General features: G+C 44.3%; 50 protein-coding genes and 2 tRNA genes. 19 read left to right on the top strand and 33 right to left on the bottom strand.

Features of this window, described 5'->3' with window-relative positions; all coding sequences use genetic code 11:
- Positions 1-1,398: aldehyde ferredoxin oxidoreductase family protein (locus ACP5L5_RS07590; protein ID WP_428762786.1), on the top strand; the 1,398-nt coding region annotated here is incomplete at its 5' end.
- A 4-nt stretch (positions 1,399-1,402) separates the two neighbouring features.
- Here the strand turns inward: ACP5L5_RS07590 and ACP5L5_RS07585 are convergent.
- The 3 genes from ACP5L5_RS07585 to ACP5L5_RS07575 all read right to left on the bottom strand — a co-directional run bounded on the left by ACP5L5_RS07585 (position 1,403) and on the right by ACP5L5_RS07575 (position 5,375).
- Positions 1,403-2,473, bottom strand: coding sequence for a saccharopine dehydrogenase family protein (locus ACP5L5_RS07585; RefSeq protein WP_428762784.1), 1,071 nt, complete (start codon positions 2,471-2,473; stop codon positions 1,403-1,405).
- Between the two features lie 38 nt (positions 2,474-2,511).
- Complete coding sequence (locus tag ACP5L5_RS07580; RefSeq protein WP_258167486.1) at positions 2,512-3,660, bottom strand: NAD(P)/FAD-dependent oxidoreductase; 1,149 nt, start codon at positions 3,658-3,660, stop codon at positions 2,512-2,514.
- A 101-nt stretch (positions 3,661-3,761) separates the two neighbouring features.
- Entirely contained in the window at positions 3,762-5,375 is a 1,614-nt protein-coding gene (locus ACP5L5_RS07575; protein WP_428762782.1) for an APC family permease, read from the bottom strand.
- A 111-nt stretch (positions 5,376-5,486) separates the two neighbouring features.
- On the opposite strand from ACP5L5_RS07575, the gene speB reads away from it, so the two are divergent.
- Positions 5,487-6,458, top strand: a complete 972-nt coding sequence (speB, locus tag ACP5L5_RS07570; protein WP_428762780.1) for an agmatinase — start codon at positions 5,487-5,489, stop codon at positions 6,456-6,458.
- Here speB and ACP5L5_RS07565 read toward each other — a convergent pair.
- On the bottom strand, positions 6,455-7,843 hold the full coding sequence (locus tag ACP5L5_RS07565; protein ID WP_428762778.1) for an aspartate aminotransferase family protein: 1,389 nt from the start codon (positions 7,841-7,843) through the stop codon (positions 6,455-6,457). The genes speB and ACP5L5_RS07565 overlap by 4 nt on opposite strands.
- Before the next feature lie 153 nt (positions 7,844-7,996).
- Positions 7,997-8,929, bottom strand: a complete 933-nt coding sequence (speE, locus tag ACP5L5_RS07560) for a polyamine aminopropyltransferase (protein WP_428762776.1) — start codon at positions 8,927-8,929, stop codon at positions 7,997-7,999.
- 168 nt (positions 8,930-9,097) lie between these two features.
- Between speE and ACP5L5_RS07555 the strand changes: the two genes are divergently transcribed.
- Positions 9,098-10,489, top strand: coding sequence for an aspartate aminotransferase family protein (locus tag ACP5L5_RS07555; protein WP_428762775.1), 1,392 nt, complete (start codon positions 9,098-9,100; stop codon positions 10,487-10,489).
- A 254-nt stretch (positions 10,490-10,743) separates the two neighbouring features.
- On the opposite strand, the gene ACP5L5_RS07550 is transcribed toward ACP5L5_RS07555, so the two are convergent.
- On the bottom strand, positions 10,744-12,213 hold the full coding sequence (locus tag ACP5L5_RS07550; protein ID WP_428762773.1) for an aldehyde dehydrogenase family protein: 1,470 nt from the start codon (positions 12,211-12,213) through the stop codon (positions 10,744-10,746).
- A gap of 269 nt (positions 12,214-12,482) precedes the next feature.
- Between ACP5L5_RS07550 and ACP5L5_RS07545 the strand changes: the two genes are divergently transcribed.
- Complete coding sequence (locus tag ACP5L5_RS07545) at positions 12,483-14,201, top strand: alpha/beta hydrolase (RefSeq protein WP_428762771.1); 1,719 nt, start codon at positions 12,483-12,485, stop codon at positions 14,199-14,201.
- Between the two features lie 288 nt (positions 14,202-14,489).
- Here the strand turns inward: ACP5L5_RS07545 and ACP5L5_RS07540 are convergent.
- A tRNA-Leu gene (locus ACP5L5_RS07540) sits at positions 14,490-14,591 on the bottom strand.
- Between the two features lie 185 nt (positions 14,592-14,776).
- Here ACP5L5_RS07540 and ACP5L5_RS07535 point away from each other — a divergent pair.
- The gene (locus ACP5L5_RS07535; RefSeq protein WP_428762769.1) at positions 14,777-16,396 is read left to right on the top strand and encodes an acyl CoA:acetate/3-ketoacid CoA transferase; all 1,620 of its coding nucleotides are present in this window, start codon (positions 14,777-14,779) and stop codon (positions 16,394-16,396) included.
- On the opposite strand, the gene ACP5L5_RS07530 is transcribed toward ACP5L5_RS07535, so the two are convergent.
- The 6 genes from ACP5L5_RS07530 to ACP5L5_RS07505 form a co-directional block, all read right to left on the bottom strand.
- Positions 16,386-17,252 (bottom strand): translation elongation factor, encoded by an 867-nt coding sequence (locus ACP5L5_RS07530; RefSeq protein WP_428762767.1) that lies wholly within the window; start codon positions 17,250-17,252, stop codon positions 16,386-16,388. The two genes, ACP5L5_RS07535 and ACP5L5_RS07530, sit on opposite strands and share 11 nt — an antisense overlap.
- Before the next feature lie 58 nt (positions 17,253-17,310).
- Entirely contained in the window at positions 17,311-19,221 is a 1,911-nt protein-coding gene (locus ACP5L5_RS07525) for an aldehyde ferredoxin oxidoreductase family protein (protein WP_428762766.1), read from the bottom strand.
- A gap of 91 nt (positions 19,222-19,312) precedes the next feature.
- The gene (locus ACP5L5_RS07520; RefSeq protein WP_428762764.1) at positions 19,313-20,518 is read right to left on the bottom strand and encodes an MFS transporter; all 1,206 of its coding nucleotides are present in this window, start codon (positions 20,516-20,518) and stop codon (positions 19,313-19,315) included.
- A 153-nt stretch (positions 20,519-20,671) separates the two neighbouring features.
- A complete protein-coding gene (locus ACP5L5_RS07515; protein WP_428762762.1) occupies positions 20,672-22,351 on the bottom strand; it encodes an MFS transporter in 1,680 nt (559 codons plus the stop codon).
- Between the two features lie 171 nt (positions 22,352-22,522).
- A complete protein-coding gene (locus ACP5L5_RS07510; RefSeq protein WP_273302198.1) occupies positions 22,523-23,338 on the bottom strand; it encodes an N-acyl homoserine lactonase family protein in 816 nt (271 codons plus the stop codon).
- 61 nt (positions 23,339-23,399) lie between these two features.
- Positions 23,400-24,707, bottom strand: coding sequence for a hydroxyacid-oxoacid transhydrogenase (locus ACP5L5_RS07505; protein WP_428762760.1), 1,308 nt, complete (start codon positions 24,705-24,707; stop codon positions 23,400-23,402).
- A gap of 299 nt (positions 24,708-25,006) precedes the next feature.
- Between ACP5L5_RS07505 and ACP5L5_RS07500 the strand changes: the two genes are divergently transcribed.
- Positions 25,007-27,043, top strand: a complete 2,037-nt coding sequence (locus tag ACP5L5_RS07500; protein WP_428762759.1) for an alpha-ketoacid dehydrogenase subunit alpha/beta — start codon at positions 25,007-25,009, stop codon at positions 27,041-27,043.
- A gap of 54 nt (positions 27,044-27,097) precedes the next feature.
- Positions 27,098-28,075: an NAD(+)/NADH kinase gene (locus ACP5L5_RS07495; protein WP_428762757.1), complete on the top strand. Its 978-nt coding sequence runs from the start codon at positions 27,098-27,100 to the stop codon at positions 28,073-28,075.
- 2 nt (positions 28,076-28,077) lie between these two features.
- On the opposite strand, the gene ACP5L5_RS07490 is transcribed toward ACP5L5_RS07495, so the two are convergent.
- Positions 28,078-29,076, bottom strand: coding sequence for an alpha-ketoacid dehydrogenase subunit beta (locus ACP5L5_RS07490; RefSeq protein ID WP_273302209.1), 999 nt, complete (start codon positions 29,074-29,076; stop codon positions 28,078-28,080).
- Positions 29,077-29,086: 10 nt separating this feature from the next.
- The gene (locus tag ACP5L5_RS07485; RefSeq protein WP_428762755.1) at positions 29,087-30,097 is read right to left on the bottom strand and encodes a thiamine pyrophosphate-dependent dehydrogenase E1 component subunit alpha; all 1,011 of its coding nucleotides are present in this window, start codon (positions 30,095-30,097) and stop codon (positions 29,087-29,089) included.
- A 113-nt stretch (positions 30,098-30,210) separates the two neighbouring features.
- Between ACP5L5_RS07485 and ACP5L5_RS07480 the strand changes: the two genes are divergently transcribed.
- On the top strand, positions 30,211-31,221 hold the full coding sequence (locus tag ACP5L5_RS07480; RefSeq protein ID WP_428762753.1) for an NAD(+)/NADH kinase: 1,011 nt from the start codon (positions 30,211-30,213) through the stop codon (positions 31,219-31,221).
- On the opposite strand, the gene ACP5L5_RS07475 is transcribed toward ACP5L5_RS07480, so the two are convergent.
- Positions 31,210-32,001 (bottom strand): biotin/lipoate A/B protein ligase family protein, encoded by a 792-nt coding sequence (locus tag ACP5L5_RS07475; protein WP_273302219.1) that lies wholly within the window; start codon positions 31,999-32,001, stop codon positions 31,210-31,212. The two genes, ACP5L5_RS07480 and ACP5L5_RS07475, sit on opposite strands and share 12 nt — an antisense overlap.
- Complete coding sequence (locus ACP5L5_RS07470) at positions 31,991-32,272, bottom strand: lipoate protein ligase C-terminal domain-containing protein (RefSeq protein WP_428762751.1); 282 nt, start codon at positions 32,270-32,272, stop codon at positions 31,991-31,993. Before ACP5L5_RS07470 ends, ACP5L5_RS07475 begins: the two co-directional genes overlap by 11 nt.
- 53 nt (positions 32,273-32,325) lie before the next feature.
- Between ACP5L5_RS07470 and ACP5L5_RS07465 the strand changes: the two genes are divergently transcribed.
- On the top strand, positions 32,326-33,723 hold the full coding sequence (locus ACP5L5_RS07465) for a 2-oxo acid dehydrogenase subunit E2 (RefSeq protein ID WP_428762749.1): 1,398 nt from the start codon (positions 32,326-32,328) through the stop codon (positions 33,721-33,723).
- A gap of 25 nt (positions 33,724-33,748) precedes the next feature.
- Here ACP5L5_RS07465 and ACP5L5_RS07460 read toward each other — a convergent pair whose 3' ends face one another.
- The 4 genes from ACP5L5_RS07460 to ACP5L5_RS07445 all read right to left on the bottom strand — a co-directional run bounded on the left by ACP5L5_RS07460 (position 33,749) and on the right by ACP5L5_RS07445 (position 38,307).
- Positions 33,749-34,684, bottom strand: a complete 936-nt coding sequence (locus ACP5L5_RS07460) for an acetamidase/formamidase family protein (RefSeq protein WP_428762747.1) — start codon at positions 34,682-34,684, stop codon at positions 33,749-33,751.
- Positions 34,681-36,072, bottom strand: coding sequence for an APC family permease (locus ACP5L5_RS07455; RefSeq protein ID WP_428762745.1), 1,392 nt, complete (start codon positions 36,070-36,072; stop codon positions 34,681-34,683). The genes ACP5L5_RS07460 and ACP5L5_RS07455 overlap by 4 nt, the downstream gene beginning before the upstream one ends.
- Positions 36,073-36,405: 333 nt before the next feature.
- Positions 36,406-36,705: a hypothetical protein gene (locus ACP5L5_RS07450; RefSeq protein WP_428762743.1), complete on the bottom strand. Its 300-nt coding sequence runs from the start codon at positions 36,703-36,705 to the stop codon at positions 36,406-36,408.
- A gap of 261 nt (positions 36,706-36,966) precedes the next feature.
- A complete protein-coding gene (locus ACP5L5_RS07445; protein ID WP_428762742.1) occupies positions 36,967-38,307 on the bottom strand; it encodes an MFS transporter in 1,341 nt (446 codons plus the stop codon).
- A gap of 104 nt (positions 38,308-38,411) precedes the next feature.
- On the opposite strand from ACP5L5_RS07445, the gene ACP5L5_RS07440 reads away from it, so the two are divergent.
- The 3 genes from ACP5L5_RS07440 (at position 38,412) to ACP5L5_RS07430 (ending at position 42,221) form a co-directional block, all read left to right on the top strand.
- Positions 38,412-39,650 carry a Zn-dependent hydrolase gene (locus ACP5L5_RS07440; protein ID WP_428762741.1) on the top strand — a complete coding sequence of 413 codons (1,239 nt, stop codon included), beginning with the start codon at positions 38,412-38,414 and terminating at the stop codon, positions 39,648-39,650.
- Positions 39,625-41,301, top strand: a complete 1,677-nt coding sequence (locus ACP5L5_RS07435) for an amidohydrolase (protein WP_428762739.1) — start codon at positions 39,625-39,627, stop codon at positions 41,299-41,301. Before ACP5L5_RS07440 ends, ACP5L5_RS07435 begins: the two co-directional genes overlap by 26 nt.
- Before the next feature lie 764 nt (positions 41,302-42,065).
- Positions 42,066-42,221: a hypothetical protein gene (locus ACP5L5_RS07430; RefSeq protein WP_428762737.1), complete on the top strand. Its 156-nt coding sequence runs from the start codon at positions 42,066-42,068 to the stop codon at positions 42,219-42,221.
- Positions 42,222-42,940: 719 nt separating this feature from the next.
- Here ACP5L5_RS07430 and ACP5L5_RS07425 read toward each other — a convergent pair.
- Both ACP5L5_RS07425 and ACP5L5_RS07420 read right to left on the bottom strand, forming a co-directional pair.
- The gene (locus ACP5L5_RS07425; RefSeq protein WP_428762736.1) at positions 42,941-44,512 is read right to left on the bottom strand and encodes a hydantoinase/oxoprolinase N-terminal domain-containing protein; all 1,572 of its coding nucleotides are present in this window, start codon (positions 44,510-44,512) and stop codon (positions 42,941-42,943) included.
- Entirely contained in the window at positions 44,509-45,609 is a 1,101-nt protein-coding gene (locus ACP5L5_RS07420; protein ID WP_428762734.1) for a DUF917 domain-containing protein, read from the bottom strand. Before ACP5L5_RS07420 ends, ACP5L5_RS07425 begins: the two co-directional genes overlap by 4 nt.
- A gap of 104 nt (positions 45,610-45,713) precedes the next feature.
- Here ACP5L5_RS07420 and ACP5L5_RS07415 point away from each other — a divergent pair, with 104 nt between their 5' ends.
- Positions 45,714-47,084: a purine-cytosine permease family protein gene (locus tag ACP5L5_RS07415; protein WP_428762732.1), complete on the top strand. Its 1,371-nt coding sequence runs from the start codon at positions 45,714-45,716 to the stop codon at positions 47,082-47,084.
- A complete protein-coding gene (locus ACP5L5_RS07410; protein ID WP_428762730.1) occupies positions 47,081-47,449 on the top strand; it encodes a hypothetical protein in 369 nt (122 codons plus the stop codon). The genes ACP5L5_RS07415 and ACP5L5_RS07410 overlap by 4 nt, the downstream gene beginning before the upstream one ends.
- A 4-nt stretch (positions 47,450-47,453) precedes the next feature.
- Here the strand turns inward: ACP5L5_RS07410 and ACP5L5_RS07405 are convergent, their stop codons facing one another.
- From ACP5L5_RS07405 to ACP5L5_RS07395, 3 genes are all read right to left on the bottom strand, one after another.
- A complete protein-coding gene (locus tag ACP5L5_RS07405) occupies positions 47,454-48,404 on the bottom strand; it encodes a DUF1177 domain-containing protein (RefSeq protein WP_428762728.1) in 951 nt (316 codons plus the stop codon).
- Positions 48,405-48,447: 43 nt separating this feature from the next.
- On the bottom strand, positions 48,448-49,122 hold the full coding sequence (locus ACP5L5_RS07400; protein WP_428762726.1) for an AroM family protein: 675 nt from the start codon (positions 49,120-49,122) through the stop codon (positions 48,448-48,450).
- A gap of 229 nt (positions 49,123-49,351) precedes the next feature.
- Entirely contained in the window at positions 49,352-49,552 is a 201-nt protein-coding gene (locus ACP5L5_RS07395; protein WP_428762724.1) for a hypothetical protein, read from the bottom strand.
- A gap of 26 nt (positions 49,553-49,578) precedes the next feature.
- On the opposite strand from ACP5L5_RS07395, the gene ACP5L5_RS07390 reads away from it, so the two are divergent.
- The 3 genes from ACP5L5_RS07390 (at position 49,579) to ACP5L5_RS07380 (ending at position 51,432) form a co-directional block, all read left to right on the top strand.
- Positions 49,579-50,166 carry an enolase C-terminal domain-like protein gene (locus ACP5L5_RS07390; protein WP_428762788.1) on the top strand — a complete coding sequence of 196 codons (588 nt, stop codon included), beginning with the start codon at positions 49,579-49,581 and terminating at the stop codon, positions 50,164-50,166.
- Positions 50,167-50,207: 41 nt separating this feature from the next.
- Complete coding sequence (locus ACP5L5_RS07385) at positions 50,208-50,426, top strand: hypothetical protein (protein ID WP_428762722.1); 219 nt, start codon at positions 50,208-50,210, stop codon at positions 50,424-50,426.
- Positions 50,427-50,619: 193 nt separating this feature from the next.
- Complete coding sequence (locus ACP5L5_RS07380; protein WP_428762721.1) at positions 50,620-51,432, top strand: hypothetical protein; 813 nt, start codon at positions 50,620-50,622, stop codon at positions 51,430-51,432.
- A gap of 8 nt (positions 51,433-51,440) precedes the next feature.
- On the opposite strand, the gene ACP5L5_RS07375 is transcribed toward ACP5L5_RS07380, so the two are convergent.
- Entirely contained in the window at positions 51,441-52,352 is a 912-nt protein-coding gene (locus ACP5L5_RS07375; RefSeq protein WP_428762719.1) for a hypothetical protein, read from the bottom strand.
- A 97-nt stretch (positions 52,353-52,449) separates the two neighbouring features.
- Between ACP5L5_RS07375 and ACP5L5_RS07370 the strand changes: the two genes are divergently transcribed.
- Both ACP5L5_RS07370 and ACP5L5_RS07365 read left to right on the top strand, forming a co-directional pair.
- Positions 52,450-52,644, top strand: a complete 195-nt coding sequence (locus ACP5L5_RS07370) for a hypothetical protein (RefSeq protein WP_428762718.1) — start codon at positions 52,450-52,452, stop codon at positions 52,642-52,644.
- A 26-nt stretch (positions 52,645-52,670) separates the two neighbouring features.
- Positions 52,671-52,877, top strand: a complete 207-nt coding sequence (locus ACP5L5_RS07365) for a GNAT family N-acetyltransferase (RefSeq protein WP_428762716.1) — start codon at positions 52,671-52,673, stop codon at positions 52,875-52,877.
- A gap of 53 nt (positions 52,878-52,930) precedes the next feature.
- Here the strand turns inward: ACP5L5_RS07365 and ACP5L5_RS07360 are convergent, their stop codons facing one another.
- The 6 genes from ACP5L5_RS07360 to ACP5L5_RS07335 form a co-directional block, all read right to left on the bottom strand.
- Positions 52,931-54,685, bottom strand: a complete 1,755-nt coding sequence (locus tag ACP5L5_RS07360) for a DUF5711 family protein (RefSeq protein WP_428762714.1) — start codon at positions 54,683-54,685, stop codon at positions 52,931-52,933.
- Between the two features lie 233 nt (positions 54,686-54,918).
- Positions 54,919-54,992, bottom strand: a tRNA-Met gene (locus ACP5L5_RS07355).
- 149 nt (positions 54,993-55,141) lie between these two features.
- Positions 55,142-55,303, bottom strand: coding sequence for a hypothetical protein (locus tag ACP5L5_RS07350; RefSeq protein ID WP_428762713.1), 162 nt, complete (start codon positions 55,301-55,303; stop codon positions 55,142-55,144).
- A 243-nt stretch (positions 55,304-55,546) separates the two neighbouring features.
- Positions 55,547-55,846 carry a transcriptional regulator gene (locus ACP5L5_RS07345; RefSeq protein WP_428762711.1) on the bottom strand — a complete coding sequence of 100 codons (300 nt, stop codon included), beginning with the start codon at positions 55,844-55,846 and terminating at the stop codon, positions 55,547-55,549.
- Positions 55,847-55,981: 135 nt separating this feature from the next.
- Complete coding sequence (locus tag ACP5L5_RS07340; RefSeq protein ID WP_428762709.1) at positions 55,982-56,275, bottom strand: hypothetical protein; 294 nt, start codon at positions 56,273-56,275, stop codon at positions 55,982-55,984.
- 36 nt (positions 56,276-56,311) lie between these two features.
- Positions 56,312-56,416, bottom strand: coding sequence for a DUF3782 domain-containing protein (locus ACP5L5_RS07335; protein ID WP_428762708.1), 105 nt, complete (start codon positions 56,414-56,416; stop codon positions 56,312-56,314).
- Positions 56,417-56,572 lie beyond the last annotated feature (156 nt).

Below are 56,572 nucleotides of genomic sequence, written 5' to 3'. Positions count from 1 at the left end.
AAGTGCCTTGGTGAGAATGACTGCGGTGTCATAACAATTGGCCCCGCCGGTGAGAACCTTGTTAGGTTTGCGAGTATAATGGGTTCATTCACACAGAGGGCTGCTGGTAGGGGTGGACTGGGGGCTGTCATGGGTAGTAAGTTGATTAAGGGGATGTTTGTTAAGGGCAATAGGGATTTACTTGCCGAGGCCTTTGACAGGAAGAAGTTACTTGAGTTAGGCGTTAAAATTAGTGGTAGGATAGCTAAGGGTAGTGGTAAGGATCCACTCCATAAGTATGGTACCTCTGTCCTAGTTAATATAATAAATAGTGTTGGCGCATTACCAACCAGGAATTTCGAGACTGGTGTCATGCCAACAGCCGAGAAGTTCAGTGGTGAGGTTTTGGCTGAGAAGTTTCTGGTGAAGAGACATGGATGCGCCCTCTGCCCAATAGCCTGTACAAAGATTGGTAAGGCATCCTGGGATGGAAAAAGCAGTAGTAATATTAAGTATGAGTATGAGTCATTATTCGCCCTAGGCTCCAACTTGGGTGTTGATGAACCAAATGCCATATTAACAATGATTGACATGTGCAATAGGTATGGTCTTGATACAATCACTACCGGTAATACACTGGCAACAGCTACGGAGCTATCACAAAAGGGTAAGTTGCCGATTAAATTATCATGGGGTGATACTGATACCTACATCAAATTAATAGAGGACATAGCCTATAGGAGGGATATTGGTAACGAACTCGCTGAGGGCGCCTACCACCTATCCGTTAAGTATAATGACCCTGAGTCATTCGTTGGCACTAGGGGCCAGGGATTCCCAGCATACGATCCTAGGGCATTGAAGGGATTCGTGATTGCCTATGCCACGGCTAATAGGGGTGGTGATCATAATGAGGCTTGGCCAGCAATGATAGAACTTGGCCCATATCCATTTGGTCCATATCCGAATAAGGTCTTTGATCCATTAGCCGAGGTTGAGGAGAAGATAGTATTTACTGTTTGGGAGCAGAATTATTACGCGGCATATGATAGCCTCGTACTCTGCAACTTTGTGGATCAGGTTGGGGATGATTCACTGAAACCCGAGGAGATTGTCGACCTGCTCAATGCCTATGCGGGTTGGGATCTAACGTATGATGAGTTAATAACAATTGGTGAGAGGATATTCAATACCGAGAGATTATTCCACGTTAGGGAAGGTAAATGGGTAAGGGATGAACTACCGCCTAAAGTCCTGAAGAAAGCATTGCCCGATGGACCCGCCAAGGGCCATACCGCTGAGAGATTCTTTGAGTGGGGTATAAAGAGGTATTATGAGTTGAGGGGTTGGGTCAATGGCAAGCCAACAAAGGAAACAATAAGGAAATTGGGTCTTGAGGAGTATGAGTATATACTTTAATACTCTAAAGCTTCCTAACTTCTCTGTAGTAAAATACTATTCCCCTACTCTTTAATTCATTAATGAATGGTTCAGGATCTATCACCCTCTCGGGCGGTAACACACCCTTACCACTAACCCTACTTAAAGCAGCAACAGCTGCAGGTAGTCCAGTCATGTATTGAGTCCCATCAAATTGACCATGCGGTCCACTCATAAATTCAACCTCAACCTTCTCATCGTCATAATCAAAAATCACCTTAGCGGATTCCCACTCATCAGGGTTTTCGCCCTCTGAGTAACCAAGCAATCCCTTAGTCCTGAGTAATTCCCTTAGGTATGCCCTTGATTTTATATTCATGACCTCAGCATTATCACCAAATAATCTGGCAATAACAATCATATCCTCAAACCCAGTTCCACCTTCCATCCAATCAACATATCTAACCCCACTAAATGATTGTGGAAATGTAGCCAACTCACTATGTATTGTTAAGTACGTCTTAACCCTACCAATGGGTTCAATAAAATCAATATATTCAAACTTTGATGCCGGGTCATAATACTTATACTCACCATCCTCAAACACTGGAGCTTTCATTGTTAACTCATCCAATTGAGTATCAACACTCCAATTAATCTTGCCAGACCTTGAGATCCAGCCGTCCCTAATCCTAATACTAATTGGTGTACCATGCATCCTATAGATCCATTCAGCAACCACATTAGTGATGCCAGGCTCAGCGCCAATACCAATAAGAGCCAGTAATCCCTCACGTTCAAACTCGTCATTAAACTCCAACTGCTTCTTAGTCATCCAGAATAGGCCACCAAGATCCATATAATTAACACCGGTCTTTAGGCAAGCCCTCATGGCATTAATATTGAAGTAGTACTGAGCTGCATTAATCACGTAATCAGCATTCCTGATCTTACCCGCAATATCATCAACATTATTCAAATCACCAAAGACGTAATCAACATTGAACCTGGGTTTCACCAAGTCAATAACTGTGACATCAACATTACCCCTCATTAACTCACTAACAATCACACTACCAATTAACCCAGAGCCACCCAAAACAAAGACTCTCATAAAAACACCATTTTAATTACAGGCCTTCTAAGCGGTTTTTATTTATTTTTATAGAAGCATGGACTCGCACCGTTTGGTGCAGGTAAGTAGAGCATTACGGGTTCCCAGTGCGGATCAATATCATGTTGTCCCTCATAACCATCAAACCTATTTATGTCATAACACGATACATCAATTGATGGGTTAAGTCCCATTATTATCCTTGCCAATTCAAAGGCAAGTCCAGGGCCTAGTTTAGCGCCATAACCATCAAATCCACCGATCAAGTATAGATTATTTACACCAGGAACCTTACCAATCACTGGCTCATAGTCATAGGCCATCTCAACCAGGCTATAACCTGCTATTGCTGATATCATCATTGACGGATCACGCTTCTTCATTAAACCAATCAACCAATTGGAGTATGACTTATTCGTGAGTCTCCTTACCTGCCTTAAATCACTTGTCTTAACATTACCATCACCAGCAATGAAGGCTATCGGATCAAGTAAATTACCCATTGGTCTTGTGTAATAATCATACTTATAGTCTGATATTGAGTACTTATTTAATCGCGTACTACCTATGATTGCTAGGGCCCTCGTACCGTAAGTAACAAGCGGTACTTCAATACCTGCCTCCCTAGCTATTTTAGAATTCCATCCACCAGCTGCAAGTACTACTGCATCACCTGTTAATTCCTCATTTCCCACAATGGCATAGGCATTACCATTATTGATTCTTAATGAGGCATTGCCGTAAATAATATTCAATTTCCTATGCAATGCACCAACTATCTTCCTTATGGAAACAAGATACTCATACTCACCATAAATTACATGCTCCTGCTCATCATATATCAACCCAGTAACCTCATGAGCCTCCTTAGAATCAAACACCTTTACTTTAACACCAGCGTCCTCAATATCAGGTATGACAGGTTCTATTAACTTAAGTGAATCGTGGTTTGGATATATATGCAGTGCGACATAGTTCTTAAGAAGCGTTGTTTTGAGTTCCTCCTCAAGACTTCTATAAATCCTCATAGTCTCCTTAGTGACACGAACATCACTTGCTGATGGCAGCATATTAGAAAAAACTAAGTCAACCAACGGTAGTTTCCCCCTATTATGTATTATCGTAACATTATATCCCTCGAGGCCAAGGAAATATCCCAAAAAAGTACCAGTTATGCCGCCACCTATTATTACTATTTTCGCATATCAATCCCCAAGTTTTTGGTAAATATAGGAGTTAATAAGCATTTCTAAAAAGTTTTTAAGTACTTTATGTTAAATTGCTTGATTTATTCTGGTGGTATTTCTTGGAATAGCATGTCTATGTTAATTCCCTTCCTATTGTTGTACCACCTGGCCACTAGGTACATGACTATTCCAAGGCCGTACATCACGACCAGTGACTCATAGGTCAATATGTTTGTTGGTAGTAGTACTGGGTTGCCCCAGGTCTCAATGAGCGCCCATACTAGGAATGCGAAGGCCGCAATGCCAATCCACGTTATTAATGGCACACCAGCTATCTTGGTCTTTATTGGTACATACCTCTCATAAATATTCCTCCTAACATAGGGCATTACGGCAGCAATTATTGCGAATATGGCATAACTCGTCTCGAAAACTATGGTAATATCCACTATCGATAGCCATGTGATGAATATATACATCATAGCGCCAATAAAACCAATAACGGCCGCAGTTATTAAGGCCCAGGTTGGTGTGTGGTACTTCTCGCTCACCTCACCAAGCTTGGCTGGCGCAACCCTATCAAAGGCCCAGGCAAAGAGGTACCTAACCAATGCAGTGATTAGAGGAACATTGCTATACGTGTTTGGCCACCAGAAGGCAAACCAAGCAATCAGGTAAAGCGCAACACTACCAGTTGCCACGAGTAGGAAAAATGGTGGGAATGGGCCAATCGATGATAAGGCATTGGCCACAGGATCACTAATACCCTCATTATAGAGAAATGCATATGCAGTCGTGAACCTATTACCAAAGGCATAGATATATAGGTCGGTGAAGATCATGTAGTAAATGGCTACAATAATTACGGCCCATATTGTTGAATAGAACATGTTCCTCCTGACCTGCTTCATTTCACCAGCCCAGGAGGCACCAAGGTTATACCACGTGAAGTAGTACCAGATTGGTGCTATGGTTAGGGCAACTGCATATATTGGGTTAAAGAATGTAAGTCCATTCTTCTCGGCATCACTAACCACAGTACCAACTGGGTCAGAAACACCAGTTAGGTTAGCCAGGTTGTGAAAGAATACGGACTTATTAACCATGGCAAAGCCTACAAAGGCAATCAATGTAGCAATAAGAGTAACTGCACCACTCCACTTCATGAATGACCACTGTATCCTCGGGTGTATGGATAGTAATGCGGCATATACTATTAGTATTACTGCCACTATTGCAGTGCCAGTTGATGATGTTATCCATGTGCCGAGGTTTAGGAAGTACGAATTATTATAAAAGAGCCCGAGTCCAGTGAGTAAATCACCAAGCCATGTGGCACCCAATGTACTGTAGACGCCCAGCGATAATGCGAAGGCTATCCACAACGCCATATAATTCGCCAAGCCAATCAGTGGGTGACTAGCCCTACTGTTAAATACGTAGTCACCGCCGGACCTCGGCATTGTGACGCCAGCTACGTAGAATAGGAATGCCATGGCCAGAGTGGGTAACAGTGTGACTATGTAGCCCGTTGTCCATGAGAAAATGCCATTAGTCGAAGGAGCGAGGAAAAGCCAGGAGGCAATCAGCAATGGAACGCCACCAGTTACCAGGCCAAATATTGCACTAACCGAGGCCCATGGGCTTACCTCCCTAACCAAACCAGTGGCTTCCCTTAGAAATAACGTAGGTTTTTTCTCAGTCTCCTCCGGCACATACTTTTACATATTTTACTATTTAAAAGCTTTACTCTCTCACATTATTAATAATAGTTATCACAAAAATATTAAAAAATATTTAAAATTACCTGGTACCCAGGGATGCCTATGTCCTGGCCTTGGAGTTATGCTGGCTCTCCGTTGGATGCTCTTAAGTCTCCCCGTTTTGCTCAGCCCATAACCTTTGCAAGGCTTCCACTCGTTAGGGATTTGAAGGGTAATAGTGTTCTTGGTGCCTTCGTTGGTGTGCCCTTTGATGGTGGTGCCACGTTTTATACCGGGGCTAGGCTTGGTCCTCAATTCATTAGGGCTGAGTCTAGGTTGTTGAGGCCGTACAACATGGACCTTGATGTTTACCCCTTTATCGCCCTTAGGGCTGTGGATTATGGAGATGTTGATGTTATACCCACCAGCGTTGTTAGGACTTTGGATAGGATTGAGGAGACCATAGGCAGTGTGATTGATCAGGGTGCAACACCGTTCATTGCCGGTGGTGACCATAGTATAACACTTGGTGTTCTTAGGGCTGTGGGTAAGAGGTTTAAGCCGCTCGTCCTACACTTCGATAGCCACTTTGATTATTGGGATGAATATTGGGGTGAGAAGTATACACACGGTACGTGGGTTAGGAGGGCTATTGAGGAGGGTCTAATTAGGGGTGTTATCCAGGTTGGCATTAGAGGACCTCAGTATGACAAGTCTGATCTTGAATACCCGAGGAATTCCCCAGTGCCTATTAGGGTTATAACGATGAGTGAGGTTGATGCCAAGGGTATCAACTGGTTGATTAATGAGTTGAGGAGTTCATTGAGTGGTAGTGTCTATGTTTCCTTTGACATAGACTCCGTAGACCCAGCCTACGCACCAGGTACTGGGACCAGGGAGCCTGGTGGTTTCACAAGTAGGGAGGCCCTGTTGATAATTAGGTCGTTGGCCAACGCCAATTTTGAGCTTGTTGGTTTTGACGTTGTTGAGGTATCACCACCACTGGACCCAACCGGCGTAACAAGCCTACTGGCTGCAAACATAACATACCAAGCAATGTCAGTAAAGGCGAAGCAAATAACGAAACAAGCTTAAAATGCCTCTTCTATCTTAAATACTTCACCATAACCGCTCTGCTTTAATAAATCAATAACCTGCTTGGCAGTCTCCACAAGCTTATCAGCATCTTCCTTCGTATGCTGAACTGATACTGTCCATTGTTCATCAGGTGCTATACATTGTGGAATTACCCCCTTTGAAACCATGCTTGTTAAGTATATGTACATTGCATCTAGGTTTACGTACTTCACGAAGTCCCTCCAATTGTGAAGCTCAGCCTTGGATCTCGTTAAGTAGGCACCTCCACTGAGGCCTGCATATACTACGTATGCAGGTATCTTATTATCACTGAGTATATCATTTAATGCCTTACCGATCTCCTCACTCAATGCTGACGCCTTACTCATATCATCCCTAGTGAGTATCCTTGTAAGTGTTACGTAGGTCGCGTACACTGATAGTGGGTTGGAATTGAATGTGCCTCCATGAGCAACCTTATTCGGCCCCACTAACTCCATTATATCCCGCTTACCCAACACGGCCGAGAATGGGAATCCACCACCAATGGCCTTTGAAACGACCTTAATGTCAGGTTTAACACCGAAGTATTCCTCAGCACCACCATAGAACTTACCCGATGTCTTCACTTCATCAAATATTAATACTGAACCATACTCATTGGTTATCCTCCTTAGGAACTCAAGGAATCCCTTCTTGGGCGGTATGAAGCCCATGTTCATGGCTATTGGTTCAAGGATGACACCAGCAATTTCATCACCATACCTCCTAAATACCTCCTCAACACTCTCCTCATCATTCCATTGAGCAACAAGCACTGTCCTGTAAATATCCTCCGGCAAACCCCAACTGGCTGGTACTGACCTAGGCGTCTTAGGGTGACCCGCCCTGGCAGGTATTGGCTTAAGCCCAACCATTAATGTGTCCCTTGACCCATGGTAATGACCCTCAAACTTAAGTATGTACTTACGCCCAGTGTATGCCCTAGCTAACCTAGTGGCTAGTTCCGTTGCCTCACCACCAGTGTTTGAGAACCTAACCATATCCATACTAAACCTATCAATTAATATCCTTGACAACTTAACGCTATACTCGGTTTCAAAGCCATAAATGGTCCCATTACCTATGAATGACGAGATCTCATCAATTAAAACAGGGTGGGCATGGCCTGTGGCTAATGCGCCAAATGCCATGCAGAAGTCCACGTATTCATTACCATCAACATCCCAAATGCGCGAGCCCTTGGCTCTGCTCATAAATAATGGGTATGGATCCCAAATACGCCAATTACTATGTACACCATAGGGTGTGTACTTAGCTAGTTCATTGTATAATTGTTCTGACTTCCTGGTCTTATTTACATAGTCTCCCTTAACATTATTTATTATATCTATGACTCTCATACGAAATGAATGTATAATTTACATATTTTTATTTATTTCTTTAATTTTATTTTATAATAACATGAATAACGGAAAAAATGTTATGTAAGTTATGTGAATTATAAGAAATAATATTAATTATGCCCTTTAATGAAATAAAATATGTTTGGATAATTATGCAGGCAAAAATGTGGGGTTCTTATCCGTTGCTGGCTTTATTGATTTATTCTCAAGAAGCGCCCTTATATGCCTTGGTAGGGTGAAGAGGACTCTATGAATATCGCCTTCATAGTACCTTAACTCACCGTTAATCCTATTCTTGATCCTTGAATCAATCTCCTCAGGTGTCAATGAGACTGGGTCTAGCCTCTTTGATCCTATTACGAAGCCCCATGTGCTATCGAATGATGGGACGTAGGTATGGTATGCTCTCGCTACGGGAAATACCGAAGCCACTGTCCTGTATATTGCTGCGAAGGTATATAGTGCGTAGAATGTTGATGTTGCTTGGGTTACCATTAAACCATTATCATTAAGTCTATCCTTAATCATCGTATAGAACTCAACCGTGTATAGTAGGTATGATGGACCACCCTCAAGTGGGTCTGTTAAGTCCAGTATTATTATGTCAAATTTATCCTTACTTTCCTCTATGAATTTTCTACCATCACCAATTATAAGCCTTAACTTTGGATTATCAAAGGCGCCCTGATGCATCTCCGGTAAGTAATCCCTGGAGATCTTGATGACATCATCATCGATATCAACCATGACAACCTCCTCAACACTCCTATGCTTAAGGACCTCCCTGGCAGTTGCACCCTCACCACCACCAAGAATAAGTACCCTCCTCGGGTTTGGATGAGCAATCATTGCTGGGTGAACCAGTGATTCATGGTAAATGAACTCATCGTACACAGTACTCTGGGTCTTACCATCAAGCACCAATGCCTTACCCAAGTCCTCGAACTCAACAATGGCAACCCTCTGATACTTAGTGACCCCATTGTATAAAACTCTCTTAATACCCCTAATATGGTAACTAAATGGCGTATTAAACTCGATGAACCACGTACCCTCCCTACTCATGTCTTCAAGACTCATCATGAGTGTTAATAGGTTCGACTTTTAAGCATTATTTATTATTGTCAATAACGTATCTAAATACAAAATGCTATTTATGCCACATTGCAAATAAAATTACTTTTAAGTATTATATCGTGTATTAATATAGAATCAGCAAAATTTAAATAGGTGGATGTTGGAGGATGTATTATGACGATTGAGGAGGAATTAGAGAGCTTGAGTTTTCCTGAGGCACCTAAAATAGTTGTTAAACCCCCTGGACCCAAGTCCCTGGAGTTATTGAATATCCAGCATGAACTTGAAACCAATAGTGTTACTTATCCCAAGGCCTTTAGGTTTGCTATCGATACTGCTAGGGGCGCGACGATAAGGGATGTTGATGGCAATTATTACATTGATTGGGTGGCTGGTATTGCAGTGCTTAATGTTGGCCATAATAACCCATACGTACAGCAAACCGTTAGGGAACAACTCGATCATTACTGGCACTGGATGAGCGAGATACCCAGCGAGGCTAGGATTAGATTCCTAAGGAATTTGCACTCAATACTCCCTGGAGACCTTAGGGGCAAGGCAAAGGTAATATTTGGTGTCACTGGAGCTGATGCCTGTGAGACGGCAATAGCCCTAGCCAGATGGGTCACTAAGAAGCCCGTGATAATGGCATTTGAGGGCGCATACCACGGCATTCACCAGGGAATAGTCGCAATTACTGCAAAGACGGAATTACAGTCATACGCGGGTGTACCGTTAATCAATGTCGCCAGGGTTCCATACCCATACCCATACAGGTGTCCATTGCCAGCAAAGGATTCTGAGGACTGCGGCAATGCAGTGCTTAACTACATAGACCACCTACTCAGTGATCCATATACTGGCATTGGTGAGGTTGGCGCAATACTCGTTGAGCCAATACAGGGCGAGGGTGGATACATAGTGCCGCCAAGGAACTTCCTGAGGGGCCTTAGGGAGATTGCTGATAAGCATGGCATACTCCTCATAGCCGATGAGGTACAGACTGGCGTTGGTAGGACTGGTAGGTGGTGGGCTGTGGAGCACTTCGGTGTCACGCCTGATGTCATGTGTATTTCCAAGGCGATTGGCGGTGGCATACCAATGTCCGTGGTGGCCTATAGGGCTGAGTATGATGAGAAATTACCGGAGATGTTTCACCTAGGTACCTATAGGTCTAATCCACTGGCCCTGGCTGCTGGTGCCGCGGTTATTGAGTACATACGATCTAGGAACTTACTTAACAGGGCTTTACAACTTGGTGATTATGCAAGGAGGACCTTTGAGGATATTGCTGAGAGATATTCAATAATTGGCGATGTAAGGGGTATCGGCTTCATGATTGGTGTTGAGCTCGTTAAGAATAACTCAACTAAGGAACCAGGAGCGGAATTAGCAAGTGAGGTCAGGAGGAGGATGTTCGAGAGGGGTGTCTTGATGCATACATGTGGTCACTTTGGCAATGTTATGAGGTTTATGGCACCATTAGTGCTGACCAAGAGACACCTTGATGAAGGTACTAGGATATTTGAGGATGTAATTAGGGAGTTATCCCGTGAGACCAGGTGAGACTTATTAATAAACATGGCCGTAGGGCTGGACACAATAATTGATACATACATTCAGAATAGGAGTTAGAGGTTAGTGAGAGACCGCTGGAGAAAGTCGGTGTGCTTGTTACTAATGAGCTTGTTTTATCGAGGGATGAGATTATTAAGGCATTGGCACCGCAGATGAGGAATTAATACACAATGACCGTTAAGATGCGTGGGTGTAATAAGGTGAGTTTATTTTCAATTTTTATTATTCACTAAGCAGTGGTTTTATGACTTTAGGGTTGATGGTATTGGGAATCTCCTAGTACGTAGGGTTATCGTTAACCACCTATCGAAAGTATTCTCATGGAAAGAGTACTCACCACCCTCCCTACCCATGCCAGATGCCTTAATGCCTCCGAAAGGTACATGGCTCTCCTCTAGAAATGTTACATCGTTTATGTGGAACATGCCTGACTCCACATTTTCTGCAATATTCAGCGCCCTATTTATGTCCTTGGTGATAACGGCACCACTGAGCCCATAATCATTACTATTGGCAATCTCAATAGCTTGTTGATCGTCATCAACAACGATCACAGGCCTTATTGGTCCGAAGACTTCCTCCTTCATAACCCTCATGTTTAGATCAACATTAGTAAGTATTGTTGGCGTGAAGTAGTTACCCTTAACATCACTACCAAATAATACCTGAGCACCATGGTCTAAAGCATCCTTTAGGAATCCCTGCATTGTCTCGACTTGGTTATGGTTAATTAATGGTCCTTGATCCATATTCTTATCAGCCCTAGGATCGCCAATTCTGAGTATCCTCGTGTACTCCACAAACTTTTGAATGAACTTATCCGCAATACCCCTATGCACAATAATCCTCTTGGCAGCCGTACAGATCTGGCCCTGATGGAAGAAGGCTGCGAAAACTGCGAGCCTAGCAGCATAGTCTGGGTCGGCATCGTCAAGTATTATCAATGGGTCACTACCGCCAAGTTCGAGGGTCACGGTCTTCAGAGAACCACCAGCCTTAGACGCTATCTCCCTACCCGTAGCCGACTCACCAGTGAAGGTTATATGACTAACCCTCTTGCTAACAACTATCTCATCACCAACAACACCACCAGAACCAAACACAACATTCAACACACCCTTAGGAAGACCAGCCCTCTGGGCTAGTTGAGCTATCATATAGCCCGTTATTGGTGTATCACTGGCTGGTTTGTAAACCACGGTATTCCCTATGGCTAGGGCATGAGCTATCTTCTTCATTGATATTGACAATGGGTAGTTCCAGGGAGTTATAACACCAACAACGCCCTTAGGCTTCTTGAACACCAGGGATATCGTGGCCTCACTATCAGAATTGAGCACCTTGCCCTCATAGTGCCTAGCCATCTCAGCGGCATTCTGAATAAGTCTCTCGGTAAAGACAACCTCACCCCAGGCCTTCTTGTAGATACCGCCACCCTCCTCAATCAAGACCTTAATGAACTCATCCTCCATCTTCCTAAACTCCTCAAGCATCTTGTAAAGATACTCACTCCGCTTGATTGGCGTCAACCTAGACCAATTCTTTAACGCGTCATAGGCAGCATCGATGGCTGCCCTAGCATCCTCCCTACTACCTGCCGCAACCTCAGTCAGTGGAGAATCATCGATGGGACTCCTCTTGATTCTATACTCGCCGCTTGAGGGTTTAACGAACTCGCCATTTATGAAGTGATCCAGCCTAGGCAGAGGCATAATTAAAGCGGGCGCAAATCTATTAATAAAAATAACCTGGTACCGTCTTATGATATACTTAATAATACTGATGGTTTATTAATATTAATAAATATATTTATAAATTATGCATTAAACATTATTATAATTCTATAACATTTTTATTTTAGTCATTAACATAAATATGATATTTAATCATATTTAATATTAAACTTAGTTTCTAAGATCTAGGAAGTATGGACCCTGAAATTAAAACCTACCTAATTTTACTTATAATATCGTTAATCTTAATGATAGGCGGAGGTGCCTTTGCGTCCTATGTTAATTCTGACTTTGGTTTTGTCCATGTGTATCAAATAGCGATATATGGTGATCATGACGCTGTGATAAGCGCCATGCTTTATTTACCTAGCACTGCGTCGACGAAGCATCCTGTCCCTGCGATATTGGCTGTCAATGGGTGGAACAATCAAAAAGAGTTTATGCAAAATGTCGCCATAGAGCTAGCGAGGAGAGGATATGTAGTATTAATAATGGATCCCTATGGGCATGGGCTCTCTGGTGGTAGTATAGGGCTTGCAATTGCCTATGGGCCTTACGGTACGGTGAGCGCCCTAAAATATTTGACCTCCCTGCCCATGGTTAATGCCAGCGATATAGGTCTTGTTGGGCACTCCATGGGTGGCCTGGCAATAACTGAGGCCGCGTTGGCTTTACCAAATGATTATAGGTCAATGTTTTTCATGGAATCAACGCCGTTTTGGTACGGCTTCTATAGTCCAGCATTGGTTAGCCATCTCAAAAATGTAGCTATAGCCTTTGGTCTTTACGAGGAGTTAGGCCCATTGATGATGCATGAGCCGACAGGTTTTGACGCGCCAGAGTCACCATTATTAATGCAGTTCTTCAATACATCACAGCCAGTGGTGCCGAATGAGGTGTATGGTTCAATAAATGATGGGACTGCCAGAATATTATATCAACCTCCAATAACTCATGCACAGGCAACTGATGACCCGACTGAGATCGCTGAGGTAATACAATGGTTCTATCAAACCCTTGGCGCGCCCATTTACATACTGCCAACTAATCAGATATGGCAATGGAAAGTCGTTAGTACTGGATTGGCGTTATTTGGTGCTTTTATTTTCCTATTCGCTACTGGGGCCTTATTACTTAGAACAAGTGTATTTAGATCCTTAGTGAGACCAATACCTGATTACAAGGGATTTACAGGTATTGGTTGGTGGATCAATGCAGTAATAGCGACAGCCCTAGGTCCTGCACTGTACATATGGACAAATATGTTTGTCTGGACTCACCTAACATCATTCGTAAGTGTTGTATTTCCCCAGGTACAGAGCGATGTTTATATGTTCTGGGCATTGGTAGTTGGTGGTATAACAATAGTTCTTCTCATAATGGATCACTTCGTTTTCTTAAGGAAGAAAGGCGCATCTGCGGTTAATTATGGGCTTTCATGGGGTGATAGAAAGACTACTATAATCAATATAATTAAGGCCTTTGTATTCGCGGTTATAGTATTGTCGACCTTGTATGTAATACTGGACTTTGTTTTCTATACATTTAATGTGGACTTTAGGCTATGGATTTGGGCCTTGGAACCAATGACCTTTAGAAGATTCATATACTTCTGGGCGTATTTACTGCCATTTGCTATTCTCCTTGTACCACTGGCAGTATTATTTAGTGGGTTTATGAGACCAAAGGCTGGAAAGATAAGTACTGGAGCTGAAATGACTATTAACTCGGTAGTGTTAACTCTAGGCATAATTATCTGGCTGATCATTGTTTATGGAGAAATATTTACTGGCCACGCACCTAATCTAAGTGTGCTTCCAATATACATGATACCCTTCGTAATACTATGGCCATTAGTTGCCTCGCTAATAACATTTTACTTTAGGAAGACGGGAAATGCTTATGTCGGCATGTTCCTAGTGACAATGTTCATAGTATGGTACGTAGTCGCCTTTGACTCCTTTTAATACCAGTATTAATATTTAAAATAAAACGATAATCATCTTTAATTAAGTCACTATTATGATTATAAATTTAGAAATGGTCTTTAGTACAAAATTTATATGGGTCTCATTTAGTGAACCTAAACTTATTTACTGTAGATTGCCACTGAAAACTAAGGAAAAGTAAATGGATAGCATTAAAATCCATTAAGGCGACATAACATAAAGATATACTATTTTAATCAAATTCAAGTTCATGTTTGTAATAAGTTATTTTCGTCATTTCAAAAATCGAATAACCCATTCAGCTTTTGGTGCGGGGGGTGGGATTCGAACCCACGCAGGCCTTCGCCAGCGGATATCTTATTTTTGATCTTAAGTCCGCCCCCTTTGACCAGGCTCGGGCACCCCCGCAGGTTTAATTTAATAATCACGGTCTTTTTAACTTTTTTGCCCTGGTCGTTGTTACCTGCCTTTCGTGGTTATATTCACTTATTTATTTTCATATATTCTTGTTCAAATATAGTTTGTCAAGGTGTTAGGCAAAAAATGCATTTTTATAAAGGTATAAATTTTCGAGGTTTCATAATCGTTTGATTATGAGTAAGGTTGTGGATGTTAGTAGGGCATTGGATATTATTAAGGATAGTGATGTTATTGCGGTTTCTGGTTTTAATATGGCGACAACACCTGAATATCTACTTCTTAAGCTTTATGAGAGGTATAGGGAGACTGGTCATCCACGTGATTTATTCATAGTTACTGACTCATTACCTGCAGCTAGAGGGCGCGGCCTTGATCTAATTGCTGAGTATATGTTTAAAGATAACGATTTCGGCTTTATTAAGGGATTCATGATGACGTTTCTTGGCGTTGCTCCCTGGCTTCAGAGGCTAGCCATTGAGAATAGGGTTGAGGCTTACTCATTTCCAATAGGTGTTGCGACTAGGTGGTTTAGGAGCATTGCGTCTAGCACGCCGGCAATTACTAAGGTTGGTCTTGGGACATTCCTAGACCCTAGGCAGGATGGTATTTACTTAAATGACTTGGCGAGGGAGAGGAGGACATGTAGAGTTGAGCTAGTTAGTATTAATGGCGATGAGTACCTTCTCTATGATTGTCCAAAGCCAAGGATTGGCTTAATCAGGGGTAGTACTGCTGATGAATTTGGTAATTTAACAATGAGTGAGGAGGCAATTTACGGATCTGTTCTGGCGATTACCCAGGCCGTTAAGGCTCAGCCCAATCCCGGCGTTGTTATTGCCCAGGTGCTTTATGCAAGCAGGTTTGTTAATACCAAGGACGTTCATGTTCCAGGCCCATTAATTGACTATGTAGTAACCTCACCACCCGAGTACCACACACAATCGGCCAGTATTAAGTACGACCCAAGCGTCTGTGGTCGCGTCGTAATAAGCAATGCATGCTTACCCAATGATGATAAGGCTAATTTTGAAATAACCATTGCCAGAAGAGTTGTTCTCGAGTTTGTAAAGCTCGTTGAGAGATTAGGTAGGCCAATAGCAATAAACCTCGGTATTGGAATACCTGCCCTAGCCGCCAGGATAATAAAGAGTGAGGGTATTGATGATTATATAGTCACTACGGTCGAGTCAGGTCCCTGGGGTGGGATTGCACTTAGTGATGATGATTTCGGCGTAGCAATATCGCCTAAGGCAATACTGCCAATGCCAGACCAATTCATTATGTACGAGGGAGGCATTATAGACGCGGCATCACTTGGCTTCATGCAAGTTGGGCCTAGTGGTAATGTAAACCCAAGTTTCTTACCCGAGAAAGTTACAGGACCTGGTGGATTCCCTGTAATCGCCCATGGTTCACCTAGGCTGTACTTCGCTGGAGCATTCACTGCGGGTAGGAGGGATATTACTATTACTAATGGTAGACTTGCCATAATTAGGGATGGACCAATAATGAAATTCGTTAATAAACCCTATAAGGTCGGCTTCAATGCCGAGCTTGGACTTAAGATGGGTAAGGAGGTAATGTACATAACCGAGAGAGCAGTTTTTAGATTGACAAGTGAGGGGTTAGTCCTTGAGGAGTACGCACCGGGTGTTGATATTGAGAGGGACATATTGGCTAAGATGGAGTTTAAGCCAGTAATTTCAAGGCATCTACAGCCAATGGATAATTTAGTGTTTAAGGATGGACCCATGGGCCTACTGGAGATCGTTGAAAAGGCGATTAAGCGTTGATCAAGGCATAACCCATTATTCTTGGCTTTTTAGGTTTAGCATTCACGTTTATTATTAATGCCCTGCCACTAACCATGGGTAACTCACTGGTTAATACAATGCTATTGCCCTCAACCTTACCCATAACCTTAATACCATTAAAAATCACGTGGACCTCCCTAGCATCATCGCTCCACTTAAACCTGTTGAAGTCATTAATGGAGTTTATGAATTTCGTACCCGGCCTAATGAGCGCCTGTATTCCCTCAATATCCTCAAGTCTAGTATTCCTCAATGCCAAACCGACACGTGTACCTGGCATTACGGAGTCCTGGTCTTCATCAAGCACCTGGATGCTCTTGATCTCAGTCTCCACGTTCATTGGGTATGCAATGAACTTATCATGTACTGATACCTGGGTCAATGCGTAGCCAAGCACTACAACACCGACACCCTTAACATTAAATGCCCTATCGACATATACAAGGCCCCTATCACTAACATCCATGTCAAACTCCCTAAACTCAGATATTAACTTCGAAATACTCAGCTCACTGAAATACTTCATGAAGGTGTTGGTATCATTCGTAAGAATAATACCTGGCAAGCCTGACGCTTCAAGCAATAATGCTCTCTCACCATCAAGCCAAGTTATTGCATCGCTCACTTTGAAGTAAAAGGAGCTTGATATAGAGACTGCAATTGCTTCATCAAGTATACTATCTGGACTCGGGATTAGGATACTACGTACGAGATCATTAATCTTCCTATAGTAAACCCTCTCCTCACCCCTATCCCTCTTACCAAGCATTGAGGCTATCTCAAAAGCCTCCTGGTCGTTCGTTGATAATATACTCACTATGCTTCCTCGAAGCACGAAAATAATGACCGAGAATTATTGCTTTTAAACCTATCGTATTAATTAAGTAAAATGATCATGGAGGTAAAATACTAATGATGTCGCCAGCTATCCCAGCAAGCCCAAGCTCCTCAACAGTCTTTCTCCTCGGGTAGCCAGTGCTTGGATCCCAACCGAGTGTCTCCCAGTACTGCTCTCTCATCCTCTCCACATCCTCCTCAGTCAACTTAACACCAGCCAGCGGTCCCTCCGGGAATGGTTCGAGAACCCTCTTGGGTAACTTAAAGTCCTTCTTTGGATTTACTCTCTCCCTAACATTGAATAATTGCCTAAGTGTGTGTATTCTATGGCCGACCTTAAGCAGTTCCTGTGGTGTGTACCTCATGCCGGTTACGGCATATATCAGGTCTATGTATGGCAGGGTCCTATAGATTACTTGAGATGCGAATTGACAGAAGCCTAATGAGTTCTCGACCTGTGTGGACATGGCTATTATGGCTGCCTTACGACCCTTATCACTATAGTCATACTTAGGTGATGCGCCTAGGTCCATGCCAATGTCGAATGGCGCCCAAAGCCTCTTGCCGCCCTCACCCCACCAATGAACACCACCAGCCGTGTGCCTAGCTGGCGTTGGATCTGCGGTATATGTGATGGCCAGTCCAGGTAAGAACTGTGGGTGATGTGATGGTAATTCCTGACCTCCAACATGCATTGCATACTGCTCGGCGCCCTTACCAATTATCTCAGCAGCCCTCTTAACACCTTGGCCAAGTATCTTACCGATTCCCTCAGCCTTGGCTATTAACTCAACGAGCTTAACCACTGAGTCAGGATCACCCCACCTCAGTGGAAAGCCAACATCCTTCTCGGTGAGTATTCCCTTCTCGTATAGTTCGAAGGTGAAACCCACAACATTTGCCGTCGATATTGTGTCTAATCCATACATGTTGCAGAGTTCACCGACATAAACCACTGAGTCCTGGTCGGCATTTAATAGGGCTGGTCCAAAGAGCGAGGCTGTTTCGTACTCAAGTCTGTGTCCCTCAACCAAGCCATACCTAGTGCTTCTTCTAATCCATGCACCACAGGACACTGGGCAGCTTGCGCAGCCGTAGGGCTTAATATTATCCTGAATTACCGTATTAGTCCCAAACTTCTCAAGGTTCTTGGTTCCGTAATCCCTAACGCCAATGCCAGCCCAATTCTTGATTGGTGTGTCACCAGATAACACACTCGTGTCCAGTGTGGATATTGTTCCATACTTATGCCAAATGTCATAGGCCTTCGCCCTAGTCGTTCTCAACGCATCAAGCAATTCCTTGATTTTTTGCCTAAGTAGATCTTTATCATGTATCACGGGTTTCTTATCACCAACAGCAACTATAGCCTTCAGTTTCTTACTACCCATTACGGCAGCAAGTCCAGACCTGCCGTAGGCCCTGCCATACTCATTAATAATAGCCGCAATTAACTGAAGTCTCTCCCCAGACGGTCCAATACTAACCACTTGGGCACCCTTATACCTGCGTCTCAACTCATCCTCGGTCTCCCTAGCTGTCTTACCCCAAAGGTCACTCGCGTCCTCAATGTGTATATTACTATTATCAATAAGTATATAGACGGGTTTCTCGGAAGCGCCAGTTACGAAGACAGCATCTAAGCCCGCCTCCAATAACTTAGGGCCGAACCTACCACCGGCGTTAGAATCACCCCAACCACCCGTTAATGGTGACTTACCAACTGCCATAGACCTACCGGTCATTGGAATACCACTCGCATTTAGTAGGCCAGATATTATGCCCAGTATGTTGTCAGGACCTAGTGGGTCTACCCTAGGCTTCATGTGGGTGTATAGGAACCAGGTACCAAGCCCATAACCACCAAGGAAATCCCTATACACATCATCAGGTACCTGAATCTTCCTAACCTCTCCTGTTGAGAGATTAACAAAGCCTATAATCCCATTAACACCCTTTATGACCACAACAAGAAATAATCACATCTCCTTTAAAAGTTAAACCCAGTAGATTAGGTAATAAAAATGCATGGTTATGGTTTATGGATATTGAGTATGACTAAGACTGATTAACCGTGCTCTTAGTAATCTCGCTCCTGTGGATTTGCTTGAATAGGTATGATGATACCCAAAGCATTGCACCAGCCACCATGTAACTCCCACCAATCCCGATGAAATCTGCTAAATACCCAGACGCTAATGACCCTGTTAGATACGCCGAACCAGTAATGAAGCTATAGGCACCAAGACCCTTACCCTCCTCGCCATTACCGAGTTTCTCGAAGATCATAACACTTGACGCGGTGTAGAATGTTGGGTAGGCGATACCTGCGGCTAGTGGGTATAGTGTTAATCCTGTAATGATCATGGTCTCCGGAGTTGATGCAGTTAATCCAATTAGGAAGTATGATAATCCCCTTAGTATTGATGAGTGCGATGATGCTCTTGCATTGCCACCGAGTAGGTGTATTATGCGTGGGGTAATCATATAACCGATGATCTGAACTCCCATGCCTACGGAAATTATGGTCATTACCCAAGGTCTCGATAAACCACCAACCCTTAGTCCGTATGGGTAAAGCGTGTTGAATATTCCTGATGATAAATAGAAAATAACAAGCGCCAAGTAAAGAGTAATTAACTCGCCCAGATTAACATTACGAATACGCCCCCTAAATACCCGCCTACTTACTATCTGTCTTTCACCATTGCTGACCCGCGGTACAGAAATTAATGACCAAGCAAAGGAGATAACAGGTAATAAGCCCATGATGAGCAATATGGACTTAATGCCCATAAAGCTTGATAATACGGCAGCCGAAACATCACCAACTAGGTAACCCAGCGAACTAATGAAGTTAAGTAAGGAATATGACTCACTCAATTTATACTTGCTCGAGGACTTAACAAGGATGAAACTTGTGGAAACACCAACGGCGGAGGAGAATAGTGATGATGCGGCGTAGTAAAGGGCTATTTGTGGAATATTAGGCGCATAGGTAAGAGCTAGGATGAATAGGGCTGTGCCGAGAAAACCCAGGACAAGCACCTCCTTATTACCATACCTGTCAAGCAGGAAACCCCACAGTAATGGCGCAATGATACCGGCAGCAGAGCCCGCAGCCATGGCGTAACCAACATCCACGGGGCTACCTCTAAACGATGCTATCTCGAGAGTAATCAGGGTACCCAGAGGACCAATGGCGACACTATACGGCAATAGGGTCAATACCCACCTAGTACTTCGCTTATCGATAAGGTCCATACCATGGCAAACATAATTTAAGGCCCATTTAAAACATACTACATGAGAATAATCAAAAAGAAACAGAAAGTTTACCTAATGCATCTCTTAAACGTGATTTACGACACCTTACTAAGACTTAAGCAGAGACCATATAATTGCTACCTATGTGCATTATGAAACATGCATACCTTCCCTTATACTCTCCTCATACACGTATCTACCACCCCTCATGTATGATAGCACGGCGCCTATGACCACGAATATTATAGATATGTATAGCGAGAACCTAAGGCCCATCATGAACGATGGGCCGAGGATGCTGGGCAGGAATGTGTTGCTATCCAGGAGTTTCACCACGCTTGATGGCAAATTACTCACTGCAGAGTTAGGTAGTACTGATGCTGGGTCCATGCCGAGGAACGTAGCGAAGAGTAGGCTTGACGCTGGTATGTTAGCTAATACATTAGCTACGTTGGTTGGTAACCCATAGCTCAGAGCAATCTCATGTATCCTGATTGGTACGTATTGTGAGAATACGCTCATGGCTATTGTGAAGAACATAGCCATACTTATTGTGGAACCAACATTACTCAAGGTCTGTCTCATACCATTACCTGCGCCCCTATCCCTTGGGGGTAATGCGTTCATGATTGAGGTTGTGTTTGGCGAGGCGAATAGACCATTACCAATACCATTAATGAATAGTATTGACTCGAACTCGGTTAGGTTAAAGTTGTAGGGAAGTAGCGTGAGTAGGTAGAGCGATATCGCGATTATTGCCATGCCCACGGTAGCTATAATCCTGGCACCATACTTATCCGTGAGTGATCCGCCTATTGGCGCCATTATCACCGTACCCACAAGCATAGGTAGCATGTATATACCAGCCCAGAATGGTGTCTCCGTGTAACTAAAGCCATGGATTGGTAGGTATATGCCCTGCAGCCATATTGTTATTAGGAACATAATCGCGCCCCTGGCCAGCGATGATAGGAAGAGGGCCATTACACCGTAGGTGAAGGGCCTAACCCTAAACAGTGATAGCTTGAAGAGCGGCTCTTCCTGTCTAAGCTCTATTGGTATAAAGGCAATAATAAATGCCGTGCCTGCTATGAAGGACGTAATGACCAATGGGTTTGTCCAACCCATCTCCGAGTTTCCATAGGGCATTAGGGCATAGGTGAAGCCAAGGGTTATCAACACGAGACCGAGAGCCAGCGTCAGGTTACCCCAATAATCAATCTTCACCCTCACGTTTCTCCCATCAATCCTCCTCAGTTTGAATACAGACCACAGTGCACCGGCTATCGCAAATGGTACATTAACGAGAAAGAGGAGGTGCCAGTCATAATTTGAAAGTAAACCACCCAGTATTATTCCTAGGAAGGAACCAATTATGAAGGAAGCCTGGTTCAAACCAAGCGCCTTACCTCTCTCGCCAGGTGGGAAGGCATCGGTCAGGAGTGCCGTGCTATTAACCATGAGAAAGCCACCGCCCACGGCCTGAATAACCCTGAACGCTATCAGGAGCAGAGCGCCAAAATTACCCGAGTTACTTGGTATTAATGATAGTAGTACCGAGGCTACTGCGAATATTATGAAACCGAGGGTATAAAGCCTGGTCTTACCGAATAGGTCTGAGATCCTGCCGAAGGTAACGAGGACACTGGCAAGGACTATGCTATACCCCATGAGGACCCAGAGCAGGTAATCAAACTCCCCAGGTAGGAATGGATTAACATTCAATCCCCTAAAGATCGTGGGCAGCGATATTAAAACTATGTACATATTAATTGAGGACATTATTACCCCGAGCGTTGTATTGGTCAGCACAACCCACTTATACTCCATTAACAATCAAAACCGTTATCAAAATCAAGTCATATTTAAAACTAACGCCAATAAAAATAAGCAGAAATAATCCTCATTTCAGCTATATGCAATAAACATAACTGTAATAATTTTTAATCCATCATGCATTAATCTTTAGACCCATCATATAATTAATGTAATTACTGCATTTTACTCGAGGTGTTTTGGTGCCTTCGGGTATTTATTCCATAGTTCTGGATCGTGACTAATAACGAGCTTAACATTAGGTCTTCTAAGCCAGAGCTTTAGCATCTTTATACCCTTGAGGAATTCCTCAGCATTACCAAGCAGCCAACCCTTACTCTCGATCTCCAGTTCCCTTGGTAGGTGTAGGAAGTCACCCGTGAATACGTAAGTATTGCCTGCATCCGTAGTCACCTTAATTAACATACTCCCTGGGGTATGACCACCAACTAGGTATAGCTCCACGCCTGGCAATAGCTCAAAGTAATCGGTACTTACTGGATTTAGGTTGGCGCCTCTTAGGTTATCGATGTCGACTGGCACGTAGGCGCCAGTCTTACCGAGCCACATCATGTAGAGTGCATGCTTCAACTCCTTCTCATGCATCACGAACATAGTCCCAGCATCCTTAAGCAGGTAGGCTTGCCCTGTGTGGTCGAGGTGCAGGTGCGTGAATACCACGAAGTGTATATCCCCCGGCTTCAGACCGATCAGTTTCAGTTGATTTTCAAGCCTATTCTCATCGGTGAACTTTGTCATTGGGAATACATCCCACGACGATTTAGGCCAAACCTTCTGAGCCTCTGGATGAGGACCAGTATCAATGAGGACGAGACCATCCTTATGCTCAACTAAGGCCCCAGTTACTGGAATATCAACCCAAGTGGCTGGTTTGGAAGTGCCTCTCTCGCTAATGACTGATGGATCCGGTATGAACCAACCCATTTCACCGGATAGAACGCCATAATCAAGCAGATAGACCCTCTTTACTCCAGTATTCATCATAATTGGATAAAGATAATATATTTTAAGTTTTACTTCTTCAACTTCTCTAGTTAACAAACTACCAATACTGCATTGCTTCCTTAAACATTTGCTCTAGGTCCTTCTTACCTGGCACCTTTGGAGAGACCACAAGCAGTCGTTGCTGGGCATAGGCACCCTCAACCAGGTTTGGTACATCCACATCCTTAAAGCCCATCTCCCTAAGCCCACTTGGTAGTCCAAGGTCCTGCATAAGCCTTATCAACGCTTCATATATCGCCTCACCAATCTTCTTCGGTGTCTCCGTAGGCTCAACATGAACACCAAGAATCTGCGCAGCCCTTGCAACCCTATCTGGTGCCACTACCGCTATATACTTCATGGCCGTCGGTGCACCCATCGTTACTGATATACCGTGAGGAACCAATGGATAGTCAACCGGGTAGTCCGGTGGCTTCCACTCCTTAACCATACCAGCTATTGGGTAAGCCATTGCATGGGGTATGTGAACGCCTGCATGCCCGAATCCAATGCCAGCTATTGAGGCTCCAAGCATCATGTAGTACCTAGCCTCAATGTCACTACCATTATATGTAGCCCTCCTCAAATACTTGGCAACCCACTCAATAGCCTTCTCAGCAAACATATCTGAAATTGGTGTGGCACCAACGTAGGCCGGCCTCTCCGCTGGGCTCTTAGGCCTTGGCCTTGAGTAGTATGGCCTAGCGGTGTATGATTCGATGGCGTGCATTAATACGTCAAGTCCCGTGGATGCAGTAATCATTGGAGACATACTAAGTGTATTAAGTGGGTCGATAAGTGCAACCGTGGGCCTTATGTATGGGTGCGATATGCCAGTCTTCACGTGATACTTCAAAACGTCAAGTACGATAACGCCGGTATTCTCGGCGCCCGTACCTGCGGTTGTTGGTATAGCAATCAACGGCTTTAACGGACCTGGTGGAGCCTTACCCTGGCCAATCGGCTTATTTATGTAGTCCATTATTGGCGCCGGGTATGTCGTTAATAAATTAACGGCCTTCGCGGTATCCATCACACTACCGCCGCCGAAGGCCACGAAGCCGTCGTAATTCTTATCCTTAGCGTAATTAACGGCATCCATTATAGACTCATCAGTAGGCTCGATATGCACGTTATAGTAAACATCGACTTGGATGCCCTCATTCTCAAGGGACTGCTTAACAACTTCATACCTACCACTCTCATAAAGTGTCCTGCCAGTGACCAGGAGAACCCTCTTAAGACCGAGTCTCCTAGCCTCATAACCAACCTCACTCGTCACGCCAAAACCGAACTTAACAACCTGGGGGATACTCAGCGAAAAGACAGTATCCAACTCACCCATACCCATAAACGAGAAAGCCATTATTAATAAATTATGATTCACTATTTTAAATTTTACCCTATACTCCTAGTTAGAAATTCTAGGTCTTATTTATCATAAAAGACCATAAATAACTAATAGAATATCAAATACATAGGCAAATAGTATTTAATAAACTAAATACATATTGAATGAGGCACTACCACGTACAGCATTAAAACAATTTTATTTATAACTTATGTATATGGAATTATTTATAAAATAATGTATCATAATTATGTCGAGTTATTAATTATATGACAGATAAAACTTTAATTCCATTAACCTTATATTTAATATGTATGGTTGAGCTCACGAGAGATGTTGCTCTTAAGATGTATGAGTTAATGATTAAAATACGTTATTTTGAGGACACAATGAGAAAGTGGTATTGGGAGGGTAAAGCGCCAATCTTCGATATTGGTTCTGGTCCAATACCTGGTGAGATGCACTTGGCCGCTGGTCAGGAACCTGCGTCCGTCGGAGTTATGATTCACCTAACCCCAGCTGATGCAGTATTCGCAACTCACAGGGCTCATCATGTGGCCATTGCCAAGGGCGTTGACTTGAAGAAAATGGCAGCTGAGATTTTCGGTAAAAAGACCGGACTTGGTAAGGGTAAGGGTGGGCACATGCACCTATTCGACTCAATGGTTAACTTCGCATGTAGTGGTATTGTTGGTGCCGCGTTTCCGCAAGCCATTGGCGCCGCATTGGCCTTTAAACTTCAGGGAAGAAATAACGTTGCTGTCGCCTATGGTGGTGATGGCGCAGCTAATCAGGGAACGTTCCATGAAGCCCTGAACTTAGCTGCAATTTGGAAGTTACCAGCAATATTTGTGATTGAGGACAATAAATGGGCAATATCAGTGCCTAAATCGAAATCAACAGCGATAGCCAGAAACAGTGATAGGGCCGTGGCTTATGGAATACCTGGAGTCTTCGTACCTGATAACGATTTATTTGCACTATTTGAGGCTGCCAGGGAGGCTGTTGATAGGGCTAGGAGAGGTGAAGGACCAACACTAATTGAAATTGAGACTTATAGATTCTATGGGCATTTTGAGGGTGATCCTGAGATTTATAGGCCTAAGGAGGAGGTTGAGGAACTTAGGAAGAGAGATCCGATAATTAGAGTTAGGGATGAGTTAATAAGGAGGGGTTGGCTTGATGACAAGGAGGATGCCCAGATACAGTCTAGGGCTAGGGCGGAGGTTGATGATGCAATTAAATTCGCCCTGGATAGTCCATACCCAGAACCTGAGGAGGCTCTTAGAGACGCATTTTCATTACCAGAATCGGTTGGTAAGGCCGATGTTGGTTGGCCATCCACAAGTGGTAGGGTATTACCTGCGTATATGGCGATTTCCGAGGCAATAGCCCAGGAGATGGAGCGTGACTCAAGGGTATTCTACATGGGTGAGGATGTGTGTGCCTATAATGGCATATTCGGCATAACCCAGGGGCTATGCCAGAAGTTCGGGCCCGATAGGGTTAGGGATACTCCAATCTCCGAGGCGGGCTTCATAGGGGCTGCCGTGGGTGCGGCAGCAGTTGGTATGAGACCGATAGTGGAGTTAATGTTTGTGGATTTCCTGGGTGTAGCCTTTGACCAAATATTTAATCATATGGCGAAGAACCACTACATGTCCGGTGGGCAGGTTAAAATGCCCATAGTATTGACAACAGCGATTGGTGGTGGTTATAACGATGCAGCCCAGCACTCTCAAGTACTTTATGCCTTATTTGCCCATGTTCCTGGGCTTAAGGTTGTAGTGCCTTCCAACTCATATGATGCTAAGGGATTAATGATAAGTGCCATTAGGGATGATGATCCCGTGGTGTACATGTTCCATAAGAAGATCCTTGGCTTGCCCTGGATGTCATATCCAAAGACTGCGTTAACGCATGTACCTGAGGAGGAGTATACAGTACCGATTGGTAGGGCTAGGATTGCTAGGGAGGGTAGGGACGCCACCATAATTACGGCTGGTCTCATGGTACACTACGCATTGGAGGCTGCTGATAAATTAGCTAATGAGGGTATTAGTGTTGAGGTGGTTGATTTGAGGACAATAAAGCCACTTGATAGGGAGACGATAGTGAATAGCATTAAGAAGACGGGTAGGGTGCTCGTGGTTGATGAGGACTACCTAAGCTTTGGCTTGACTGGTGAGGTGGCGGCCATAATCTCCGAGGAGGCTCATGGGTACTTGAAGGCGCCATTTAAGAGGTTAGCTGTGCCGGATGTACCGATACCCTACAGTAGGCCTCTTGAGCAGTTCGTAATACCATCAACGGACAAAATAGTGAGCGCCATTAAGGATCTAATGAAGTAAGGTGAGGCATTGAGTTATTAATGTCTCATTATTTAAAATAATAAGGTGATATTGTTGCATAAGGTCGGTCTAATCGTTAATCCAGTGTCTGGAACTGACATTAGGAGAGCTACATCGACAGCTGGGTTTATTGATAATATGCAAAAGGCGCGCACTGTCAAGAGTATACTGAGGGGTATTGAGGCTGTGGGCGTCGATGAAGTCCTAATAATGCCTGATTTCTATGGAATTGCAGCCCATGCACTTTGGGACTTACCACAATTAAGCCTTAAATGGAGTTTTATAGACATGAAGCCTAGGGGTGACTATACAGATACTGTTAATGCCGTTAAGGAAATGGTTAAGGAGAGAGTAGGTAGTATAGTGATCCTTGGTGGTGATGGTACCGTTAGAGTCGCATCAAAGGTCTCCGTCAATACTCCACTGCTCCCGATATCCACTGGCACTAATAATGTAATACCGTATTTCATAGATGGTACTCTAGCGGGTATCGCAGCTGCTGCGGTGGCTAATGACCTAGTTAATGACAGTGTCACGTATAGGTTAAGGAGGATATTACTGATAATAAATGGTGAAGTAGTTGATCAGGCATTAGTTGATTTGGGGGCGACGCTTTACCCATTCAGGGGCGCCAGGGCTGTTATTGATCCTAACATGATAACTGAGACCTTCATATCACTGGTGAAACCACTTAGTATTGGTTTGGCATCAATAGGCAGTGTTCTGAGGCCCAATGGCTTACCTAGTGACAAAATACTTCATGTGATCATTGGATCAAGGTTTAGTATTAAGGCCGTGCTAATGCCCGGTTATGTGACTAATATGGGTATTGATAGGGTTGAGGAGATAAGCCTTGGTATTAAGGTGCCAATAAGTAGGGCGTACACAATTGAGCTTGATGGCGAGAGGGAAGTGGAGATTTTCAATGGTGACTATGTTGAGGTAATGGCTGATGAGAAGGGTCCCGTCATCATAGATGTCAATAAGGCAATGCAGGAATTATTTTTAAGGCAATGTTCTAACTGTCCGTAGGACTAGGGCTTCTTGAAATAATAAACGTCCTTTATAGCCTTCATTACCTTCTCGGTGCTTGGTATCCACTCACGCTCCAGAGCCTCACTAAATGGTACTGGTGTTGCTGGCGGTGTGACTAACTTAACGGGAGCCTTAAGATGCTCAAAGGCCTTAGAGACCGCGAGGGCTGCTATATCAGTTGCGAAGGATGCCCTTGGGTAACCTTCATCAACAACCACTAGCCTGCCCGTCTTCCTTATTGAGTTCAGTATGGTGCCTTCATCGAGTGGTACTAGGGTTCTTGGGTCAATAACCTCAACACTAATACCCTCATTAGCCAGCTTCTCCGCGGCTTCGAGAGCCTTATGAACCATCCACGCAGTTGCAACCACAGTCACGTCCTTACCTTCCCTCTTAACGTCAGCAACACCAAACGGTATTTTATAGGGTCCCTCGGGCACCGGGCCTCTAACGCCATAGAGCATCTTATGCTCAATGAATATTACTGGGTCCTCCTCATCAAGTATTGCTGTTAGTAATAGGCCCTTGGCGTCGTATGGTGTTGAGGGCATTACAACCTTAAGCCCAGGAACGTGGATAAATATTGCATGTAATGACTGGGAATGTTGGGCGGCTGCTTGAATACCTGCGCCGCACACTGTCCTGAGGACCATGGGAATCTTAACCTTACCACCTGTCATGTACCTAAGCTTCGCTGCCTGGTTGTATATTTGGTCAAAGGCTACACCCAGGAAGTCTATGAACATTAGCTCAGCAACAGGTTTCAAACCCATCATTGCAGCGCCTACTGCAGCTCCTATGAAGCCAGACTCAGCTATTGGGGTATCCCTAACCCTCTCTGGGCCGTATTTGTCGTATAGGCCCATTGTAACTCCAAATACACCGCCATAAACACCCACATCCTCACCCATTATTACTACCCTCTTATCGACGGACATTGCGTAGTCCAACGCCTCATTTAGGGCCTGGACAAACGTTATTTCCCTCGTGCTTGCCATGCTCATCACCTCACTCCCACCTCCAAACTAATACTCCATTTGTTGGCTTTGCAAATACATCCTCATAAAGCTCCTCGGGCTCTGGGTATGGACTATCCTCAGCGAACTTCACGGCCTCCTCAATCTCATTAGACACGCGCTTCCACACGGCGTCAAGCTCCTCCCTAGTTGCTATGCTTCTCTCAAGTAGGTACTTCTCGAATAACTTAATTGGGTCCTTATTATTCATCCACCACTCAAGCTCGTCCTTGGACCTATAGATCTGCGGATCACCCTCAAAGTGACCCCTGAACCTATATGTCTTGGCCTCTATTAGTGTTGGTCCCTCACCTCTCCTAGCCCTATCAACAGCCTCCTTTGTTGTTTCGTAAACTGCCAGTACGTCCTGTCCATCAACACTCACGCCGGGTATTCCATAGGCCTTTCCTCTCTCGGCAACGCTGGTTATTAATTGTTGTTTCGAGTAGTGAAGTGATATTTGATACAGATTATTCTCACATACGAATACAACGGGTAACTTCCAAATTGCAGCTAGGTTGATCGCCTCATGGAAGTTCTGCTGATTCGAACCACCCTCTCCAAAGAAGGCAACGGCCACATTATCCCTACCCAATAATTTAAAGGCCAATGCAGCACCAACCGCATGGGGTATACCGCCACCAACCATTCCATTGGCACCGAGCATGCCAATACTTGGATTAGCAATATGCATTGAACCACCCTTACCCCTATTACTACCCGTCCTCTTGCCAAATAATTCGGCGAAGGATGCCTTCAGATCGCCGCCCTTGGCGATGTAGTGACCGTGGCTCCTGTGAGTCCCCGTAATCACATCGCCGGGTTTCAATGCGGCCATGACACCGGTGGCCACGGCCTCCTCACCGACATATAGGTGTACAAAGCCCTTGATCTTACCCTGGGCGAAGAGTTCTGCGGCCTTATTTTCATGGAGTCTTATCTTGACCATGGTCTCGTACATCCACATAAGCTTATCCTTACTTAACTCCTCCCTCTGTGCCATAACAATGTTTCTAATTTTACTTCTTTTAAGTTTTGCCATGATTTGCATATTCATGGTCTATGAATGTAATTCATGACAAAAAGTAAATAAATAGTAATGACTTATGTTCATTTATGCCTAGAGACCCCGTGATAGGTCTCGTGATTAATCCACAGGCTGGTAGAGACATTAGGAGGTTGGTTGCCTACGCCAGTGTCTTTGATAATTCTGAGAAGATGAATATTGTGCGTAAACTAATAATGACCTTACTTGATCTTGGTATTAATAGGTACGTAATAATGCCTGAGCCCGAGGGCATTGTAACTACCGCATTACACTCACTACCGAGTAATGTTATTGAGAGTATTGAGTATGAGTATGCCCCAATAAGGGTTAGTGGTACTTGGGTTGATACCTATGATGCGGTTAGGTACATGATTGGTAGGGTTGATGCATTAATAGTCCTTGGTGGCGATGGGACGAATAGGATAGTTGCCAAGACTGGTATTGAGGTGCCTGTCATGCCAATATCGACTGGTACGAATAACGTGTTTCCATACATGATAGAGGCCACTATTGCTGCGGAGGCCATAGCGGCCATAGTACTTGGTTATGTCGGGGTTGAGGAAGGCGCGTACAGGACTAAGGTTATTAGGATTTATGAAGATGGTGAGTATAGGGATATGGCTATTGTGGATGCGGTATCCACTTCCTATCAGTATATAGGTGCCAGGGCAATTTGGGAGCCTGAGTACATTAGGGAGGTTTTCACAGTGCTTAGTGCACCGTATAATATTGGCCTATCATCAATAGCCGGCTTATTTAAGGAGGTTGGTCATGAGAATGATGAGGCAATATACGTTAGGTTATCGAGGAATGGAACTGGTAAGTCATTTAGGACAGCAATAACGCCAGGCCGCATGAGTAGGCTCAACGTTGAGGAGGTCAGGGAGGTGAGACTCGGTGAGAGGGTTCAGTTAAGCCCTGGTTCGACGTTAATAGCACTGGATGGTGAGAGGGAGTTCATGGTTGATCCAGGGAGTGATTTGGTGGTTGAGGCTGTCAGGAGTGGTCCATTTGTAATTGATTATAGGAAAACCCTCAGTATAGCGAAGGAGAGGGGGTTCTTCGAATCATTCAAGTAATTCCCTGGGTATCTCAACGCTAATGAATTCCCTACCGAAGACCCACTCAGCTCTATTATACTTATTATAATATAAGTACTCAGCAAGTCTGAGTTCACGTTCAGTTAATTCATCCCTATAGTACTCAAAGCCCAGGTACTCCGAGTAACCCCTGAGTAACGCGCCCTTAACCTCATCCATGTCCTTACCCGTTAGGTCATACACATTACCAACCCTATGACTGACCTGGGTAACACCCTTATCCTGGAGCTTTGTCTTGGGAACCTTAAGGACCCTGGCAAGCATATCTAGGTTGCTCCTTATGAGCATGGTTGCGTGAAATAGCACAAAGCCCTCCCTCAAACCCGCGGCTGAGCCAAGGACCTTCCTATCATTAATCTCCACATCATTAAGTCCAGGGCTCTCAGCCTTAACACCAAGTCTCTTGAAGGCCAGTAATACTGGGTTTATCATTGTCTCGTACATCCTAACTACGTCATTACTCATGCCGTAGACGTCAGGCACTATCACGGAGTATATTAAGTTACCGAGGTCCTGATAAACAGCGCCACCGCCAGTGTCCCTCTTAGCTATTTGAATGCTGTATTGCTGGGCAACGTCCATGTTAATCTCCTCCTCAGCGATCTGGAACTTACCAATGATAACGGCATTCCTATGCCTCCAGAACCAGAGGGTTGGTGGTGACTTGCCGAGCATCATGAGTCTGAATATCGCCTCCTCAACCGCCAGGCTCATCCTTGGGTTATCCAGGAACTCATGCTCCACAAGCCTAACCCTCATGGCGAACACCCATTATTGCCTCAACGAAATCCTCCTCAGTAACGAATGGTACCTTAACACCACTATTGAAGAACTCATGAACAACTCTACTAACATCGCCCCTACTGAATTTAACACCAGTCAACGACTTCTCAAGCATGAGCAATGCCTCCTCTGGGTACATGAAGAAGTCACCCGTTATTCTAATCCAGGTTATCCTGCCATCATCACTAAGTCTCAATCTAACTCTTATCAAACCCTTCTTAGCCTTATACTCATTAATCAAGGACATCTATAAATAAAGTCCTAGTCAATATTTAAAAATTCCCATTAGGTGCAATTGCTATGCTTATTACAGTACCCAATCTCTGGAATTACGATAGGTACGGACCGGGAGTCATCACAGAGTGGTATAAGAAGGAAGGTGACATTGTGAAGAAGAAGGAACCCCTGTGTCAAATAATGGTCATTAAGGCCACATACATAGTGGAGAGCCCAGTGGATGGTAAATTAACGAAGATAATAGCCCAGAAGGGCACTAAGGTCAAGCCTGGCGATCCACTCGTGGAGGTTGAGGAGATAACAGCACCACAAGCTCCAGCGCCAGCACCTACACCACAACCAGCACCACAGGTTATTACCGCACCCGAGGTTAGGGAGTACTCAGTGATTAAGATCGAGGGTCTTAGGAGAGTTATTGCTGACAGGATGACCGAGAGCCTGAGAACCGCAGCACAATACACGCTGCACATGGACGTGGATGCCACGGAACTCGTGAAACTTAGGGAAGAGAGGTTCAGGGATTACTCATACACAGAACTACTCTCATACATAGTAATTAAGGCGCTTAAGGACTACCCAAGCCTTAATGCCCACGTTGTTAATGATGAGATGAGGGTATTTAACCACGTGCATCTAGGCATTGGAATACAAACGGATAATGGCCTCCTCGTGGGTGTTGTTAAGAACGCCGACACAATGGACCTGGATGCTCTTGTCAAGGGCATTAGGAGGATTATTGATGATGTTAGGCAGGGGAAGGCAACGCCTGAGGAGTTGACTGGGTCCACATTCACAATAAGTAACCTGGGAATGACAGAGGTCATTTACTTCACACCAATAATAAACCCGCCGGAGGTCGCGATACTCGGTGTTGGGAAGATTAGGGATACCAATGGGAGAAAACTCCTACCGCTAAGCCTAACCCTTGATCACAGGGTGATTGATGGCTACGTAGGCGCTCAATTCCTGGGTAGGCTCAAGGAGTTGATTGAGAAGCCCCAGGGAGTACTGCCTGGACTACCGTCTCCGCCTGAGGTTTCCTATACCCTAAGCGCGGTTTCACTGTCAGATACTAGGATTGAGGCTACCATAAGGAACTTCAGGGTAATGGTTGATGAGACAGAGGATGCGGGAGGTACAAACACAGCGCCAAACCCAATAGAATACTTACTACTTGCCCTAGCTGGGTGCATGAATGTAACCATTAGGAAGATAGCCAGGGAGAGAGGTGTTAAGATAGACTCAATGCAATTAACGGTGACCGGTTCACTAAACCCAGCCAGGTTTGAGGGTCTCACAAAGACTGGGAGGGCTGGCTTGACTCATGTAAGTATTGAACTGAGTATATCAACAACAGCACCAAGGGATGCAATAAACGATATAATTAAGGAGGCCGAGGAAAGATGCCCAGTGCACGACACATTAACTCAAGGAACACAAATAAAAATCGCAATAAAATAATTAAACAACTCACTAGGTAAAACTTTCATTGCCTTATCCCTTCTATTATGCTTCTTGGTATTGTTAGTGTTACTACGTAGTTTGGTTCGTCAACTATTTCCGAGATCCTAAGGTTTCCAATCACACTACTTAGTACGTAACCCTCCTCGGGTGTTAACCCATAGAGCTTGCTCAGTATCGTTAGCATGTCCTCAAGGGCATCCCTAGCCGCCTGGTATAAATCGCTGGATATGCCCATGGTCGCGATGACGTTGGTTGGTTCGTCCTTGATTGAGGCCACTGTAAATGGCCTCCTTATGCCCAGGCCCTTAATCACGTTGACCCTGATCCTAACTGTTGCGCTTGTCTCTATTGCTGTTCCAGTCACCTCACCATCACCCTGACTAGCATGTGGATCGGCCAGCGATAATAAGGCACCCCTGACGTTGACCGGTAGGTATACCCTGGCTCCGACTCCGTGGAGTTTGTTGTCCATGTTACCGCCGAAGTATTGTGGTGGTATCATCTCGAACTCACCCTCCCTGGGTGCAACGCCGATTACGCCGAGGAAGGGTTTTACGGGTATCTTGATGCCCTTGAGGAAGTCGCCCGCTGTCTCTGCGTAACCATTGCTAATCCTCCAGTGAATGAGTAAGTCCCTAAACCTGCCCTTGAGAAGCCCTATGAAGCCAAGTATTGCTGACCACCCCCAATCACCGACATCAATATCGAGTATGTCAACAGCCAATGCATCGCCGGGTTCTGCACCCTCGACGTAGATGGGCCCGACCGCGGCGTCGAATTTTGATGAGTCGAGTTTTGCCAAGTCCTCTGCGGTCATTCCTGGCCTTATTTGCATGGTTGATGAGTCTGGTATGATTACGGTGACCTCATCACCATCCCTGACACTGGCTATGGGCCTTAGGTTTGGGCTCCACCTGTAGTGTAGGTTTTCCTCCCTAGTCCCGTCAATCGTTATCACAGCTCCTCACCCTCCTCAAGCCTTGGAACCACTGGTTTTTTCCAGGATATTACCCCAGTTATTATGAACCAAGCCACTAAAAATGTTACTGCCACGATGACCGGTAGGCTTATTGCAGTTGTTACTGCAGTTGCGTATAATACGAATATGTATAGTATCGAGGCTATGGCGGGTATTACTACGTGGGTCCACTTGAAGAAGTCCCTCTTCCTAGAGTATAGTGGTAGTGCGATGTTTATTAGGAGGTGCTCGATGGAGGTTGCAATACCGCCCCAAAGCCCAGTTATTAAGAATGCGTTTAGTGGTCCTAGGGTCCAGCCAAGTGCTGTAAATAGTGCTAGGCCGATTACTGTATCGAGTACCAGCGCCCTGTGCGGCGTCTTGTACCTGGGATGTGTCATTGAGAGCCATTGGGGTAGGGCACTGTCCTTGGCCATGGTGTACATGTCCCTGGCCACGGCATTTAGTATTGCCATAGTATCCGTGAAGCCGCTATTCGTCACTAGAATCATCCAGAGGATGGCTATGGGTAATAAGCCGTACTTAACGGCTTCGGTTATACCAGGTATGAAGTATTGGAAGTAGGTAGATGCGTTACTGGGTCCCCAGCCAATTATTAGTGCGTACATCATGAATATGAAGAATACGGATAATAGCAAAACAACGGCAATCACGCCCCTCCTGATGTTTACGTGAGCCTCCTTAGCCTCTGCGCCTAGGAATGTCATTGAGCCCCAACCTGCGAAGGCCGTGAAGGCGAAGACAAGGCCCATACCAACCCCAGACCAACCGCCTGGTGCATATGCCGGTGTGAATACGAGTGGGTCCCAGGGCTTGGGGGATAATGCAATTATGATTGCACCACCGAGCATTAGGGCTGCTATCTCTATCATGCCTGTCCAGAGCATGTACTTAACTGAGGGTTTAATGCCTAGGTAAGGTAGCACCAGGGCGAGTAGTGCATCGGCAATACCCAGCGGAAACCAGGACCAACTCGGGAGGTTGATACCTAGTTCGGATAATCCGTATTGGACGGCCAAGGCAGTCTCTAGGTAAATAAAGGGTGTTGCGGCAACACCTGCATACAGTATGTATAACCACCCACTCCACGCACCAACCCTGGGTCCAAACCCCCTCTCGATATACCTGTAGTAGCCACCGCTGGATGCAACCTTGAGGGAGAATTCATAGACGGCATACGCCGCCGACGCCACACCCAGTGCTGCAAGAATAACCGAAAGTGGCGCCGACCCGTAGGCGAAGGCCACAGCACCGCTTAACGTGGCTAGAGCCGCTATCCCAGGTGCTGTAAAACTTAGTGATTGAAAAACAAGCTCCCAGAAGGTTACAACACCGCGTTTTAACCCATAACTAGACTCCTTACCCATCGTTCTCGGAACTATATATTCTATTTTTAAAGCATTTCCTCCAAACATATTTTTAATTAAAGACCATATATTCAAAATATTCGGCATTGATCATGACTATTTACACAATATGCACAATAACACACAATAAATGGGACAATTCCCTAACCCCATCTTAACCGTTAAGGATGGCAATGAAGTCGAGACCAAGAAGACATCCAATTGCCAGGTCACACAATTATCCACAACCTCAAAGATCTCGCTGGGCTTTTTGGTCACCTCATTTGATTGATAGGCTTGACAAATCCGCAAAGTGGCTTGTTGATGGTTACGTCCTCATTGACAACCCTCAACTCAGTCATTACTTGATTGAGTACTTGGCTGTTGATGCCCAGCGTATTGTTTAGGGCCCATTAATTCGCGGTGCACGTTGTTGAGGAGTGACATTGACTGATTTAGTGCGTAGATATTTGCCGTCGTTAGGTTACTCAGCGCCTCGGCCATGGCAAGGCCTTGGTTGGCGAGCACCGTGTAGTTACTAACCAAAGCCCTATACCGAACCATACACGTGATCAAACTATTGTAATGACCCAAAGTCTCACTGTAACTATTCACTGCGGGGAGTAGGAAGAGTACGATTAATGCCCAGCCCATGATGGCTAGTCCAACTAAGGCTCATGCTTTTACCCCATACGACTCTATGCACTACGGTGAGGGACCAAGGACTAAGTAATTAGAATTCGATGCGAAAAAGCGCCGCGGAAACAGCCCCGTTATTTAGGAACTGAATAATAACGAGAAAGCAGTAAGGTGGCTTGTCATGAGTGCCGTTGTAACAGTAACGGACCGTGAATGTTCATGGGGATTAATGTTCCAGCGAGCATTAAGAGAAGGGGTAGCAAAGGATAAACTTAGTTATTTTATTTCTCTTAGATCTATATTCCTTGTTTCTGGGCCTAGATATGCTCCAATACCGAAGAGTATAAATCCTATTATGAAGTATATGGCCGTAGTTAGCCAGGGTATGGGCCCCTCTATCGCTGAAAGAGTGGTATGTAGGTAATAAATATAGTATGATGTGAATGCAGGTATTATCAGCCCTGCACTATAACCAAAACCAACACCACTTGCTCTTCTGCCAGTTGGAAATCTCTCAGTTAAATACGCAGGCATGGAACCCCACATTAAGCAGTCTGAGAGCATCATTAGTATTAATCCTAGGTATACATAATTCACTATTCCATGTATAAATCCTATACTATATTCATACAGAATTGGTATTGTTAAAATACCATATATTATGGATGTATAAATGAATAAGCGTCTCCTACCGGCAAAGTCTGTTAGGGTACCTGATATTATGTCAAGTGGAAGTCCAACCCAGCCATATATAAGTAATAAGAGTGCCATCATTTCTGCGGGAGCCTTAGCAGCTGCTGGTATTAGGTTTAGCATTGCCATAAGTATGGCGTAGGAGTTTATTGCCGCGCCCGTTGTAACTAAAAGAACCTGGAGGAAGTTCCATAGTGTTGGTGGTTTAAATAGGTTGAAGAATGGTGTCCTTTCGACTTTACCTATCTTCTTCAATTCTTGGAATAATGGCGTATCCCTCATAGCGAGTCTAACGGCTAGGCCAAGGGCAACCGGTATAAGGCCGGTGAGAAATACGTATCTCCAACCAACGACGTACATGCCAGGTCCCAACCACCTCTCAAATAGGAGAATGACGGTGCCGGCAAGACCGCTACCAAGAGGCCAACCGCTCTGAACCCAACCTGCAAAGGTACCCCTCCATTTTGGTGTAACCTGCTCCATGGCGAAGGGATGACCAGCTGCGTACTCACCGCCAGCGAATAAACCCACGGCGCCTCTTAGCGTCACATATAATCCAAAGGCTAGTAGGCCGACTTGTCCGTATGTGGGAAGCGCAGCAGAAAGAGCGGATGAAGCTCCTAAGCCGCTTAGTGTCATAAGTAGTGTGTTTCTTCTGCCTAGTTTATCACCATAGTGACCAAATAATGCACTGCCAATAGGTCTGAGTAATAATGTGGTTGAGAAACCTAGCAATATGATGACTGTAGCTACAAATGACGGTATTTTAGCAGGTAGTAATGCTTTATTGAGAAATGGTGTAAGACCAACGACAAGTGTCATATCATATGCATCAAAACCATAACCCAACCACTGAGATATACTAGCCATAACAGCAGTTTTTAAAGGGAAAACCACTTTCCCTCCAACATTCGAGCTAGGCATACTTTAAATCAATATAGTTTATTTTTAAGTTTTCTCTATTACCTTGAAATAGGAGCTATTATTTGAGAGAAAAAATAAAAGTATAAATTTTTAGAATATAAGTCATGCCTGTTGATTTTGGGCGTTTTCTTGATGATTTTGAGGTGTTGAGTAGGGTTGGTTGGGTTGAGGGTTTTGGCATGGATAGGCTTGCCCTGGGTGAAAATGATATTAGGGTTAGGAGGGAGTTGATTGCTAGGCTTAGTGCGATTGGTGCCCGTATCAGGTTTGATGATGCTGGCAATATAATTGCTGAGGTCGGTGATCGTGGGAAGCCGGCAATAGCCATAGGCTCCCACCTAGACTCGGTGCTTGGTGGTGGTAGGTTTGATGGTGCTTATGGCGTAATAGCTGGGTTGGAGGTGGTCCGCGGACTTAAGGATGAGATTAAGAACCATAGGTTAATGCTTATTGACTTCACGAATGAGGAGGGGGCCAGGTGGATCCCATCATTACTTGGTTCTGGACTAACCACCGGCGTCTTTACAAGGGATTTTGTTTACAGTAGGGTTGATAAGGACGGTATAACCTTTGGCGATGCATTAAGGGCGTCTGGTTTCATGGGTGAGGAATCCAATAGGCTCATGCATGACCCGCCAAGGTACTACCTTGAGCTCCACATTGAGCAAGGACCTGTGCTTGAGAGAGAAGGTTACCAAATAGGTATACCACTTGGTATCGTGAACATTAGGGTTTTAGAGATTAAGTTTGCCGGCGAGACTAATCAAGCCGGCCCAACACCAATGGCCCTCAGGAGGGATGCCGTCCTGGCGATGGCCAGGTTCATAGAGTTTATTAGGGATTACGCATTGATTAGGGACTCCAATGAGAGACTTAGGGCTACTGTCGGGATTATTAATGTTAAGCCGGGCATATACAATGTCATACCGAGCGAGGTGAGCTTTACCTTAGACATCAGGAGTCCGTACGAAGATGAGGTAAATAAGGCAGTTACGTACGTAATTGATGTGGGAAGGGCAATTGACGAGGATTTAGGTGTTGGGTTTGAACACCGTGATTTATTCATGCACGGCAAGGTGGAGTTTGATAGGGAGGTTACTAGGACCATTGAGAATGTCTGCAGGGACTTGGGTTTGAGGTATAGGTTTATGTGGAGTTGGGCTGGTCATGATGCCCAGTACATGGCTAGGATTAGTAGGGTTGGCATGATATTCGTACCCTCGGTCAACGGAAGAAGCCACACGAAGGAGGAGTTCACGAAGAACGAAGACCTAATAAACGGACTCAAGGTACTGGCTGAAACTGTTAGGAGGCTTGATGGTCATGAAGGTCGCGAAGGCTAAAATAATATATACCATGGACCCTGAAAAACCGTATGGAAAATACTTACTGTTTAATGAAGCAACGGGCAATATAGAGAAGGTTCTAGATGCGTTATCAAACAGTGAATTAAGTAATGTAGAAGTCATAGATTACGGTGATTATTTAATAACGCCAGGCATTATAGATTCTCACAACCACCTATTAATGACGGGACTTCATTACACATTTATGGTAAATCTCGGTGATGCTCACAACATCGATGATATCATACAGAAAATAAGAGAATTTAGCGGTAAAGCTGAATTCCCATGGATCTTAGGCTATGGCCTTTATGAAGGGAAGATAGGGAGATTACCAACCCGGTGGGATCTAGATAAAGCCGCTAGTGATAAACCCGTCTTCATAATGCATACATCGGGGCACTACGCAGTCTGCAATAGCAAGGCTCTAGAGATAGCCGATATCACTAAAAGCACACAGGATCCACCTGGTGGTTTGATAGGACGTGAACCTGACGGAACACCGAATGGAATTCTCTACGAGCCGGCTGCCATGGACCTGGTGAGAAGGCTCATACCACCATTCACGGTAAATCACTATAAGGAGGCCATACTTAAGATCCAGGTCGAATACCTAAAAACAGGAATAACCACGGTTAAGGACCCAGGGGGTACCGGGAGCGATATTGACGAGGAACTAAGGATTCGGGCGTTAAATGAACTTAACGAAAGCGGTATGCTCAAAGTACGGGTCAAGATTTGCCTACCTGTCTTCTCGTACGAAGACGCCAAAAGGAAAGTCGCCATTGCACGCATGATTAGGGAGGGCGAGAAATTAACGTTTCTCGGGTTCAAAATATTCATGGACGGCAGTGGACTAGCGAGGACGGCATGGATGAGAGACCCATGGAACAAGAACTTTACTGAAATCGATGACGACAATAGAGGAATCCCAACGTGGAACCTCGAGGAGCTCCGAAAAACAATAGACTATTTGCTCAGCGAGTTCCCTAATAAAATGATTTGCATACACACAATTGGTGATAAGGCCGTTGAGGAGGCGTTGAATATAATTGAGGATATGAAGATGAAATACCTCAGTGTCTCTTTCACGCTAATCCATGTCTATGCACCAACGTCTCGGGATATTGAGAGAATAGGAAGAAATGGCGTGATGATAGAGACACAGACAGGCTTCATGCACTTTCTCGGTAAGTTGATAATAAGTAATTTAGGCCCAATAAGAACTAATCGATTTATGAACATTAGGAATTATCTAGAACAAGGCATTATCGTATGCAATAGTTCCGACTCCGATGTAATAAATCATAATCCCATTTATGGCTTGATAACAAGCATCTACAGAACCTATTACATAAATGACATAGTGAGCACGTTAACTAGCATTCACGAAACAAACCCCATGTGGAGCGACATATCACTATACGACGCATTAAAACTCTACACACTAAACGCCCAAAAATGCACCAACGACAACAGCATCGGAATACTAAAACCAGGCAAAAAGGCAGACTTCGTGGTCTGGGACCTAAACCTACTAACCCAATGCCTAAGGGACCCCATAAATTGCCTAAGCAATGATAACATAATAAAAAACTTAGTAATAGCCACCTACATAAATGGTAAAATGATGCATAAAAGGGTTGCTTAATAAAAATAACATGGTATATTTCTATAGCTGTGCTGTTAATGACTAATAAGTCTCATCTAGTCTTACGGGATAGCTCCTTGATTGCATCTTCGAATATCCTAATGCCCTCATCAAGATGTCTCTTGGTTAGTACTAGTGGTACCATGAAATCCCTGGCTAAGATAGGTAGTTGCGCATTATAATCGCAATAAATAGTTAAAGCCATAGCATTGGGGGTAATGCAATACGATGCACTCCTGTATTACGTACGTGTGTGCCAACGTGCATGAAGTCACGATAAGGGCGAGACTTAATAGCAAGGCGGCCGTGTGCCTTGGGCGGTTGGTGCCTGCCTAATCAGTTGCTTGCTTCTGGTTTTGGTTTGTTTCTTGGGCCTCACTCGTTATTCGTGGTCCGTGTATGCCTCCGCCAGGTGGTAATTCTTCCCTGCCCTTATCACGGCCTTGATTGGCCTTTATGAGTTAGCCTTGGGGGATTCAAGGATAGGTTGGTCTACATGGGGATGGTGTTGTAGCGATGGGGGACTACGTATTCAAAACCCACGTAGTAACAATAGAGGTATTGCCACTGCAGGTAAGGCGTAGAAGTTATAAGTAAAATGTAGCATAGTAATAGAAACAGAATAGAAATTAAATATTTAAATGAACGTTTTCTTTCCAATTATCAACCCTTTGATAGGTCTTCCTCATCGAGCTTCGCTAACACCATTTTCCTTAGTCTCTCCTAGTTAACGTAATCTATGCTTGGGTCCTCACAATACTCTCGTGGTTTATAATTATCGCTTGGCATCAAGAGGGTTAAGCGGCTTTGCCGTGGGTATGCTAATTGCTGGTTTCGGTATGTCAGGACCGACCGCAATTATTCATCTAGGTTCTGAGACCAAGACGTCCAATAGGATTATAAGGGAGACCTGCTTGTAGCGGCATTCATAGTATTCGAATTATACTTCCTAGCTTCATATGCCTTTTCTTAACTTTCCTACATTGCTCAACACTAATCCTGGGTTTTATATCCCTGAGAATACTAGCCAAGGTTTAGAGATGAGCTTATCTATACTGAGGACGGTATTATGGTTGTGGAGAGCCACGCATCTAGAACTCGCATAATAACGGTAAAGGCACTATCACAGACAAGATGTAAAAGCCATAAATAGTTACCGTATAATGGCTTAATAAGTTAGCGCATGCATCATGCCCCTGACTACCTCACCCATTGTCTGCCATACTAGGCATTGTAGATGGCATAGGGCTTCCTCTTCCCTACTCCAAACAATGATTAACCTGCTATCCTCGCAATATGCCCTTGAAGCTCAAGGATCTCTCTAGGGTAGTTGAGGAGTTGTTAGTTAGGACTTGGCTTAACAGGTCATTATCACACTCCTCATTATGAGAATTACGAGGGCAGCCCAGGCGGTAATGGTGGGTTAATTATCTCGATTAGCAACGACTCCGTCGAGGTCACGGCGTCCAGGGACTACATAACGACGGCCACTACGAGTTCGGTAACGCCGCAGCCACAAGGGTCATGAAAACCTCCATCAACATTAGGCAGCGCATACACAATGAATGAAGCGATAAGGGCTAATGGAAGGTTTGTAACGATCTTTTATGAAGAATGATTGCAAGGTCTCAAAGGGAGCCTAGAGTTTTAGTTTTCCAACGGCCTTTACGCGAATCTTCACCGCATTGCCTGGTAAGTACGGCATAGCTATTTCCTCAACCTCGGCGACCTCTATTGTTGAGGGATCGGCACCCGCCTCGATAGCTCGTTTCTTTGCCTCTTCGGAGGCGTCCTGGATAGCCTTATCCCTAGATACCTGCTCATATGAGTATGCCTTCTCCACGGTGGCGCCTACAAGGGCTGTGGCGGCGCCCACGGCATTTGCATACTGGGCATACTCAGGCCTAATGACTTCCCTAGCGCCCCTCAGTGTCCTGGGCCACATTGCTGAGCCACCGCCGACGAGGATCACGGTTTCTGGTTCAGGCCTTGTCTTAATCCTATCAAGCGCGTCCTCAAGCATATCCACCATCTTTGCATACGCCCTCTCCACGAGCCAACTCGGTATCTTACTCCTGGCTAATTCTGGATTGCACCTCGGATCATCTATCCTCATTACACCCTTAGCCAATGCAATGTCGGTTGCGGTAATGGTGTTTCCACCCCACGCAATACCCTCATAGATCAACCTATACCCAACACTGACGGGGCCTACCTTAACATTGCCGTCCTTAACCTCAACAATACTACCACCGGCCAGGCCTATGGCTATTACATCAGGCGCCCTGATATTCGTCCTAACACCACCAATCTCAATCTCAAGCGCCTCCCTGGGATAACCATTGACTAAAGCCCCTATGTTCGTTGTTGTGCCACCAGTATCCGCGACTATTGCGTTTGGTATTCCCGTGAGTACGTAGGCACCCCTTATACTATTCGATATTGGCGCGACCACAGTGAATATGGGGAACCTAACAATGTACTCGGCAGACGCCGTAGTACCATCATTCTGCGCAAAGAACATCCTAGCATGTTCAAGACCCATCTCGGCCAGTGCATTCCTTAGGGCATTAATTGCGTTTATCATGACCTTTATGGTCGCCGCATTTAGTATTGTCGCATTCTCCCTCTCGAGGAGCCCAATCGAGCTTATCTCATGAGAAAGAACCACTGGGACGTCTGGAATTATTTCCTTAGCAAGGTCTCTCACCTTCGTCTCATGCTCGGGATTCACCACAGACCACACGGATGTCACTGCCACAGCCTCAACCTTCCTATCACGAAATGTCTCCAATGCCCTCCTTATGTTATCCTCATCGAACATTGTTATTGGCTCCCCGGTGTAGTCATGGCCACCTCTAACCATTACCGAGCCAGTGTTTACCGAATCCCTAAGATCGGCTGGCCAATCAAGCATTGGTTCTATGGCCTCGGTTGCAGGCAACCCAATCCTAATCACACCCACCCTCCCTAAGCCCCTACGCTGAACAATCGCATTGATTATATGTGTTGTACCGAACATCACAGCTGTAATGTCATCCTTATTAACGCCGGACCTCTCGATCACAAGCTTCAATGCATTGATTATTCCGCTGGTTACGTCAGGCGTTGTCATGGTCTTCTCGGCATATATTAAGTTGTTATTCTCATCGAGTATTACAGCGTCGGTGTGGGTACTCCCAACGTCAATACCCACCTTATACCTGGTCATGGTTTACCCACCTCCTTCATCCTCCTCTCTATTGGGATGTACTCTATATCGTAGCCAAAGTATTTAGGCCCAACAACCTCGAGACCCTTGGACATCCTCCACTTCTCGTTGCATGGTATACCAATGACTAGAACCCTAAGCCCATACCTAAGCCTCTCAGTGGTTATTGGCCTACCAGTCTCAATATCAAGCACCGTAATTAGGTCGGGGACAGAGGCTATGATATTGCCATCCCTAATAGCCACCAGGTTCTCATTTTGAAACCTAATGGTTAACCTTGACTCCTTATAATCGTCAAGACCATCAATGACGGCCTCACCACGCGCAAACCCGCCAATGTTAAACCTCTGAACATCAATTATCTTACCCCTGAACAACTCAAAGCCATGCACGAGATCCAACAACGCATCTATTGGATTTTTACCACCGGCCTTGGCCTCCCTCAGCGTCCTACCGATCTCAATGGCCAGGGAGATGCTACCCCTCACTGCAGCTTCCTTATAGGGCTTACCGAAGGTTGGGTATATGGCAATCCATGCTGAGCCACCGTACCTAACAGTAATGACTCTTGCAATCCTCTCAGCCCAATAATTATCAATAGTATCGAGAATGGCAGCATTACCTCTCTCGTCAGATATCGCCATGGGTGTTGCCTTGATGCCGTAGAGGTGGAACGTAACCATCTGAAGCTCGGGGAATGCCCTACCCATACCATCAGCATCAATAACGGGTAGGTTCCTCTCAGCACCAACCACCAGGGGTATTGTGGAGTTGACACCACCAGCCTCAATGGGGGAGATAAACTCAACCTTCTTGTTGAAGTACTTCTCAAGTAGATTAAGTGAGAAGAGGGCTTCCTTACCACTCGGTATCTTCTCTACAAGCACTACGGGCGTGCCCATGGCAGCCACCGGAACAATAAACGAATCATTATCAACCTCATCAACACCAACAATCTCCACTCTCTTCCCCCTCTCAAGTTCCTGAAGAACCATTAACTTACCAATATATGGATCACCACCCCCGCCAGTACCCAGGATTGCAGCCCCCACAACGAGATCCTCAACGTCCTGCTTGGAGAGTAAGTAACGGCTCATTTAGCATAACCTGCATAACCATCGCTTTAAAGCATTACCATTTACTATATTGATTATCTATTTTACAGTAATGCTTTAAAAATAATAAATACTTACTCTAATGTATGGACAGTCCTACGGGGAGGAAAGGAAGACGCTTTATATTTGATGACTACTCCCTCGAAGAAGTACCAATTACTGAAAGATACGGTCTATATAATTTATTTTTAACATTGAGCGCATCGTTCGGCGCCATTGCGGTTCTATTTGCTGGTGGTGTGCTTGGTGGTGGTCTTAATTTCGTTGGTGCAACAATAGCTGTTCTAACCGGAGGCACGACTGTATTGGCTATAATAGGTGCACTTAGTGGCGCTATTGGTGCTTATTCCGGTTTATCCACGTACGTTGGTTGGAGGTTTCCATTCGGTAGGGCTGGCGGTAAGATCCTGGGATTTGCGTTAATAACAATAACAACGGGCATTGGTTGGTTCGCAGTGGAGAGCTGGTTCTTTGGTGTTGTAATGAATGAAATATTCCCGCACAGTCCATTCTTCTCAGTATGGGCGGCGGCCCTTTGGGGTGGGGCCCTCATGATACTCTCTACGTACATCGGCTATAGGGCATTGTCATTCCTCAGTTACTTCATATTGCCACAGCACGTGTGGTTGGTGGCTGTGGGATTATTACTTGCAATTTCATTGCATGGGGGTTGGGGTGCCGTACTTACGGCTACCCCTAAGTCGCACATGACACTTGCGCAGGCAATAACAGATACCGTTGGCCTATATATCGCCGGGTCATTAATAGCTCCCGATATAACCAGGTTCGCCAAGAGAGCTAAGGATGCTGTTGCCGCATGGGTACTTCATATGTATGTCTTCTATCCCTTCTTAATCCTGGGCGCCGTGGCAATAGTCCTATTAACGGGTAGCGTGATAATAACTGAAGACATGCTTAGACTAGGTATGGGCGTCGGTGTCTTACTGATAATTGTACTTGGTCAGTGGATAATAAATACCGTGAACCTATACAGTGGTAGTTTAAGTTTTACAAATGCAGTGCCGATGAGAAGAGACTATGCATCAATACTTGTCGGCATAATAGGCACATTACTTGCTGCCTATTGGGGTTATACCGCAGGTGCCTCACTGGCGCCCTTCGAAAGCTTCATATCACTACTAGGCTCCCTGTTACCTGCAGCAGGTGGTTCTGTATTCGCAGAATTCTACATAGTCAGGAGGTACTTCGACAGCATTAAAGACCCCTACCAGAGATTCAAACTAGAGCCTGGTAAGGAGTACCCAGAAGTTAATCTTGTCGGTATACTATCCTTCGCAGCAGGAGCTATGGCAGGCTTCCTTATCCCAGGGATTGCAGCTATAAACGCAATATTGGTGGCGTTCGTTGCGCACATAATCCTGGCGTACATATTCAAGAAGGCGGGTATTAAGTATGAATTCGGTAAGTATGTCTATAGAGGTGGGGTGGTAAAATGAACTTCTATAGATTAAGCCTATACTTCTTCATGATACAGTTCGTATTCTCAGTCATCCTACTAGGCACTTTATTTTTAAATAGTAATGTTTATGCCATGTACCACACAATGGCCGTATCGCTTTTCATGTTCATCACATCGATAATGGGCATTTACTTTGCGTGGAAGGGTCAGGGGAGTCGTGTTGTTGCTGATGCTTGGCTGATAATATCGATAGTCACAGCTTACATCGCGATAGACGTATCCCCATTCTTTAATAGCCCCGTTAAGCCGTTGGAACTATCATTAACAGGCATAGTCACCGCCCTTTGGATAGCAGATCTATACCTAGCATGGAGAAGTAGATTGCCGATATTAAGGCTGTAATCAATCAGTCTGGCATTCCCCGCGTTAAAATCTGCCTTACTTCTCCATGAATCCTCATGATCGTATCCCATTCCTTTTCATCGTAAAACTTCACATTTCCTGCTGTAAAGCCCTTAGCCACCTCCACAATAAACCTGGAAGCCTCGTCGAGACTAATAATATTTGTGGCACCGCTCACCGAGCCTGGGACTACAGTCTCCGTAACTGTTGCAACACCAACCACAGGTGCATGTGTGTATATCCAAGGCTGTACAATGCTGTTAATGTGGTATACTGGTGTTGAGAATGGTGTGATGTCCTGCATCGTTATCGGTACTATGACGGGCATCCTACCAGTCACCCACATATATATGTTTATTAAGTCGTCACTCACCCTCAATATCCAACCATCCTTAATGGTTGGTGTTATTGCAAAGCCAGAACCCTTAACGACAAGGTTAGCCTTTGTTGCATCAACACTGAGGATAGCATCCATTTGCGGGTCAACCTCCCTCTTTAAAAGCTCGAATATACTAACTGGACTGCTCATCATTGGTGCTGGCCTATGAGGCGTAATGATGGCGCTCGGGCATACGTTAGTCGTCACAATCACATCACCATCAACGCCCTCACCACGTGAAGCCGACTCAGCCAGTTTATAAGCCACAGCCAAAGCCACAATGGCGCCATCAGCATCAGACACAAGTCCTTTAATTAACGGTCGCGCACCAACACCGCCCAACCTGCCAATTACGCCGAGAGTTGGTGCAGAACCCCCATTAGTTTTACCGCGTGCTCCGTGAATCACTATTTTAATGAAGTCTGTGAACCCCTTCTCACCATTAATACGTTCAATGTGAAAATCAAGATACTTCTCAAGCCCCTTACTAATGAAGAATTTACGTACCTTGTCACCATCAACGTTAGGATCATCAAGTAAGTCAATAGTCTCGACTAGGTACCTAACGAGCGACACATGTACTAATTATGGGCGGAATTATAAGCACTACTCAATAGAATTAAGCAATAAGCGTTCTTAATACATGCGCCATCAATACCCTAGGCAACAACACGGGCTTTCGCGCCACCTCCCTGACAATATTCGCCATCCTAGTATTATAACCTAAAGAATCAAGTATTATTAAATCGGTATTACGAAGTTCTGCGGCAGCCCTCTTAAAATCATAATCAGTGCCTAAGTATGCCGAGACGGGCACAACCACAACCTCACTCACCACCCTCGACCACCTACCTTCTTCTAGGCCTACCTGTTCTTTATCATGGACAATAACACCAAGCCTCCTCATACCACTGAGTGAGGCTACGACATTCATTATCAACTTCGATGGTTCAATCATCAACTTCCTAGATTTAAGTTCTGGGAAATCGCCTGTGCATAGTAACCCAATAACATCGACGTTATCCTCAAGCCTATTGATACACTTCTGCATCTTACCAATGATCTTGTCCCTACTCAATTTAACTTGAACGCCGCTTCTCAGTCTCGTGACGAGGACATAATCACCAGGCCTAGGCTCCAGTGACTTAATCTCATCAATGCTAAGCCCATCTAGGGCACCGCACTCAAGAATCCTCACATCAAAGCCAATTATAGGGCGTATCTCATCAATAATATCAGGCCTAGGAGACTCACCAATGGTTATGAGACCCACACTCTTACTAACAGAGTTCATTAAGACCCCTTTTATAAGCAAGGATTAAAATATTACGTAGTTTGTTTATAAATTTCGTAAATAAAATTTTTAACTATATCTAAATATTTCTCCTTTTCTTCCCACATGGGCCTATGTGAACTATTTTCAAACATTATTAGCCTTGAATTCCTAATATTTCTATGCATTAATTCAGCAACGTTGGGTGTTACCTCATCATACTTACCGGTTATTATTAATGTGGGTACCCTTATCTTCCTAATTGATCGGTAACATCCCAGTCCTTTATTGTCCCTGTTACCGTAAACTCATTAGGGCCATTCATTATGCGATAAGTCTTCCTCTTACTTGCATAGTCGAATGAAATCCTTATTGGTTCTGGTAAATTATCCATTAATAACATGATGTCTGATCCAATATTGAACAGTCTCCACATAATCTGGATGCTCATAATCCCCAAGTTCACCATGTCTCTTAATAGCTAATTTATACTTTTCGGGCAACTCTTTAATCAGGGCGTTTAATGACCCTAACAAGGCCCTGGAATTCCTAAACAAGGTGCATAGGTATGAACCCTACTGGGTTGAGGAACCAACCTGGCCACCCAACGACTATGACAAACTAGGTACTGTCTCTAGGAGGTCTCCGGTACCCATTGCGGCCGGTGAGAATGAGTACTATATAGGCGGCTTTAGGGATTTAGTTGATGCGGGTGTTTCATACGTGCAGCCTGACATTTCTAAGGTTGGTGGTGTACTGAGGTTTATGGATGTGATTAAAGGCATCAGGGCCATGGGTAGGCCGGTGGTGCCTCACCATAGACCGCATAAGTCAATCCTGGCACACACTTACACGTTGCATGTTGCCTCCGTCATTGATGGTATTGAGATCGTGGAGTGGCCGCTGACTTGGGTGGGCGACATTTATGATAGGGAGGTTAGGGTTAGGAATGGGGAGGTGCGCTTATCAGACCTAGGAGGTGTGGGTGTTGGGTTGAGCATTAATGAGGATGCATTAAGTAAATATCCATATACGAAAAGGTACGTGCCATTGATATTTCATTAAAACTCTAAGTATTAGGGAAGATTATTGGCTTAGTGTTGATAATGAGTTCCGTCTTCGTTGCATCATGGTTGTTCAATACCATGTACCTGGATAGGTGCCCATATTGCGGTAGGCCTGGGACCCTTCGTTTAATTAATTCAGAATACCTGTATACGTCAAAAGATGGGGAGATTTATTACAGGAGAACCTATCAATGTGAGCATTGTAAACGTATTATGACAAGGATTGAGGTAGAAATTGATAGGAATGTGGATAAGTAATGCGTCATACTTATTTAAAGCCCAAATTTAACATACCTATAGTTAATATTGTCGTCAATAATAAGCTCATTAAAAACTTTTATTAATAATATTTTCTAGAGAATTCATTATTTAGAAGTAGATATTTTTATTATAATTTTAATATTGAATTTAAAAATAATATTTGTAAATGATATTTTGGATAAGTTTTTAAGTGATAGATGTTGATTTATGTGTGCAGCTTAGGAGGTATTATCTTGATGCTGACCTTCAGGTCCTGCTGGCGGTTATGTCTAGGTTGGCATTTTATTCTCCCTGCGCCAAATTCAGTGATTTGATGAGGCTTACGTCTTGGCATCAGCAGAAACTTCTTAGGGTGTTGAATAGGGGGATTAGGAAGGGGTTTATAATTAGGTGCGTTGATGGTGGGGGATACGACGTGGCACTGCCCATATTGCATAGGAGCTTAATTAGTAGGGAGAGGATTACGTTTAGTGTTGAGAGGTTTACGAGTAATTACTTGGTTATGAGACATGACGTGTCCATAACGATGCAGAACACGGGCCTTGTGGATATTAGTAATGTCTTTGTTAGGGTTTATGGGGACATTGATTGGGATGAACCACTAAGGTTTAGGTGCGGTGATGTGAAGACAGTGGAGAGGTTAGAAAGGGATAAGTGCCCATTAAATATGTGCGACCTTATCTTTAATTTAAGAGAACCGGTGAGTCCAGGAGGTACCTTCAATTATAATTACTCGTTTAACCTATATTATTACCCACCAAGGGACTACTTCAGCCTGGACATCCTTAATAATATTAAGGATGTCTCAATAAGGATACCGAAGAATTACGGCACAAGAGGACGAATAAGCCTTGACGAGGTGGAATTAACCGGTTACGGCTCAGTGAAGACAAGCCTAAGCAAAAAGTATAACATAGTCCATGGATTATCACTAACACCACCAGGAACACTAAAAATACCAATACAAATAAAGACTGATACTTTTAATTATGGGAATGTATAACGAGTTAATTAACCATTAATAGTTACACCTGAACAAGTATTGGCTGAACCAATGGGTATTGTTTCTGAACCCATTACTGGGTTTGCTGTAAACCCTGTACAGAATGGGCCGCCACTTATGTAAAAGTAATGAGTACCATCGGTCAACCATAGTACTAGATATATGGGGCCGCATCCCTGATATCCATATGGATAACCGTTATAACCACAACTATTTTGACTATTAAGGGAGTTCGGCATTGTAGTTGTATATAATGTCTTACCATTATAAGTTATGGTTATCTGCGTTTGTATTGGCGTTAGTATAGTTATATTTTCAGGCCTATTGAGAGTTAATTTGATTGAGTTCTCCCCCATGAAGACGAGGGTACCCTGCGGTAAATATGGGTTGTAATATACACTGTAAGTTATGAGCTGTGGGCTAATGATTAAATAAATTGTCGTGGGGATTTGTGTGGTAAAGGTGTACGTGCCTGGCCCGAGTGATGAACTTGCATAGGGTGTGTATGTTCCTATGTCGAAGCCGTAATAAGTGCCGGAGGGTAATGTTGTTGGTGTTCCCGAGGTTGTGTAGGGGGTCTGCATGGATGTGCATGCATTGTACAGGGACTGCAGATTAGTGTAATTGGTCATTAATGAATTATACCTTGACTGTAGGGTGTTGTATTGGCTTTGTAATGAGGAGTATTGGGATTGTAGGGTATTATAATTATCCTCTAGGGAATTATAGTTGCTTTTTAGGTTTGTGTAATTAATCATTAATGAGTTATACTTTGAGAGTAATGCGTCGTATTCACTTTCCAATGATTGAAATTTAGGCCTATAACTAAGTATTGCTGTATACCATTGGTACGCAAAGAAAACAGAGACGGCGGCCAGAACGACCACGGCAATCAATAACCCAATCATACCCATATTCATAATTAACCATCGTATCCCTTTTTAGATACGTATTTAAGATTTTGTCACGGTGTTTCGTGACAAACCCTTATAGTCCGACTTCAAAATAATGCCTATGGTGGTTAATGCAGACGCTGAATCATCAAGAGGTATAAAGCTCGAATTTAGGGAGTTGGATAGTAATGATATGAGTATGGTAATCGATTTATATAATTCATTGGGCAGAGAAAGTATTTATTTTAGGTTTAGGAGTTTCTTTAAGGATTTCGAGAGATACGTGAGATTAATCTTCTCTCTGATTCGCGTAATATAATCTATGGCGCCTTCCTGAGCAATGAGTTGGTTGGCGTTCTTGAGGCTATCTATTTAGGTGATGGTTTTTACGAAATGGCTATCGTGATTAAGGATAATTATCAGGGTAAGGGTATTGGTACAAGACTTGCTAAATATGCGGTAGATGATATAAGGAGGAGTGCTAGTATGTTGATAGCTCATACAACTCCTGATAATTATAAAATACGTGCCTCAACCTACAAGGCGTTATGAAAAGTGAATAATAGTGAATAATTTTGAATTTTATACTTATAATATATTAATTATCATCTCTTCCTTAATCGTAGGACCTCAATAATTAATATAATAATAAGTAGTATTACTATGGCGATAATTAGGTCATTGGATGTCAGGGCGGGCGTGAAGATGCTTGTTGTTTGTTTGGGTTGTGGTTGATAGTTTGGTGCTTGTGTGAAGTATACTGTGATGATTACGTTTCCATTATTTACAGTGACGTTACCGCCAGATGGCGTTGGTACATAACCACTCACGCTGGGTATTGTGAATTGATAGTATCCATTAGACTCATTAAATACTATCTCATCGCTCGTTGAACTCTCTTCATGACCATTCAGGTAAACAATCCATTGAGTATCCTGTGGCAAGCCACTCTCTACAAAAGTCACGGAGTAAGTCATGGGCGTTACGGTTATGCTCAATGTCGTATTTGCAGTTACAGTGAGTGTACCTGACTGTGGTGTTACCACATAGCCGCTTGGGACGTTTATTGAATACTCATAATTGCCACCGGCTACCTTAAATATCAATTGATTAGATGTTGTGGTTTCAGTCGTGCCGTTTAGCGTCACGGACCATTGAAGACCACCGGGTAGCCCTGTCTCCGTGAATATCACGTTATAATACGTAGGCACTGCAGGCGTTATTGATAGATACGTTACGGTAGTAACGCCTGATTGCGTACCTAATACTACCAGAGACCCGTCACTGCTCATTGCCATATTATTTATTTGGCTTGGCACTGTATATGTCATGGGCGACCCAGTGCTATTAAAGACCAGTAGTTCATTGCCGCCGAGCTCAGCCACTGCGACTATACTACCATCCTCAGACTCGGCAATTGGGGAATTGCCGAAGCCCAGTGGGTATTGCCAAATTACGGAACCGGCACTATTAAGTAGGTATAGGTAGCCGTTGCCTGCTACGTAGGTCTTGGTTGCGCCGTAATTCGTGGATACCCAGTCAAACCCGGCATTGGGTGCGTTAGGACCCGTGGTATAACTCCACAGCACATTACCGCTGATGCTTATTAGGTATGCATGGTTATGACCACCCCAGGCGTAGGAGTTATAGGCACCCACAACAATGTATTGCCCATCAGGGCTGAAGGATGCCGGTTCCGTGACGCTAAACGGCACAGCTGGATCCGCCAGGTTGCTAATATCCCAAATCACCTGCCCATTATAGGCATTGAATAGTATTACGTAACCACCGCTGGCATACCCATTACCAGCAATCATGAGGAGGTAATTGCCATTAGGTGAGAATGTGGCTTCCCTAGTGCCTAGGAATTGTGATGTACCATATGTATAGTTCCAAATGGCATTACCCGTTATTGCGTTGAAGACCGTTAAATCACCGTATGGCTGCCCCGGAGGAGCACTGGTTGTTACCGCAATTAATTGTTGATTTGGTGATATGGCAATATCATTAATTCCGGTGGTCCACCAGTAATTAAAGGTGTAGCTCCACAGTTCCTTACCGCCAGTTGAATAGACGTTAATAATACCCTGCCCACTTGAAGAGCCTAGGCCAACAGCGACGTAGTTTGGCGAGACAGCTATTGACTCAACGTTCTCAGGCTCGCTTATGCTCCATAACGTCCTTAGGCCGCCACCTGGCGACCAAGAGAGCAGGTAGGCGTAGTATTGACCGCCGGAGTTAACGCCAGCGGCTATTAGGTACTGACCATTTATGGGTGTTGGGTACATACTCAGGGCGGTCACTGAGCCTATGTTTAAGGAGAATACGGATTGAGCAAGGGTAAAACCGCCGGGTAGCATTACGATTAACAGGGCAACAATTAACGCAATACCTATAGAATACCTACTTAGGGCCGTATTATCACCGCATCATCATGGTGTAAAACTGTATTTAAGAATTTGTCACGAAACACCGTGACTAAGGTCAAGTATAAGTCCTCTGAACACTAATGGAAAATTACGATGAGAAATTATACACTTAAAGAACATGCTTTGCATTTTTCATTAATTCAAGGTAATAAAATTATTATTAGTAGCGGGGCCCGGATTCGAACCGGGGACCTCGGGGTTATGAGCCCCGCAGGCTACCAGGCTACCCTACCCCGCTGGTTTATGGGTCCTTCCCTATGCTTTTAAGGCTTTCGCCACCCTATGGATGCTTGGGTAAGTCTTGTTATGGCCCTGGTAAGGACTAGAATTGATAGTAAAAGCTCAATATATGAGAAGCACGGAGGAAAATTGGTACACTGTATAAGATTATGGTAATGTACGAGAATTAAGACTGAATGCATTAAGATCGCTTTCTTTAACCTCCTCAATCCTATTCTCAACCTTATCGATTCTATCCTTAAGCTTATTCAATCTATTCCATAGTAACGCCGTTAATGGCCTAACCACAGCCGTCACACTAACCAGCATGCCAGTATCGTTAGTACATCAACCATTCCTAACCAATAATTTAATCGGCAAGCTAATTAACAAATCCTTATCACGTACCTGCCAGGGAGTTTAAGAGATAAATCCTTCATGAGACTCTGCCATTTTTGACTTAAGGTGTTAATTCTGTAGGTGTTTATTGACGGTGTTAGCGCCTTAGGTAGTATATTGTAAAACAAGGTCATTATACTGCTTTTTAGTTGACTTTTGGCTTTAGGAAGTGGTTTACTGCTGTGATTGTTGTTGCTGTGTATTCTGTTGCTCCTGCTTTGTCTCCTCCTCAAGCTTCTTCAACTCCGCTTCAATCTCCTTCTCGATTTCCTCGATTGGCTTTGGTGGTGGTGTTGTGGCTAGTGCGTAGCCTACCCAGGCTAGTATTCCGAAGACCACGATTATTATCAGCGTATCAGTTATTTGAAGCACAAGCGTTGTATACGGCGTGAAGAAGGTCAGGTATATATAGGCGAGTATAATCACTATTGATATCACAAGCAACCCAATACCAACAGCCTTATCCCTATTCATTAAACTCCACATGAAAAGGCAATTAATAAGCATTACTTCCTCAACCCATTGAAACTTTTAACATAACAGAGACAAATACCGAAAACAAATAAATAAATGCATGAAATACCGAATAACTTATTGACCACTCTTCAACTAACACCACAACAACTCATGCAAAAATAACCAAGGAAACAAAACCAACAACCAAGCCAAACACGTATCAACGAGCTTACACCTAGGTGACGCCAGTATAAACCTCAATACCCAACTCCCTGGCAAGCTCCGCAGCCCTATCATCAACGTTGGCGAGATAATCACAAGCCTATGCCTAACATCACTACTCTCATAGAGCCTACCAATACTCCAAAACCCGTCAACATCACTCTCTGAAATACTCGACTTAACCTCAACAAGTACGTGCATGTCATTCCTAATCGCAATATTCAAATCAATGACGGCCGGATATCCATAAACCTTGCCATGCTAAATATTCTTTCGGCAACACTCCATCATATCCTTCCTAAACGTCTCCTCGGAAATGACACTCCACCTGGCGCCTAACGCATCTAACCTCCTGTTAAGTGTCATTATTGATTTATTGAAGTCTCCTTCAAATTCCTCAATTGTACGGTTACAGTAATTGTATTAAAGGTTATACCTCTCCCCTTAATTACTAATGAAAACTATTTAATGCACCGCGCTAAATCTAATACGTGAGTTCAATAGACTTGAAGCAGTTTGAGG

Source organism: Vulcanisaeta sp. (assembly GCF_049966235.1).
GTDB lineage: Archaea > Thermoproteota > Thermoprotei > Thermoproteales > Thermocladiaceae > Vulcanisaeta > Vulcanisaeta moutnovskia.
Note: the sequence above shows the minus strand (reverse complement) of the source record. Positions and strands in the feature narration are given on the sequence as shown.

Excerpts from the sequence above, each read along its gene's own strand:
- ACP5L5_RS07400 (WP_428762726.1), bottom strand. The coding sequence starts at position 49,122 with ATGAACTCTGTTAGTAAGAGTGTGGGTCTCATAACCATTGGTGAGTCT.
- ACP5L5_RS07520 (WP_428762764.1), bottom strand. The coding sequence starts at position 20,518 with ATGGACCTTATCGATAAGCGAAGTACTAGGTGGGTATTGACCCTATTG.
- ACP5L5_RS07485 (WP_428762755.1), bottom strand. The coding sequence starts at position 30,097 with ATGGCACAGAGGGAGGAGTTAAGTAAGGATAAGCTTATGTGGATGTAC.
- ACP5L5_RS07395 (WP_428762724.1), bottom strand. The coding sequence starts at position 49,552 with ATGAGCATCCAGATTATGTGGAGACTGTTCAATATTGGATCAGACATC.
- ACP5L5_RS07445 (WP_428762742.1), bottom strand. The coding sequence starts at position 38,307 with ATGCCTAGCTCGAATGTTGGAGGGAAAGTGGTTTTCCCTTTAAAAACT.
- ACP5L5_RS07545 (WP_428762771.1), top strand. The coding sequence starts at position 12,483 with ATGATAGGCGGAGGTGCCTTTGCGTCCTATGTTAATTCTGACTTTGGT.
- speE (WP_428762776.1), bottom strand. The coding sequence starts at position 8,929 with ATGATGAGTCTTGAAGACATGAGTAGGGAGGGTACGTGGTTCATCGAG.
- ACP5L5_RS07555 (WP_428762775.1), top strand. The coding sequence starts at position 9,098 with ATGACGATTGAGGAGGAATTAGAGAGCTTGAGTTTTCCTGAGGCACCT.
- ACP5L5_RS07385 (WP_428762722.1), top strand. The coding sequence starts at position 50,208 with ATGAGTTCCGTCTTCGTTGCATCATGGTTGTTCAATACCATGTACCTG.
- ACP5L5_RS07455 (WP_428762745.1), bottom strand. The coding sequence starts at position 36,072 with ATGGGTAAGGAGTCTAGTTATGGGTTAAAACGCGGTGTTGTAACCTTC.
- ACP5L5_RS07440 (WP_428762741.1), top strand. The coding sequence starts at position 38,412 with ATGCCTGTTGATTTTGGGCGTTTTCTTGATGATTTTGAGGTGTTGAGT.
- ACP5L5_RS07465 (WP_428762749.1), top strand. The coding sequence starts at position 32,326 with ATGCTTATTACAGTACCCAATCTCTGGAATTACGATAGGTACGGACCG.
- ACP5L5_RS07420 (WP_428762734.1), bottom strand. The coding sequence starts at position 45,609 with ATGAGCCGTTACTTACTCTCCAAGCAGGACGTTGAGGATCTCGTTGTG.
- ACP5L5_RS07510 (WP_273302198.1), bottom strand. The coding sequence starts at position 23,338 with ATGAATACTGGAGTAAAGAGGGTCTATCTGCTTGATTATGGCGTTCTA.
- ACP5L5_RS07500 (WP_428762759.1), top strand. The coding sequence starts at position 25,007 with ATGGTTGAGCTCACGAGAGATGTTGCTCTTAAGATGTATGAGTTAATG.
- ACP5L5_RS07425 (WP_428762736.1), bottom strand. The coding sequence starts at position 44,512 with ATGACCAGGTATAAGGTGGGTATTGACGTTGGGAGTACCCACACCGAC.
- ACP5L5_RS07360 (WP_428762714.1), bottom strand. The coding sequence starts at position 54,685 with ATGCTACCCGGCGGTTTTACCCTTGCTCAATCCGTATTCTCCTTAAAC.
- ACP5L5_RS07565 (WP_428762778.1), bottom strand. The coding sequence starts at position 7,843 with ATGAGAGTCATAGATATAATAAATAATGTTAAGGGAGACTATGTAAAT.
- ACP5L5_RS07505 (WP_428762760.1), bottom strand. The coding sequence starts at position 24,707 with ATGGCTTTCTCGTTTATGGGTATGGGTGAGTTGGATACTGTCTTTTCG.
- ACP5L5_RS07515 (WP_428762762.1), bottom strand. The coding sequence starts at position 22,351 with ATGGAGTATAAGTGGGTTGTGCTGACCAATACAACGCTCGGGGTAATA.
- ACP5L5_RS07335 (WP_428762708.1), bottom strand. The coding sequence starts at position 56,416 with ATGACACTTAACAGGAGGTTAGATGCGTTAGGCGCCAGGTGGAGTGTC.
- ACP5L5_RS07435 (WP_428762739.1), top strand. The coding sequence starts at position 39,625 with ATGGTCATGAAGGTCGCGAAGGCTAAAATAATATATACCATGGACCCT.
- ACP5L5_RS07375 (WP_428762719.1), bottom strand. The coding sequence starts at position 52,352 with ATGAATATGGGTATGATTGGGTTATTGATTGCCGTGGTCGTTCTGGCC.
- ACP5L5_RS07480 (WP_428762753.1), top strand. The coding sequence starts at position 30,211 with ATGCCTAGAGACCCCGTGATAGGTCTCGTGATTAATCCACAGGCTGGT.
- ACP5L5_RS07535 (WP_428762769.1), top strand. The coding sequence starts at position 14,777 with ATGAGTAAGGTTGTGGATGTTAGTAGGGCATTGGATATTATTAAGGAT.
- ACP5L5_RS07415 (WP_428762732.1), top strand. The coding sequence starts at position 45,714 with ATGGACAGTCCTACGGGGAGGAAAGGAAGACGCTTTATATTTGATGAC.
- ACP5L5_RS07585 (WP_428762784.1), bottom strand. The coding sequence starts at position 2,473 with ATGAGAGTCTTTGTTTTGGGTGGCTCTGGGTTAATTGGTAGTGTGATT.
- ACP5L5_RS07410 (WP_428762730.1), top strand. The coding sequence starts at position 47,081 with ATGAACTTCTATAGATTAAGCCTATACTTCTTCATGATACAGTTCGTA.
- ACP5L5_RS07470 (WP_428762751.1), bottom strand. The coding sequence starts at position 32,272 with ATGTCCTTGATTAATGAGTATAAGGCTAAGAAGGGTTTGATAAGAGTT.
- ACP5L5_RS07350 (WP_428762713.1), bottom strand. The coding sequence starts at position 55,303 with ATGCTGGTTAGTGTGACGGCTGTGGTTAGGCCATTAACGGCGTTACTA.
- ACP5L5_RS07550 (WP_428762773.1), bottom strand. The coding sequence starts at position 12,213 with ATGCCTCTGCCTAGGCTGGATCACTTCATAAATGGCGAGTTCGTTAAA.
- speB (WP_428762780.1), top strand. The coding sequence starts at position 5,487 with ATGTCCTGGCCTTGGAGTTATGCTGGCTCTCCGTTGGATGCTCTTAAG.
- ACP5L5_RS07475 (WP_273302219.1), bottom strand. The coding sequence starts at position 32,001 with ATGAGGGTTAGGCTTGTGGAGCATGAGTTCCTGGATAACCCAAGGATG.
- ACP5L5_RS07450 (WP_428762743.1), bottom strand. The coding sequence starts at position 36,705 with ATGGGCTGGGCATTAATCGTACTCTTCCTACTCCCCGCAGTGAATAGT.
- ACP5L5_RS07490 (WP_273302209.1), bottom strand. The coding sequence starts at position 29,076 with ATGGCAAGCACGAGGGAAATAACGTTTGTCCAGGCCCTAAATGAGGCG.
- ACP5L5_RS07345 (WP_428762711.1), bottom strand. The coding sequence starts at position 55,846 with ATGAATAGGGATAAGGCTGTTGGTATTGGGTTGCTTGTGATATCAATA.